Origin of the sequence: Erythrobacter sp. (assembly GCF_040217515.1) — a bacterium.
GTDB lineage: Bacteria > Pseudomonadota > Alphaproteobacteria > Sphingomonadales > Sphingomonadaceae > Erythrobacter.
In genome coordinates this window covers 1-57,671 of the sequence record NZ_JAVJPT010000010.1, presented here as the reverse complement: position 1 = coordinate 57,671, position 57,671 = coordinate 1, and the positions used below count along the sequence as shown (strand labels likewise).

The window sequence follows — 57,671 nt, the reverse complement described above, 5'->3', positions numbered from 1 at the left end:
GGCGGCACGCTGGTCCACGCTTTCGGCGATACCCGCGTGATCGAGGGACAGGGCAGCGCCGGATGCGAGATCGCGGCGCAACTGGGCCGCTCGCCCTCGCGCATCGTGACCTGCTGCGGCGGCGGGGGATTGGCGGCGGGGCTCGCGCTCGCCTGCCCCGAGGCAGCGATTGACATCGTCGAGCCGGAGGGCTGGGACATGGTCGGGCAGGCCATTGCGCGCGGCGAAATCGTCCATGCCGGGGCAGACCCACCCGCCACTATATGCGATGCGCTCCAGCCGACCGCGACCAGGCCGGTCAATTTGCAGGTTCTCATGAACCGCGCCGCGCCGGGCGTCACCGTCACCGACGACGAGGTGCGCGCCGCACAGCTCTGGGCTTTCGCGCATCTTCGCCTCGTGCTCGAACCCGGTGGCGCGGCGGCTCTCGCTGCGGCTTTGGCCGGCAAGGTGGCGCTCGACGAAGGCACGGTCATCATGCTCACCGGAGGCAATGCCGATCCAGATCGCTTCGCCCGGATGCTCGCAGGCTAGGACGAAACGTTGCCGCGCGTCTGGAAGAGGGCTGTGGATACAGTCACATTGCCGACACGCACTGAAATTATGACCGCGGTCTTACGCAAGACAAAGGACACTCAGCGACATGGCAGCTCAGGCAAAGCGCATCATCGAGGATGCGGTGGTGCGCAAGGATGCAAAGGCGGGAGACAAGCTTCTCGACAAGGCCTTTGCACTTGCATTTAAGGGGCTGGTCTACGCACAGATCTGGGAAGACCCCGTCGTCGACATGGAGGGGCTGGAGATCGACCCCGACACGCGCCTGATGTGCATTGCAAGCGGGAGCTGCAACGCGCTGTCCTATCTCACCGCCGGCCCTGCGCAGGTCACCGCCGTCGATCTCAACCGCGCCCATGTTGCGCTCGGCCAGCTCAAGATCACCGCGATCCGCCACCTGCCCAATTACGAACGGTTCCACCGTTTCTTCGCCCATGCCGACCACAAGGAAAACTCCGAGGTCTACCGCACGATGATCGCCCCGCATCTCGATGCTCAATCGCGCAAATACTGGGAAAAGCGTGACATTCGCGGCCGGCGCAGGATCAGCTATTTCACCCGCGGACTTTACCGGAAAGGGCTGCTCGGCAATTTCATCGGCCTCGCCCACCTCTTCGCCAAGCTCTACAAGATCGACCTGTCGAAAGTGCTCGAGGCGCAGACGCTCGAGCAACAGCGCGAGGTGTTCGAGCGCGAGCTCGCCCCGGTCTTCGACCGGAAATTCGTCCGCTGGCTCACCAACCAGCCCGCGTCGCTGTTCGGCCTCGGCATTCCGCCGGCGCAATTCGAACATCTCGCAGGCGACGAGCGCATGGCCGAGGTCCTGCGGCGGCGGCTGGAAAAGCTCGCCTGCGATTTCGAAATCAAGGACAATTACTTCGCCTGGCAGGCCTTCGCCCGCCAATATGACCGCTCCGAAAGCGCGCCGTTGCCGCCCTATCTGCAACGCGCCAACTGGGAGACCATGCGCGATCGGATCGAGCGGATAGATGTCGTCAATGCCAACATGGTCCACTGGATCGGCGATCGGGCGGAGGCGAGCCTTGACCGTTTCGTGCTGCTGGATGCGCAGGACTGGATGAACAATGCCCAACTCGACGACTTGTGGAACCGCATCACCCGCGCCAGCCGCCCCGGTGCGCGCGTCCTGTTCCGCACCGCCGCCGAGCCGAGCCTTCTTCCTGGAAGGCTTGACGAGGCGATCCTGTCGAAATGGCGCTATCGCGAGGAACAATCGGCCGATCTCACCCGGCGCGACCGCTCCTCGATCTATGGCGGCGTCCACGTCTACGAACTCGCCTGATGGCACAGGCGCAGGGCCCCGGTCACGCCGCGCTGATGGACAGCGTCTATCGCGGCCAGCGCCACATCTATGACCTGACGCGGAAATATTACCTGTTCGGGCGCGATACACTGATTGAGGGACTGGCGGCGCGACCGCGGATGCGCGTGCTAGAAGTGGCCTGCGGAACCGGGCGCAACCTTGCAAAGATCAAGGCGAAATGGCCGGGCGTGCGGCTGTACGGGCTCGATATCTCAACGGAAATGCTGAAAAATGCCCGGCGCGCGCTGGGCCCTGACGCGCGGCTTGCACCGGGCGATGCCTGCGCCTTTTCACCGGTCGAGCTGTTCGGCGAGAATATCCCGGGATTCGACCGGATCGTCTTGTCCTATTCGCTCTCGATGATCCCGGACTGGGAAAGCGCGCTGGACCGTGCCGCCTCGCATCTCGCACCGGGTGGCGAGCTTCATATCGTCGATTTCGGCGACCTGTCCGGTCTGCCGGGACCACTCGAGCGGGGTCTGCACGCCTGGCTGGCGAAATTTCACGTCGAAACCCGCAGCACGCTGCCGGAAACGGCGGCGCGGATCGCCGCGGAGCGCGGCCTTGACCACCGCCAGTCACGCGGCAAGCTTGGCTATTTCCAGCTCCACGTCCTTTCGGCCTGATCGGTTGCAATTGACAATCCGTCCGCGTCTTCGCAGGACAGTGGTTCGAACGGCTCGACAGGGGATCATGTGATGCAGGCCCAAATGCTCGCGCCCGCCGCCGTGCTGGTGGTGTGGACGCTCATCGTCATGTTCTGGATCATCCCGGCGCGCTTCGGGGCGATTGCGAAAGTCACGGACAAGTCGACCCTGCCGCAGAAGGCGGGCATGCGCGGGGCCGATCTTGAAGGGTTGATCCCGGACAAGGCGAACTGGCCGGCCCACAATCACACCCACCTGCACGAACAACCGACCCTGTTTTACGCCACCGCGCTGATCCTCGCCGTGGCGGGACCGGCAGCACTGGATGTGGCTCTGGCATGGATCTATGTCGGCCTTCGGGTGCTGCACTCGCTCTGGCAGATCCTGGTGAACACGATCCCGGTTCGTTTCGCCCTGTTCCTCGCCTCGAGCCTCGCCCTCATCGTGCTGGCCGTTCGCGCGGTGACGGCGACCGTATTCGCCGATCCCACCGCGATCTGAGGAGCGACGAATGCGCGACCAGATCATCCTTTCGGGCATGGCGATCCTGCAACCGGCCGTCGCGCTGATGGCGTGGACCATGATCATGTGGGCGTGGATGTATGTCACCCGCCTCCCCGCCATGCAGAAGGCGAACGTCGATCCCGACAGCCTCGCGCGCGATCCCGATAGCTCGCTCGACCGGCTGCTGCCGCGCGAAGTGCAGTGGAAGGCGCACAATTACAACCACCTGCACGAAGCGCCGACCCTGTTCTATGCAGTCGTGATCGTGCTCGCCTATGTCGGGCACGGCGAAGGGATCAACGTGACGCTGGCATGGGCTTACGTTACGTTGCGCGTGGTTCACAGCCTCGTGCAGTCGACGGTGAACAAGGTCGCGCTGCGCTTCGCCCTGTTCGCGCTGTCGAGCCTCGTTCTTGCCGCGCTGATTGTGCAGGCGGCCGTGGTGGTGTTCGGACTGGCGGACCAGGCGGGGTCGTAAAGGCGATGAGCCCCTGCGAAGGCCGGCACCTCAGGGCAACTGGCACTCCATGAACACGAGGGTCCTGCCTTCGCAGGGCCAACGCTTTCGCTATTACTCTGCCGCTTCCGCCTCTGCCTCTTCGTTGCGCGCCGCTTCGATCGTCGCAAGGAAACGCTCACCGTCGAGCGCCGCCATGCAGCCCATTCCAGCTGCGGTGACCGCCTGACGATAGACATGGTCGGTGACGTCACCCGCTGCGAAGACGCCGGGAATCGCTGTCTTGGGTGTCCCCGGTTCGACATCCAGATAGCCAGCTTCGTCCATCGGCAGCTTGCCCTTGAACAATTCGGTCGCCGGCGCGTGGCCGATCGCGACGAAAGCACCGTCCACCTGCAAGGTCGACGTCTCGCCGGTCTGCGTGTCCTCCAGCACGAGATGGTCGAGGGTTCCGTCCTCGCCAGCCTCGAAGCTCTTGACCACCTTGTTCCAGAGCGCGCTCGTCTTGAGGCTCTTGAAGAAACGATCTTGCAAGATCTTCTCCGCGCGCAATGTGTCGCGGCGGTGGATCAGGGTCACGTCGTCGGAATGGTTGGTAAGGTAGAGCGCTTCCTCGACAGCGGTGTTGCCCCCGCCGATCACCGCGACCTTCTTGCCGCGATAGAAGAATCCGTCGCAGGTCGCGCACGCCGACACGCCCTTGCCGCCCAGTTCCTGTTCGCCCGGAACGCCGAGCCATTTCGCCTGCGCGCCGGTGCAGATGACGAGCGTGTCGCCGATATATTCGTCCCCGCTATCGCCGATGGCGCGGAAGGGCGGGCCGTTTTCGAGATCGACCGAGACGATCGTGTCCCACATCATGCGCGTGCCAACATGTTCGGCCTGCGCCTGCATTTCCTCCATCAGCCAGGGGCCCTGCACGACTTCGCGGTAGCCGGGATAATTCTCGACATCGGTTGTGATGGTAAGCTGTCCGCCGGGCTGGAGGCCCTGGACCACGATGGGTTCCAGCATGGCGCGCGCGGCATAGATCGCGGCGCTGTATCCGGCCGGGCCGGAACCGATGATAAGCATCTTGGTGCGGTGGGTAGCCATGGTTAGTCTCTTCGGTTGCGTGTCGCAGGGATATGGGCGCGCGGCCCCCGTTTGTCACGCCAGCAGGCGTTCGCGCAGCAGCGCCTTCTTCTTGGGGTCCACCCCGAGAGTCAGGGAAAGATAGGTGTCGAGCGAGCCGGAGATGCGCTCCACCTCGCGGAAATAGGTCTCGATATAGTCCGGCAGGACGCCCATCAGGTTCGCCATCGCCTCTGGCGCGATGCTGGCATAATGCTTTTCCATTCGCGGAAGCGATTGTCGTTCGAGCACTTCGCGGGTTGGCGCCTCGTTCGTGCGCAGATATTCCGCGATCACGTCGTCGCGGTGTGCGCCCAGGATATGGAGCAGAAGGCTAGCCGCGATACCGGTGCGATCCTTGCCGGCGAAGCAATGCACGAGGCTCGCCCCGTCGCGGGTCGCGAGTGCATCGAAATAGCGGGTAAAGATGTCGATCATCGCCGGGTTCACCGGCATCCGGGTATAGACCGCCAGCATCCGCTCGCGCGCGGTTTCGGCGGTCATGTCGATCGCCCCGCCCCCACCTTCATGCGGCGGCGAATTGCTGGTTTCCCCGTCATAGGCGATCACATGAGCATCGAATTGCGCATGGCGACGGCAGGGAAAGCGGGTCCGCTCCGATGTGCCGCGCAGGTCGATCACCGTGCGGATACCGAGCCCCTGGATCGTCTCGAGATCGGTATCGGACGCCTCCATGTGCTGGCCCGAACGGAACAGCACGCCGCGTTTCACCCGCGCCCCGTCGGCTGCTCCATAGCCGCCATAATCGCGCAGGTTATGGACGCCTTCCATCGGCAGGAAAGGGTCGGAGGGCGGATTGTGGGGGTCGGTGCGAATCATTGCCAGCCCAAAGTGGCAGGCGAGCGGCGGGCGGACAAGGCGCTCCCGCCCCGAGGCGGCGTTGCATGCACAGGCGTTCCGAAGGGAGCCCTGGCAAAACACCATAGGTACTGACCCCGGGCTTCAGGCAAATTCACGCTTGGGCGATGACTCGATAGAGGGCTCGCACTGGCGCACCACTCCCCGGAAAAGGCACGAACTTGGCTCACATCCTCATTGCCGATGACGACGACCTGATCGCCGAATTGCTCGGCGATGCGCTCGCGGCTGCCGGTCATCCGAGCCATCAGGTGCCGAGCGCCGAAGCCGCGTGGGAGTGCGTCCATGCGCGCCGCCCGGACCTGCTCCTGCTGGACCAGGACATGCCGGGCATGTCCGGCCTCGCCCTGCTTGCCAAGCTGCGCGCCTCACCGCTGTTCTACGATCTGCCCGTGGTCATGCTGACCGCGATGCGCCCCGGAACGGAAGGGGGTATCGACAAACACGAGGCGATGCGCGCGGGCGCGCAGGATCTGGCCCGCAAGCCGTTCGAGCCTGCCGCTCTGGTGGCCCGCATCGAGGCGGCGCTGACATGCGGAGTAGTTCCCGGTTCGCAGGCGTTGGGCCAAGAGAAATCCTGCGGCGAGGACATGTCCGAAGGCGCCCTGCCGTGGCAGCGCCACCTGCCACGGGCGCGCTGAGGGTGAAATTACCGTAGCGCGGGTTCAACCGGCGGCGAGATCGGCGCAGAAACGCCCGGTCCAGGCCTTGACATTGTCATCGCGCACGGTTCCGATCATCCTTTCGTATCGGCTCTTGCGCTCTTCCAACGGCATGTCGAGCGCTTTGGCGATCGCGCTTGCGACAGCATCCGGGCTGTGCGGATTGACCAGTACCGCGCCCCGAGCCACGCCCTCCTCGTCCTCGCAGCCAAGCTGGAGTGCGGAACCGGCGAATTCGGACAGGACGAGCACGCCCGGATCCTCCGGGTCCTGCGCGGCGACATATTCCTTCGCGACGAGGTTCATCCCGTCGCGCAGGGGCGTGACGAGACCGATCTTGGCCGCGCGGAAAAAGCCGAAAAGTTCGGCATGGCTGTAGCCGCGATTGACGTAGCGGATCGGCACGATGTCGACCTCGCTTCTCGCCCCGTTGATCTGCCCCGTTTTCTGTTCGAGCGTTTCGCGGATCTGCTGGTAGCTCTTCACGTCCTCGCGGCTGGGCGGAGCGATCTGAATGAAGACGAGATCGCGCGTCCGGTCAGGGTGTTCGTCGAAGAAGCGACCGATCCCGTCGATCCGCTCGGGCAGGCCCTTGGAATAGTCGAGCCGGTCGACCCCGATCATGCCGGTGCGGTGGCGGGTCGAGGCGAGCAGGCGCTGTTCGGCCTGACGCGCTTCGCCGGTCGCTCCCTGTGCCTGGAAATGATCCCAGTCGATCCCGATCGGATAAGCCTTGGCGACGACCTCGCGCCCCTCGAAACGGATCGTGCCGGTGTCCTTGTCGACGCTCGCGCCAAGCTCGGTCTCGCAATAATGGACGAAGCTGGACAACCACTCGCGTGTCTGGAAGCCGATCAGGTCATAGGCCAGCATCGTGCGCACCAACCGCTCGTGATAGGGGAGCGAGGTCAAAAGGCGCGTCGGCGGCCAGGGGGTGTGGAGGAAGAAGCCGATCCGGTTCGTTGCCCCGCGCTGGCGCAGCCGCTCTCCCAGCGGGATGAGATGATAATCGTGCACCCAGACCAGATCGTCGGCATCGATCAGCGGCATGACACTCGTCGCGAAGCGCTCGTTCACCCGCTCATAGCCCTCTCCGGTGCGCTGTTCGAAGCGGGCAAGATCGATCCGGTAATGGAACAGCGGCCATAGCGTCTCATTGGCATAGCCGTTGTAATACTCGCCGAGTTCGCGGGTGGTGAGATCGATCGTCGCGGTCGTGACACCGTCGGCGCGGTGCAGGTGGACGGTATCGCCCGGATCGTCGTCGACCTCGCCGGACCAGCCGAACCACACCCCGCCGCGATCCTTGAGCGCTGAATTCAGCGCCCCCGCCAGGCCGCCCTGAGCCCCCGCGGCACCGCGCGCCTTGGGAACCGCGACGCGGTTCGATATGACGACGAGCCGTTGTCCTTGCGCGTTCACCTCACCTCGCTCCAGGGTTTCGACAGAAGCCCCGCACAATTGATTACCCCTACCAGCGAGTAGGTCTGCGGGAAGTTCCCCCACAGCTCGTGCGTTTCGTAGTCGATGTCCTCGCTCAACAGGCCTGATTGAGTCATGTGGCTGAGCATGGTGCAGAACAGGGTCCGCGCTTCCTGCCTGCGTCCGGCGACCTCGAGCGCCTCGATCAGCCAGAAAGTGCAGACATTGAAGGCGGTCTCGGGCGCGCCGAAATCGTCTTCGGCATCGTAACGCAGCATGTGGTCGCCGCGCCGCAGGTGTGTCTCGATCGCGGCGAAGGTCTGCTGGAAGCGGTCATTGTCCGGCGAGAGGAAGCGCAGTTCGAGCATTTGCAGGAGGCTCGCATCGAGATAGTCGCTTTCGAAGCTGGCACCGTAATGGTTCATGCCGAACTGGCTTTCCCCGTTATCCTTCCAGGCGTGCTCCTCGATCGCGTCGCGGATGCTGTCGGCGCGCTCGCGCCAGACCTCGGCGCGGTCCTCCTTGCCGAGATGCGCTGCGACATTGGCAAGCCTGTCGCAGGCCGCCCAGCACATGACCGCCGAATAGGTGTGGACTTCGGTGCGGGTGCGAAATTCCCACAGTCCAGCATCGGGCTGGTCGTGCATCGCCCACGCCATCTTGCCGACCTGTTCGAGATTTTCGAAATCCTGCTCGGTCGCCGGGCGCAGCAGGCGGTGGTCGAAAAAGCCCTGCGCGATCGGCAGGACGATCTGGCCATAGCAATCATGCTGGACCTGGGTGTAGGCGGCATTGCCGCGCCTGACAGGACCCATCCCGCGATATCCCGAAAGATGCTCCGCCGTCGCTTCCTCCAGCGCGCTTTCGCCCATGACGGAATAAAGCGGCTGGATCTGCCCCCCGCGCGAGGAATCCACGATATTGCGCAGATAGCGCAGATATTTCTCCATCACGTCGAGCGCGCCAAGGCGGTTCAACGCCTGCACGGTGTAGTAGGAATCGCGGATCCAGCAGTAGCGATAATCCCAGTTGCGCTCCGAATGCGGCGCTTCGGGGATCGACGTGGTGAGTGCCGCGACGATGGCGCCCGTCTCCTCGTGCTGGCAGAGCTTGAGCGTGATCGCGCAGCGGATCACCTCCTGCTGCCATTCGAGCGGAAGCGCAAGCATGCGTGTCCAGCGCTGCCAATACTTGCGGCTGCGTTGTTCCATCGCGCGCACGTCCTCGCGCAGGTTCCCGCCGAAGGGCTCGTCGGGACCGAGGAAGAAATGCGTGTCCTCCTCGATGCGGAAGGTGCGCCCTTCGAGGATGTAGCCGACCGGCGCATCGGTCGACAGTCGCAGCGCCTGGTCGCCCACCAGATAACGGATGTGGTTGGTGCCGTTGGTCGTATCGGCGGGTCGCGCGCCATAATCGCGCATGGGCCTGAGCACCACCCGCACTCGTGGATTGCCCCTGACCGGTCGGACGATGCGGACCCACGCGACCGGTCGATACATCCGCCCCGACCGTTCATAACGCGGACAGAAATCGAGGATTTCGATCGCATCGCCGTCCCGCGATTCAAGCGTGGTGAGAAGATGCGGGGTGTTGCGGATATATTCCTGCCGCGCGCTGCACTGTCCCTCCAGCTCGAAACGCCAGATGCCCTCATCCCGCTCCTTGCCGTCGAGCAGCGAGCAGAAGATCGGATCACCGTCGACCCGAGGCACGCAACCCCACACCAGCGCGCCGGTCTGATCTATCAGGCCGGAAACCTGGCAATTGCCGATCGGCCAGAGCTGGAGACTGGGTCCTTGCATCGTCATGCGCCCCCTCTCACAGGCCGAGCCAGGCGTGAACGTCGCCGACACTGCCGAGGCGATAGCGCGCCGCGGTCGGTTCCCGATCGCCGACGATGATGCCGGCTCCGCCGCGCGCCTCGCACACTTCGAAACCCGCCTCGTCGGTGAGATCGTCGCCGATGAAGAAAGGCCGAGCACCGGCGAAAGGCGCAGCGTCCATGAACAGATCGACCGCGCCGCCCTTGCTGGCGCCGCGCGCGACCAGTTCGACCACGCCCTTGCCACCCTGCACCTTCCAGCCGTGCGCTTCGGCGAGTTTGCTGGCGAAGGCATGCGCATCTTCGCCGCGTCCGGGCGCGGAACGGTAATGCAAGGCGCCGCCATGAGGCTTTGCTTCGTAGGCGAGACCCTCGCGCTCGGCGAAACCGCGCAGCGCGCTGGAGATGGCATCCGGCAGGCCCGCCGGGCCCTCGCCCAGCGGCTCGCCTGCAGCGGTGCGAATATCGGTTCCGTGCGACCCCGCAGCGGCGATCCCGAGCGCACCGATATGCCGCTCGATATCGTGGATCGCGCGCCCGCTGATCACCGCCAGCCTGCCCTCGAGCCTGTCGGCAAGCCTGCCGAGCGCATCGGCCAGCCCTGCGCGCGGTGCAATTGCATCGGGTCCCGGGGCGATTTCGACCAGAGTACCATCGAAATCGAGGAAGAGCGCGGTCGGGCCCTCGTCCAGCAGGTCGGCGAGCCGGGGCGGAGAGCGCTGTGCGAGACCGGAATCCATGCCTCGCGTCCATAAAGCCCTGACCCCCACGGTCAACAAGAGTGCTTGCGAGCCGGGCCCTCAGGCTTGCTCGCGCAGCTTCGTCTCCTTGCGTGCCCCCGCCTCGGCCGAAAGCAGGCCACGCGCGATCACCTGCGCCTGAATCTCGGCGGCGCCCTCGAAGATATTGAGAATCCTCGCATCGCACAGCACTCGGCTAATGGGGTATTCGAGCGCATAGCCATTGCCGCCATGGACCTGCACCGCATTGTCCGCGGCAACCCACGCCGTGCGCGCGGCGAGGAGTTTCGCCATCCCCGCCTCGATGTCGCACCGTGCGCCGCGATCCTTGGCGCGGGCGGCGAAATAGGTGAGCTCGCGGGTCATCACCGTCTCCGCCGCCATCATGGCGAGCTTGTCTGCTACGCGGGGAAAGGCGGTGAGCGGCTCGCCGAATTGCTTGCGGCCCATGGCATATTCAAGCGCGAGGTCGAAGGCGTTCCACGCCACCCCGACCGCGCGCGCGGCGGTCTGGATGCGCGCGCCCTCGAATGTCCGCATCAATTGCTTGAAGCCCTGCCCCTCGGCCCCGCCGAGCAGCCCGTCCTCGGCGATCTCGAAGCCGTCGAAGCCGAGGGCGTACTCCTTCATGCCGCGATAGCCGAGGACCTCGATCTCGCTCCCATCCAGCCCGTCGTCGGGGAACGGAGCGGCATCGTTTCCGCGCGTCTTTGCGGCGAGGAACATCGAAAGCCCCTTGTAGCCCGGGGCGTCCGGGTCCGTGCGGGCGATAAGGGTCATGAGGTCGGCGCGCGCGGCGTGGGTGATCCAGGTTTTCGCCCCGTCGACACGCCAGCTCCCGTCCGCCTGCCGTCGTGCGCGGGTGCGAACGCTGGCGAGGTCTGAACCGGTATCGGGTTCGGTGAAAACGGCCGTAGGCAGGACCGAGCCTTGGGCGATCCGCGGCAGCCAGTGCGCCTTCTGCTCGTCGGTGCCGTTTTCGCCGATCAGTTCGCCCGCGATTTCCGAGCGCGTGCCGAGCGAGCCGGCGCAAATCCAACCGCGCGACAATTCCTCCGAAACCACGGACATGGCAAGCTTGCCGAGGCCGAGACCGCCATACTCTTCTTCGATACACACGCCGAAGACGCCCAGTTCCGCCATCTCGGCAATCACCTCTGCCGGGATGAGTGCGTCGGCCAGATGCCAACGGTGCGCGTGCGGGGTTATCCTGTCAGCCGTGAAAGCGCGGAACTGGGCGCGTACGAGATCGAGCGTCTCGTCACCCAGCCCCTCGTCGGGACGCGCGCCCTCGGCCAGCAGCGCCGCGAATTCGGCGCGAATATCGCGCGTGTTGCCGTGCTCGATGAAACGCGCGAATGCCGGATCGCCCGTCAGCGCTGCCGCTTCGCGGACCGTGCCGAGCGCCCGGGGCCGCACCGTCTCGCCCGCGCTCATCGGTACGCCCGAGACGAGCTGGGCGCAATATTCGCCGAACCCGATACGCAGGGCGAGTTCCTCGACATAACCAAAATTGCCCGCAGCGCGCGCCCGCACCGCCCAGTCGGCTGTCGCCTCGAGCGCGGCGGTCGTCGCCGCGATCCACGCGAAGCCATGGACGACGTGCTGTTCACGCGTGACCAGCGTGCCATCGACGCGGCCCCGGGGCGCAACCATCCCGTGCACGGCTCCTTGCACCGCGTCCCGATATTCGCGCGCCGCCCCAGCGGCATCTCTCGCCCACTCGATCCATTCGCTCATGATCCGCGTGCTAGCAGAGCGCGAAGGGGCATGGCATTCCCTTTTTCGCGAAAGACACACGTTCAAACGCATGCGCCCCGGCGAGCCTCGCGGCTGCCGGGGCGCTCATATCGCATGAAAGGCCTAAGGCTCAGTCGTCCGTGACGCTGGTCGGCGTTTCCCACGGCAGGTGCCGGTTTTCGAGTATGACGAGGTTTTCCGGCCGGATAATCTCTGCGCTCGTGGTGTATCCGAGCAGCTTGTCGGGGGCCATGTCCTGATTATTGATCATCACCCGCGTCTCGTCCGATGTAAAATCCGACAGTCCGCGCGCGAGCTCATTGCCGTCGCCGTCATAGATATGGAGCACGTCGCCGCGCGTGAAATCGCCGTCCATCTCGACTACGTCTTCGCGCTTGATCGGCTCTTCCCGGTCGATCCGCGCCGCCGCTTCGTCCGTGATGACGAGGAGCCCGGCGCGCTGCAGCCGATCGGCCAGCCAGGTTTCCCAAAGCGAATCGGGTGCGGCATTGGCGATACAGACAGTGCAGCGCCGCTCCCCGTGCATCACGGATGTGATCGGGTAATCCGCTTCGCCATTGGCGATGTAGGTGGTGCAACCAGCGTTCTGGGCCATGTTGGCAGCCTGCAGCTTGGTCAGCATGCCGCCCGACCCGAGCGAGGAAATGCCCGAAGCCGCCTCGAGATAATCGTTCACGTCGGTCAGTTCCTCGACCAGTTGCGCGCCTTCCTCGGAAGGATCGCGGTCATAGAGCCCGTCGACGCTGGTGAGCATGATGAAATGATCCGCCTCGACCATCTGCGCGATCTTGGCGGCAAGCCTGTCATTGTCGCCCACGCGGATTTCCTCCGTCGTGATGGTGTCGTTCTCGTTCACGATCGGCATGATCCGCGACTTGAGCAGCCGGTTCACCGTGTTGCGGGTGTTGAGAAACCGGCGGTGATCCTCGAAATCGCCGAGCGTGAGCAGGATTTGTGCGATCTCGAGCCCGTATTCATGGCCGACCTGTTTGTAGGCGTTGAGCAGGAGCGGCATGCCGCAGGCGGCGGCAGCCTGCTTGTCGCTGACCCCAGCCTTCTCGCGGGTCACCCCGACAGTGTTCAGCCCAAGCGCGACCGCGCCCGAGGAGGTCAGGATCACATCGTAGCCTTCGTCGCGCAGGCGCGCGATGTCCTCGAGCAAGCGCTGCATGAAACCGAAACGCGGCGTGAGCCGGTCTTCGTTCGCAAGCAGGCTCGATCCAACCTTGACGACAACTCTTTTTCTTCCTGACACGGATGCCCTCATTTTTGCTTGAAAATATGCGATGCCCATCTAGTTACTAATTGTGCAGCGCACAACCGCCTGCTGAAAACAATTTTGCAACAGCAGGTTCGGGGCATGCATCCATGATGCTTAAAGTCTCTCCAACGCTGACTAGCTATTTTCATCATCTGGTATAAATTTTAAATACGAATAAGAGAGGAATAATAAAGGCTGTGAATATTTTACTTGTCGGATGCGGAAAAATGGGCGGAGCCCTGCTCGAAAACTGGAAGCAGGGGGACGAAGCCTTCGCGATCGTCGACCCCTTCCTCGAGAGCGCATCGCAGGGCGTTTCGCTGCACGAGACGCGCGAGACGGTTGCAGACCGGCGTTTCGATGTCATCGTCGCCGCGATCAAGCCGCAGATGATCGACGAGGTCATGCCCGATTATTCGCAGATGTTCACGGAGCACGGTTACCTCCTGTCGATCGCCGCAGGCTGTTCGATCGCGCGCCTCAGGAAAGTCTCCGGCGGCAAGCCCGTGATCCGCGTCATGCCCAACCTGCCCGCCGCTATTGGTGCGGGCGTCAGCGCGCTGTGCGCGAGCGAGGACGCCAACGACGCGCAACTCGCCCATGCACGCGCCTTGATGGAGCGCACAGGGACCGTCATCACTGTGAAGGACGAAGATGCGATCGACCGGTTCACCGCAGTCGCGGGTTCTGGTCCGGGCTATGTCTTCGAGCTCGCCCGGGCCTATACCGAGGCGGCGATGGCCCTGGGTTTCGAAGAGGATCAGGCCCGGGCCATGGTGCTCGGCACGCTGCAGGGCACTGTCGCGATGGCGGCGGGCAGCGATGAGAAGCTCGAAACCCTGCGCAATTCGGTGACGAGCAAGGGCGGCACGACTGCCGCCGGGCTCGATGCGCTCAACGGGAGCGGCAAACTGTCCGCCCTCCTTTCCGCAACGCTCGAAGCGGCCTATGCTCGCGCGGTGGAACTGCGCTGAACCCTAAGGCCGCCCCAACCCGTTTCAAAGACACAAGGATACAACATATGACCGGCCAGGATCTCGATCCCCGCATTCACATCACCCAACTTGGCAATGCCGCGCAGACGGCATCGCGGAAATTGCGCGCCGCCTCGACGCAGGCGAAGAACACCGCCCTGCGCGAAGCGGCCAAGGCGCTGCGCGAGGCGACGGTCGAGCTGATCGAGGCGAACGCAAAAGACGTGGAGAGCGTTCGCGGCACGAAGCCGGACAGCTTTATCGACCGCCTGATGCTCGACGAGGACCGCATTGAGGGCATGGCCAGGGCGCTCGAGGAAATCGCCGACCTGCCCGATCCGGTCGGCCGCGTGCTCGCCACGTTCGAGCGACCCAACGGGCTCCATATCGAGCGCATCGCCGTGCCGATCGGGGTCATCGGCATGATCTACGAATCGCGCCCCAATGTCGGCGCGGATGCGAGCGCGCTGTGCCTCAAGTCGGGCAATGCGGTGATCCTGCGGGGCGGGTCGGAAAGTCGTCATTCCACACGAAAGATCGTTGCCTGCATGCAGTCCGGACTCGAAGCGGCGGGGCTACCGGTCGATGCCGTGCAGACCGTCCAGACAACGGCGCGCGAAGCGGTCGCCGAACTTCTGCGGGCGGTCGGGCTTGTCGATCTGGTCATCCCGCGCGGCGGGCGCGGGCTCGTCGAACTGGTGCGCGATCAGGCCAAGGTGCCCACGCTGCTCCATCTTGACGGCAATTGCCACAGCTACATCCACGAAGCCGCCGATCTCGAAAAGGCAGTCGCTGTCACGAAAAATGCGAAGCTTCGCCGCACCGGCATTTGCGGGGCGACCGAAAGCGTCGTGGTCGACGAGGCGGTGGCGGCGAAAGCGATCCCCGCCCTGCTCGACGCCATGCCGGATTGCGAATTCCGCGGCGATGCAGCCTCGGTTGCGATCGACGGGCGGGTGAAGCCGGCGAGCGAGGAGGATTTCGACACCGAATTCCTCGATCAGATCGCCTCGATCAAGGTCGTCGCGGGCCTGGAAGAAGGCATCGAATGGGTGGCGGGCCACACGTCGGGCCACACCGACGCGATCCTGACCGAGGACGAGGGTGCCGCGCGCGCCTTCCTCACCGCAGTCGACAGCGCGGTCGTGATGCACAATGCCTCGACCCAGTTCTCCGATGGCGGGGAATTCGGCATGGGCGCGGAAATCGGCATCGCCACGGGCAAGATGCATGCGCGCGGCCCCGTCGGGCTCGAACAGCTGTGCAGCTTCAAATATGTCGTGCGCGGCAACGGCCAGACGCGGCCCTAGGCGTCCTTTACGAAAGCGGCAAAGATTGCGTCTAGGCCGGGCGTCTCGCCCTCGCAACGCAGGCTTTCGAGCGCTTCTGGGATGTTGATGTCGAATTCGGCGACCTCACCGCTGTTGCCGGTGCGATTGCCGCCCAGAAGATGCGTCAGGCGAATCGCCCCGGCATTTTCGGGCAGGATGCTGACCGCAAGCGTGTCCAGCCCCTCCCGCCTGCAATCGTGCAGCAGGGTCGCTGTAAGCAGGCGAGCAAGGCCAAGGCCGTGATATTCGTCGATCACCGCGACCGAGAATTCCGCCCGCTCCGCGCGGTCCTCGTCGCGAAAGGCGTGGACGACGCCCAGTGCCGGTGCGTCGGCAAGGTCGGTGCGGATCGCGCCCCATGCAATATGATCGTGCCCGTCGACATCCAGAAGCTTGTCGATCACGCCCTGCGGCGGCTCGCGCATGCCGGAAAAGAATCGCAGATAGCGCGAATGGGCCGAAAGCCGGGCTATCCCCGCGCGCAAACGCTCCTCGTCATCGCGCCGGACCGTGCGGATGCAGATCGGCGTGGCGTCATTGAGATGCGTTTCGATGATCATGCCGCCGATCCTCGCCCGAACAGGTGATGACAGCGAGGTAGAATGACGCGTCGCCGCATTCGCATCAAGCGCGGCCTTCGATCGGCACGGGCCCTGCTACGCCGCCGGAATCACCAGGCTCGTCGCCAGATCGGGCTCGGCCCGCGACACGGACAGGCCGCTTTGCGCCCGGCCCGCCGCTTCGAGCGAATAGGTCCCGAAACCAAGTCCCTCGAACAGCACATATCCGGCAAAGTCGGTCGGCGCGCGGGCAACCTCGCGCCCGTCTGCATCGCGCAGCACGACAAGCACCCCCGGGCGCGGCACGCGGTCGTCGCCCGCCTGCAGAAGCACCTGCGCCTCGAGGCTCCCCGTCGGCCTCAACGGGACTGCCAGCGCGCGCACTTCGCCCGGGCGCAGGACCAGCCGTTCACCGGCGCGCGCAGGCCGTAGGGTGAAATCGTCGAGCGAAGAAAGCTGCATTTCGACATCGACCTCGCGCCCTGCGGGCAGGCCGCTGACGAGGACCGCCCCGTCCGGCCCGGTTTCCTCGCGGCGCACGGCCGAACCGACGAGAAGGCGGCCGCCCTCGATCGCCTCCTCGCCCTCATCCCGGAACCCGTCGCCGTTCTCGTCGACGAACATCTCTGCCACGATGGAGCCGCTGCGCGAAACGCCCGAGCCGGCCGTGCGCCAGCTTCTGCCGTGCCGCCACAGGCCGACATTGACGGTGACCCCGGCGCTGAAACCCTCCGGACCGTGCGCAAACCTGCCCGACACACCGAACGCGCCGATTTGCTGCGCGATCGTCAGACCCGCGCCGAAACCGCCAGCGGCCTGCCAGCCAAGATCGAGATTCATCGCTCCGTCGCCAATCGAACGGGTTGCAGCAAGCCGGGCCGAACCGAGCCGCCAGCGTTCGCCCCGCACCGCATCGATCCCGGCGCGCAGCCGCCACTTGCCGGTTCGTCCGGCCAGGCCGAGCCCGGCATTTCCGCGCCACTCGCCGCCATTCTCGCTCACCAGCGCCAGCCCTGCATCGGCCTGCAATCCGCCAAAAGGCATCGCGATCCGGCCCGCGACCGAGCGCTGCGCGCCGCCGCTCCTGCGCTGGGCCGAGCGCAGGCGCAATTGCCACGGCAGGCTGAAGCGCCCAAGCCCGATCCGGCCCTGCCCTTCGAGCGAGACGATCTCGGAAAATTCGCGCACCTGGGCAGGGAGATGGGCGCCGGTGTCGCTGCCGTGCCTGGCGAGATCGAAGACCACGTCCTGCGACCCGAACTTGCGCGCGAGCCGGATCGCGGCGGCAAGCGATCCTTCCCCGTCGCGCGCCACGCTCGCCGCCCATAGTCCGCCCCATTGCGACCCGTTCAGGCCGAGAGCGACGGCGGGCTCGCCCTCGGTCCCGGTGCGCATGTCGAGCCGCGCGGTGATCTCGGGCGCAAGGCCATAGGCAAGGCTGGCGAAGGCTGCGGGCCCGGCAACCCGGCGGTTCGCGGTCTCGCCGATGAGAGGGGTTCCCGCATCGACCACGCCGAAAGCGTATTCGACCTCGTTTTCGCCCTGCATCGCGCTGCCGACAAGGCGCGTGAAGATGTCTTCGCGCATTTCGCCGTGGGGGCCGTGCAGACGGACCACCCAGCGATTTTCGCCGAGGCGCACGGGCAGGTCGGCGAACCGCCATTGGCCCAATGCATCAGCCTCGCGGGTGACCGCGACCAATCGGTCCTCGTGCCACAATTCGGCTTCCCAGCCGCTCGGCAGCGGGCCTGACAGCTCGATCGAGTCGACCAGATCGACCCTCCAGGGCGGACGCGAGGCGACCACGAGGCCTCGGCCCGTCAGCGTATCGGCGATCAGCGGCTGGGCGGGGCTGGCAATGTCGCCGAGCGCGAAGCGGCGTGCGCCGAGCGGGCCGAGCAGGACAGGATCGGCACTGACTTCGGAGAGTGTCAGACCAAAGCGGGTTGTTCCCTCACTGCCGCGGGTCACCGCGGCACGCGCGCCCATTCCCGCGATCTGTCCCGCCGCCTGGACCGAGGTACTGAAGCGCGTCCGGCCGGCCTCGTGGGCAAACCCCGCAGCAAGATCGGCACTCCACAAGTCGACGAAGCGATTTTCCCGTTCGAGCAGCGGAAAGTCGGGCCGCCTGCCGTGCACCGGACGCAGGCGATCATAGCGCTTTTCCCGCTCGAGCCTGATCAGGACCGGCAAAGGAGCGCTGGCTGACAGGTCAAGCCGCTGCGAGACCGGATCGTGCGCAAGCTCCAGCGGGAGATGGGCCGGAATGTCCACCAGTTTCAGGCAGGCCCCGTTCGGGCTTTCGATGAGTGTGTCGGCGGGGATCGCGACCCTGCGCTCGGGCCGGGGCAGCGTCACCGAGATATTGCCGTGCCGATCGGGTGCGTAGGCCATCTCGAGCGCTTGCAGCAGCGGTCTGATCGTCACGCATACGCCGCCGCCGGGCCCGAGATCGTGGAGCGGGAGCGTGTCGGCGATCCGCCTGCCGTCGGCAAACAGGCCCGGCAGGGCCAACCCGTCGCCCGCCTCGCCGCCCTGCTCGGCGGCGGGGTCGGATCCGAAAAGGCTTTCGAACACGTCGGGCTCGCCCGGCCCGGAAGGGGATACGGCAGGCGGCCGGGCACCGGCCGCCCCCGTCAGACAAAGAGCGACGACCAGCGCCAGCACCCGCGCAGCGAAGTGCGTGAAGGCCGGCATGGGAACACCATCGCGCTCAGAGGTCGACCGTCAGTTCGGCGATCAGGTCACCGAGAGTCGCCGGGTCCGACCGGTCGGTCGCGACATAGGCGATGCGCACGCGCTTGCCGGAGAGGCGCTGCGTCACCTCTTCGGGCATGGCGAGCACGACATCGCGCGACGTGTTCGGGGTGTAGATCGCGACCCCGCGCACCATCCAGGCGGGCTCATCCTCGCCTTCGACGAAGAAGCGCAGGTCCCCATAGGTTGACCGGTCGCCCTCGCGCGCCATGCGCAGGATGAACTGATTGGTCGCATCACCCGAAAGCGCCGCCGCATCGACGGTGACACTGGCATCAAGGCTGCCCTTGCGCAGGATGATCGGCACGGTGATCGAGCGGATCGCGACAAGCTGGATGCTGAGGCTGTTGTCCTCGGGATCCCGGCCTGCGTCCGCGTCCGGCCGGGCGGCGCTTATCGGCGCGCTCATCAGGCGCAGGTGGCTGCGATATTCGCCTTCGGGCAGGCTCGAGGGCGTGCTCGCAAGGATGCGAACGGTCTGACGCGCCCCCGGCTGCAGCACGAGCTGGCGCGGGGAAAAGCGGATCTTATCGTCGGCGAACAATTCGCCCGGCTGCGCCTCTTCGGCCGCTTCGAGGCTTCCGTCATCGCGCATGCGGCGGTTTTCGACCGACAGGCGGAAAGCGGCGGCTTCATCGCCCTTGTTGACGAGGACGAGCTCGCCGGAGCGCTGCTGCGGAGAAAGGACGAGACGGGTGGGCGCGACGAGCAGTTCGGCGCTCGCGGGCGCGGCGGCGGCGATCGCGGCGGCAAGCGCCGCGACAAGCGGAAATCTTTTCATGGTCAGACCTCGTGGCAGGAATGGTCCGGTATCGGGAGGGGCTGGCAAGGGGGTTGGACGACCGTCCGCGCGCTCACGCGGCCGGCCGCCCACCCCCTGCCACGGAGGCTTACTTGTACTCGACGGCGACGGTGAACGTGCCGTTGTAACGGCCCGCAGCCTGGCGCGCGGCGACCGCGAGCGTGCCACCGACGGTGAATTCGTCTTCACCCTTCAGCAGCTGGCCGGACGGCTTCGAGCCGACGACATTGCTGATCACCATGGTCTCGCCCTTGCCGTTGGTGATGCGGATCTCCTTGGGCAGCGAAATCGTGTAGGTCGCATCTTCCTCGCCGCGGACTTCGAAACCGGCCGCGGTGTGATCGGCCGAAAGGCAGGTCAGCGCCGGGCCACAGTCACGGCTGCCGTCGGGGGCGACCGAAACCTTGTCGGCCTGGTCGATGGACGGCGCGATGGTGCCGAAGTAGAGGTCCTGCGTGTTCTGCACCTCGAGCGGGGCGACGAGCAGCGCACCGGCCTTCGAATCGGCTTCCTGCGCGAGAGCCGGCGCACCGGCGGTAAGGGCGATGAGGGCGACGGCCCCGGTAAGAATGGTCTTCATAATGTGTCTCCTGTGACATTGGTATGTGCCTGGCGGCGGTAATGCCGTGGCTGGGGGTCCAAGTGACGGAGGAGAGCGCCCGAGTCTCGCGAGCGGAAGGATGCCGGGGCGTGCCGAAGCATGGCTGGCACAGCGCCTTGGAAGGATGGCGCACCCCGAGGGGATAGGCCAAAATCGCTATCCGGGTTATTAACTATCCGAAAGTATAGGTCGCATGGCCGAAAGGCGAGATTGCGGGGCGGGCCCGCACCTGCGAATTCACCACGACGAGCCAATCCCCACGCGAGAATGACCATCAAGCTGCTCTCTTCCCCGCCCGCGATTCCCGAAGAGGACGAACGCCTCGCGGCCCTGCGCATGCTGCGCATTCTCGACACGCCGCCCGATCCCGCGCTCGACGTGGTAACGCGCCTTGCCGCCGATCGCTTCGGCACCTCGATCGCGCTTATCAGCCTCGTCGACGCGGATCGCCAGTGGTTCAAGTCACGCTGCGGCCTCGATGCCCAGGAGACACCCCGGGAAGCGAGCTTTTGCGCCCACACGATCGCGGGAAAGGACGTGATGGTGGTCGCGGACACGGCAAGCGATCCCCGCTTCGCCGAAAACCCGCTCGTCACCGGCGACCCGAATATCGGCTTTTACGCAGGCGCACCCCTGCGCACATCCGACGGACACGCGATCGGGACGTTGTGCGTCATCGACGAGCGCCCGCGCGAGGATTTCTCCGCACGCGACCGCGAAACGCTCGAGATGATGGCAGCGCAGGCGATGACGGTCATCGAATCCTCCCGGATCCGGCAGGACCAGCGCATCTCCCAGCTGATCGCCCAGACGACGACCGACGCCTTCGTCTGCGCCGACCCGGACAGCCGCATCATCCTGTGGAACAAGGCAGCCGAGACCATGTTCGGATGGCGCGAGAACGAGGCGCTCGGGCGCAGGCTCGACCTCATAATCCCGGCACGCCACCGCAGCGGCCACAATGCGGGCATGGACCGCCTGATGTCAGGCGGGCGCTCGAAACTCGTCGGCAAGACGGTCGAAGTGCCTGCCATGTGCAAGGCGGGCCACGAAATCCCCGTCGAACTCTCGCTCGCCATGTGGCCTGCCGAGGGGACCGGCGAACCCGAGGGCTTCGCCGCGATCATCCGCGACATTTCCACGCGCAAGGCGGACGAGGAACGCCGCGCGGAAACCGAGGCGCTGCTGGCGCAGAAGGTGGCCGCCATCGAGGCCTCCGACGACGGTTTTGCCGTTGCCGATGCGCAGGGCATGTTCAACTTCATGAACCGCGCCCATGCCGCCCTGTTCGGCTATGAGGAGCCGGCAGACCTGATCGGCAAGCACTGGAGCGTCCTCTACGATGCGGTCGAAGGGCGCCGGATCGAGGAGAAGGTCATGCCCATCCTCGCAGAGGCCGGGGTCTGGCGGGGGGAGACGATCGGGCGGCGCGCCGACGGCACGCCGGTGGAACAGGAAATCGTGCTAACCCTCTCGCACGATGGCGGCATCGTCTGCGTGACTCGCGGTATCGGCGAAAGGCTGGCGATGGAGCGCGAGAAGGTGCGTCTGCGCGAACAGCTCATGCTTGCCCAGAGGCAGGAATCGGTGGGCCAACTTGCCAGCGGGATCGCGCATGATTTCAACAACCTGATCGCCGCGATCACCGGGACTGCGGGCCTGCTCGAAAGCAGCGGCGATGACGGTGTCGCGTTCCATGCAAAGCGCATCCAGTCCGCTGCCGGCACGGCGGCGGGGCTGGTCGAGAAGATGCTCTCGCTCGGTCGGCGCGAATCGGTGCTCAAACAGGTCGATCTGCGCGCCATCCTGTCCAGCGTGCGCGATCTCGTCGCTCCGAGCCTTTCCGAGCCCGGCCACCGCATCGAATTCGATCCCCCGCACGAGGCTGTGTTGGTCCATGCCGATGCGACGGAAGTCATGCAGGTCGCCCTCAATCTCGCACTTAATGCCCGCGATGCACTGACCATGGGTAAAGACAGCGTCATCACCCTGTCGGTGGGCCTAGCGGGCGACGCGCAGCCGGGCGGCCGGGTCGTCGTCGGCGACGTGCCGCCCTCGGCCGCATTCATCCGGGTGCGCGATACGGGCTGCGGCATCGCCTCCGACGATCTCGCGCAGGTCTTCGAACCCTTCTACACGCGCAAGGGCGAGGCCGGGACGGGGCTCGGACTTGCGGTGGTCGCGGGGATCGTCGGCAGTGCGGGCGGTGCGATCGCGGTGCGCAGCAAGCCGGGCGAAGGCACCCAATTCGAAGTCTGGTGGCCCACCGAGCCGCCCGTCGCGGAGCCCGAGGTGCCTGCCGTATTGAGCCCGCTCGACGCGCAGTTGATGGCGGGCAAGGCGGTGCTGGTGGTCGATGACAATCCGGCGGTCGTCGATACGCTCGTCGCCATGCTCGAACGCGCCGGGGCGGAACCCGGACCTTGTCTCGATCCGGCCGATGCCATCGCCGCGATCGAGGACGATCCGCAATCCTTCGACCTCGTCGTCACCGATTACGACATGCCGTCGATGAATGGGGCCGAGCTTGCCCGAGAGCTGCGCAAGCTGCGACCAGACATTCCCCTGCTGCTGCTCACGGCCATGCCCCTTGCCTATGGCCGGCGGGCCGGCGAAGCGGAACCCTTCGACGCGGTGCTCGGGAAACCGGCGACGATGGATTCGCTCATCGCCTCGGCACGGCTCGCGATCGCGACCGCAAGCAGGCGGAGGACATCATGACCCGCGTACTCATCGCCGACGACCACGAATTGCTGCGCGACGTGCTGCGCTCCTATCTCGAAGCCGAAGGCGGTTTCGAGGTGGCGACCGTCGCCGACCTGCCCGCCGCGCTCTCCCTTATCGACGAGGGGCAATCCTTCGATCTCGTCCTGCTCGACTATGCCATGCCGGGCATGAACGGCTATGAGGGGCTGGAGGCAGCGATCGCGAAAGCGAAAGGAATGGCAGTCGCATTGATGAGCGGCATGGCCCCAGCAGGGGTATCGGAAAGGGTGCTCGCCTGCGGCGCGGCGGGCTATCTTCCCAAGACGCTTCCGGCGCGCTCGGTGGTGAACGCGATCCGGTTCATGGCGGCGGGCGAGACCTACATGCCGCTTGACATGATGCGCCGGCAATCCAGCACGGAGCAATGCGACGTCGGCCTGTCGCAGCGCGAACGCCAGGTCCTCAGCGGGCTTTGCGCGGGGCTGGCGAACAAGGAGATCGCGCGCGATCTCGGCCTGCGCGAACCCACGATCAAGCTCCACGTGAAGGTGATCTGCCGCAAGCTCGGCGCACGCAACCGGACCCATGCCGCGATGCTCGCGCGGGAGCGGGCGCTGTGCTGAGCCGCGCTGCGGGCTAGACGCTCACACCCAGCAGGCTGCCGATCGCCCCGGTCACGGCCATCGCGATCACGCCCCACACCACGACCCGCCCGATGGCCGGAAGCACCGGCGCGCCCCCGGCCCGCGCGCCGAGCGCGCCGAGCAGCGCAAGAGCGAGCACCGAGACACCGAGCACCACGGGCAGGATCGCGTCCCCCGGCGCGAGCCAGGCCGCCGCGAGCGGCAGGGCGGCGGCGGCGCTGAAGGTCGTGCCCGAGGCGAAGGCGGCCTGCAACGGGCGCGCGGAGAGCGCATCGGTAAGCCCGAGTTCGTCCCTCAGATGCGCATCAAGCGCATCGCGTTCGCTCAGCTCGCTCGCAACGCGTTCGGCGGTTTCGCGCGAAAGCCCGCGCTCCTCGTAGATCGCGGCCAGTTCGGCCAGTTCCTCGTCCGGCATTCGCCTGAGTGCCATTCGTTCGCGCGCAATGTCGGCCTTTTCCAGATCGGCCTGCGAAGAGACCGAGATATACTCGCCCGCCGCCATCGACAGCGCGCCCGCCACCAGCCCGGCGACGCCCGCAACCAGCACCGGCTCACGCGCGGGACCGGCGGCCGCGACACCGACGATCAGAGAGGCAACCGATACGATCCCGTCATTCGCGCCGAGCACCGCCGCGCGCAGCCAGCCGCTGCGATTGACGAAATGCGGGTCGTCGGGATGGGCGCTGCCTTCGGTCATGGTCGTGTCTCCGGCACACCCGGTAGCACGCGGCGCGCCATCACAGCAGCCATTCGATCGGCAGCAGGCCGACGGCGCGCATCCCGATGCGCACGCACAGGCCACTGTCGGGGTCATGGCGGTGGATCTCGCCGGTCTCGAGATCTTCCCACCGCATCCGTCCGCTGGAATCGAGCGAGACGCGATAGGCGATGCGGGTATATTCCTCCGCCAGCACCCGCTCGATCTCGCGCGCGGTCCCTTCGCTTTCGATCACGAGCCCCATCTCGGTGTTGAGCCAGACCGAGCGCGGATCGAAATTGAACGAGCCGATGAAGACGCGCTCCCCGTCGGCGGCGAAGGTCTTGGCGTGCAGGCTCGACCCGCCCGAACCCAGCGCCCCCGCGTCCGCGCGCCGCGCGGGGGGCGATGCGCGTGCCTTCATTTCGAAGAGTTCGACCCCGCCTTCGAGCAGGCGGCGGCGATACTTGCGATAACCTGCATGGACGAGCGGGACATCGTAGGCTGGCAGCGAATTGGTCAGCACCCGCACCCGCACGCCGCGCGCGGCGAGGCGCACGAATTCGTTCGTCCCCCGCTTGCCCGGCACGAAATAGGGCGAAACGAGGTCGAGGCTTCTCTCCACCTCGCCCAGCATCTCGGCCAGTTCATCGACCATCAGGTGACCCATGAGCACGCTGCCGAGCGTCTTGTCGGGCGCATCGCTTATCAGCCCGGTGGGCGCGGGTTCGAGAGCGAGAGCCCCGTGTCCGATCCGGCGCAATTCGGGATCGCTTTCGAATGTGCCTGCATAGCTGCGATATTCCTCGGTATCGCAGGCCGCTTGCAGGGCCCGCCCCAGCGCGCCTTCATGCGAGCGGTCGCTGCCGATCACCCGCTCCAGCCGATAGGCCGAGCGCGATGCCCAGTAGCGCGCGAAATCGGCCGCCACCGCCCTCGCCGCTTCGCCGGCGGCGATGACATCGAGATCGACGAAGCTCGGCTCGTTGCCGGTGTCGAAATATTCGTCCCCCACATTGCGCCCGCCGGTGATGGTGAGCGTGCGGTCGGCCGTCATCGCCTTGTTGTGCATGCGGCGATTCAGGCGGAGAAAATCGAACAGGTAATTGGCAAGCCGCGGCCAGCGCAGGCCGAACGGATTGTAGAGCCGCACGGCGATATTGGGATGCGCGTTCAACTCGGCGAGAATGCCATCGAGCCCGGAGATCCCGTTGTCGTCGAGCAGCAGTCGCACCGAAACTCCGCGCTCCGCCGCCGCGCGCAACCGCTCGAGCGTAAGCACGCCGGTGAGATCGCGGTGCCAGATGTAGCACTGCACATCGATGGAGCGCTCGGCCTTATCGATCAGCATCAGCCGCGCGGCGAAGGCCTTTTTGCCTTCGCGCAGGGGCTGCACGGCAGAGCCGTGTTCGTCATCGAGAGCGCCGACGAGGGATGCGAGCGCGCCTCCTTCAGGCCCCTTTGCCGCCAGGCGAGGCTCCTCGGCAGGCCGCGCCGGGAGCCGGTAGCGCCACCGCAGCACCAGCAGAGCGGTGACGACTACGCTCGCCGCGATGACCAGCTTGCCCAGCACCCTGCCCTGTTCTCCCTTCTGCGCGGCACGAGGCCGCATGCAGTTCGCTCCTAACGGCTTCGGGTCGTTCCCTCCAGCACGCCGAGCCCACGTCGCGGGAGCACGGCAATGTGCGCGACTGCGAGCGATGTGCTAGCCCGGGCTGCACAAGGAGAGCGAATGGCTGGCAAGCGATCGGGCCAGGGCCGGGATCAGGTCCGGGTGGTGAGTTACAATATCCGCAAGGGGCTGGGCCTCGACCGTCGCCGCGATCCCCTGCGCATCCTGCGCGTGCTGGGCGAGGTCGATGCCGACGTGGTCGCGCTGCAGGAGGCCGACCGCCGCTTCGGCCTGCGCGAAAGCGTGCTGCCGCAAATCCTGATGGACAACCATTCCGATTACGAGGCGGTCCCGCTCGACGTGCAGACGGACTCGATGGGCTGGCACGGCAATGCAATCCTCGTGCGGCGCGGGATCGCGGTAGAGGCCCACGACATCATCCATATCCCGTGCCTTGAGCCGCGCGGCGTGGTGACGGCGCGGCTATCGGTGCGAGGGCAGAGCCTCGCGGTGTTCGGCATGCATCTCGACCTGTCGGGCCTGTGGCGCAGGAGGCAGGCGCGGGTCATCGCCGATCTCGCCGCCGCCGCGAGCGAGACGAACGCGACCGTGCTGATGGGCGATCTCAACGAATGGCGCGCGCGCGCGGGGACTTTCCGCGAATTCAAGCGCCATTTCTCGGTGCTAGATTGCGGGCCCAGCTTCCACGCCGCGCGGCCCCTCGGGCGACTCGACCGGATCATGCATTGCGACCGGCTCAAGGCGCTGGATTGCGGCGTGCACCGCAGCGCACTCGCCGCGCGGGCTTCCGACCACCTGCCGGTCTGGGCCGATTTCGCGCTGTAGAATTCGCAGCCTAGACTCCCGCAAGCCCTCGCTCGAGATCGGCGATGATGTCATCGACATGCTCGATCCCGACCGAGATCCGCACCACGTCCGGCCCCGCTCCGGCCGCGACCAGTTCCGCTTCGCCCAGCTGGCTGTGCGTGGTCGAGGCCGGGTGGATGATGAGCGAGCGCGTGTCGCCGATATTGGCGAGGTGGCTGAACATCTCGACATTCGAGACGAGCTTGACCCCCGCCTCGTAGCCGCCCTTCACCCCGAAGGTGAAGACCGCCCCGCCCTTCCCGCCAAGATAGCGGTCGGCAAGCGGCTTGTACGGATTGTCGTCGAGCCCGGCATAGGACACCCACTCGATCTTGTCGTGGCCCTGAAGCCACCTCGCCACCGCCAGAGCATTGTCGCAGTGCCGCTCCATGCGCAGCGCGAGCGTTTCCATGCCCGTGAGCGCGAGCCATGCGTTCTGCGGCGCCATGGCCGGACCGAGGTCGCGCAGGCCGAGCACGCGGCAGGCCGTGATGAAGGCGATCGGGCCGATCGGCTCCAATGCATCCACCAGCACCGCGCCGTGATAGGAGCCGTTGGGCTGGGTCAGGCTCGGAAACTTCACGCCTTGCGCTTTCCAGTCGAACTTTCCGGAATCTACGATAACGCCGCCCACCGCATTGCCGTGGCCGTTGAGGAACTTGGTGGTCGAATGGGTGACGATGTCGGCGCCATGCTCGAACGGTCGGCACAGGATCGGGGTTGCCATCGTATTGTCGACGATCAGCGGCACGCCGCCTTCATGCGCGATGTCCGCAATCGCCCGGATGTCGGTCACGACCCCGCCCGGGTTGGCGAGGCTTTCCACGAAAACGCAGCGGGTGTTCTCGTCCATCGCCGCGCGCACGTTTTCTGGATCGTCGGCATCGACGAAGCGGGTTTCCCAGCCGAACTTGCGGAAGGCCTCGCCCATCTGGTTGAGCGAGCCGCCATAGAGCTTTTTCGCCGCGACGATGTTACAGCCCGGCTCCATCAGCGTGTGAAAGGCGACCAGCTGGGCGGCGTGGCCGCTGGCAAGGCCGAGTGCCCCCACGCCGCCTTCCATCTCGGCGATCTTCTTTTCGAGCGCATCGTTGGTCGGGTTCATGATGCGCGAATAGATGTTGCCGAACTGCCTGAGCGCGAAGAGGTCCGCAGCGTGTTCGGCATCGTCGAAGACATAGCTCGCGGTCTGGTAGATCGGGGTGATCCGGGCATTGGTCGCAGGATCGGGCGCGCAGCCGCCGTGCACGGCGAGCGATTCGAGCTTCATGTCGGTCATGATAGGGTCCTCTGGTCGAGCGAATTGGCGGGCGCGTTCAACCACACCGGACTGGCGCGCGCAAATGCCAAAACGACAGAAGGGGACCGGTCGTCCGGCCCCCTCCCGCAAGGCGACGCAGTTTGCCGCCTAGAAGCTCGCACCTATCGCAAGGCCGTAGCGCCGCGGATCGAGCGTGAAGATGTTGGTGAACAGGCCCGAACTCGCATCGGTCACGTAAAGTCCTGTGGTCGAGTTGCTGTCGAAGATGTTCTGGATGAAACCGCGCACGAACCAGCCACCGTCCGAATTGAGCTGGACCTGCGCGTTCGCCTGCACGAAGGGCGCGATGCGGTTGACGCGGCCATTGAAGACGTTGCCGAACTGCTCGCCCGTCAGCGACACGTCGAAACGCGGCACCAGGCTGTAGCCGTCACCGAAATCGGCAGTGTACTGCACACCCGCCGAAGCCTTGATGGTGGGCGCCTGGGGCAGCGTGTTGCCCCGCAAATTCACCTCGACACCGGGGCTGAGCACCTCGACCCCGCCGAAAGCCGCCGCAGCCGGCGAGGCGGCATAGCCCTGCAGCACCTCGCAGATGCTGAACGCGCCCGAAGAGGCGATGCCCCCGTCGGCCGGAAACTCGGTCGTGCCCTGCAGCGGGGCGGTGACGGGCGCGGAAAGGCCCGCGACATTGCCCGCATTGAGCTCGGAATTGACGAAGTTCACGAAACCGTCCGGCCCGCCCGGAGCCTGACCCGTCACCGCGCAAAGCGCGCCGTTGGTGATGTCCTTGACGATAACCGCGTTCTCGTCCCCGCCGCCCGGATCGCGCGGATTGGAGAAGAACTGGTCGCCCGCGACCTCGGCTTTCAGATAGCTGAAATTCATGTTGATCAGCCAATCGGGTGAAGGACGGATGATGCTCTCGAGCTCGAGCCCGTAGATATCGGCATCGATCGTGTCGTTGACCGATGTGCGCGCGATGATGCGGCTGAGCTGGAGATCGCTGTACTTATAATAGAACGCCGTCGCGTTGATTTGCAGCGCACCATTGGCGAAGGTGTTCTTGGTCCCGATCTCGAAGGCGTCGATCGTTTCCGGTCCGAAACTTTCGGGCACGTTGAAAATCGGCTGCAGCGGGGGGTTGATCCCGCCCGACTTGTAGCCGCGCGAATAAGACGCATAGAGCAGGTTGTCGGGCGTTATCTGGAAATCGAGCACCGCGCGGCCCGTGATTTCGTTGAAACTCACCGAACGCTGCTGCGACAGCTGGTTGCCGGGAATGCCCGGATCGGCATCGAATGTGCCGACAAAGGGCGATTCGAACGGGTCGCCGTCATTCGCATAAGGGTTGAGGAAGCTCGCCAGCGTTGAACGCGCGGTGATCGATTTGGAATCGTCGTTGTAGCGCAGGCCGCCGGTGAATTTCAGCCGGTCGGTGATGTCGAAATAGACCTCGCCGAAAATGCCCCAGCTTTCCAGATTGTAGTCCTGCGTATTGTTGCGGAAGAACGAGGTCGCAAGATAGGACGGCGGCAGCCCGGGACCCAGCGCATTGAACGAGCCCAGCAGACCGGAAATGTAATCAATCGCAAAGGCGTTCACGAAATAGCTGTTCTCTCTCGTGTTGAGATCGGCATAGATGCCGCCGAGCAGGAAATTGAACGGTCCGTCGAAATCGGAGGAGACGATCGCCTCGACCGACCAGGCGCGGTCCTCCTGGTTCGAGCGGTCGAATTGCTGGCCGGCCGGCGAACAGATCGAAAATCCCTCGAACGCGCCGCGATTGTCGAGCCGGGTGTCCGAGGTGCACAGCTCGCCGCCCGGTCCGTTCGGAATGATCGCATCCACGATCGGCTGGAAATAGGCCGCCGTCCCCGGGCCGACCACGGCCGGATTGGCGAAGGCCGAAAGCTGGGCGAGGGCAGGCGCATAGAAGGCCGGATCGTTGATGCCGAGATTGTAGTCTTGGCGCGAATCGACCGAGCTTTCCTGATAGGTCCCGGTCACGCTCAGGGCGATATCGCCGAAATTGTGTTCCAGATGCGCCTGCAACTGCAGTTCGTCGGCGAAATATTCGGGCGTGAACTGGGTGCGGACCTGGCGCACGTCATTCGGCTCGTCGAAATTCGCATAACCGTCCGGGCCATAGAGGCTGTTGAGCCCGAAGCCCGGGGGCAGGCCGTTCAATTGCAGGAATTCCTCCGAACCCAGAGTGCCGGTGAAGGTCGCATTGGCATTGAGCTGGTCGAAATCGCGGCGATTGTTGAGACAGCCCAGCACGCCCGTGGGATCGCGCTGGCACAGCTGTTTCTGGATGCGCAGGCGATCGTCGTCTTCTTCGAAATAATAGCCCATCAGGTCCAGCGTGGTGTCCGGCCCGGGCTCCCAGCGCAGCGAGGCGCGCACCGCGAACTGTTCGCGCCCGTCGATGTCATCGCCGTTGAACAGGTTCTCGGTAAAGCCGTCGCGCCTGAGGAAGAAGCCCGCCACGCGGGCGCCAAGCGTGTCGCCGATCGGCAGGTTCAGCATCGCCTGAGCGCGGATCGAATCGAAATTGCCGTATTCGAACTGCGCGCTGCCCGAAAAGGCGTTGAGGTCGGGCTTGGCGGTGACGATGTTGACCACGCCCGAGGTCGCGTTGCGCCCGAACAGGGTCCCCTGCGGCCCGCGCAGGACCTCGATGCGTTCAAGGTCGAAATATTCGGTCTCGAACAGGCGGGTGTTGAACAGCGGCGCGGAATTGAGCGCGATACCGGTTGCGCTGTCGCAGCTCACGCCGACGCACAGGTCGCCGATGCCTCGAATGGTGAAGGTCGATCCGGTGAAATTGCCCTTGGTGAAGGACACGTTGGGCAGGGTCAGCTGGAGATCGCTGGCATTCTCGATCTGCTGCGCCTGCAGCGCTTCGGCATCGAAAGCGGTCACCGCGAGCGGAACTTCCTGCAGGCTCTGCGCCTGGCGCTGGGCGGTGACGATGATGACACCCGCCTCGCGCGGCGGTTCGGGCAGGTCGTCCGGCAGATCGAGGTCCGATTCCTGCGAAAATGCGGGCGTCGCCATGGACGCAAGACAGATTCCGGCTAGCAGACAGGTTCTCACCTTCATTTTTCTCTCCCCCAAAAATGGCCGCTTTTGCGGCTCTGGCGACAGGATATACCTGAAATTGCCCCCTAAGGGTAAGAAAAATGTCATGCAGGACTTGCGCGCGCCCCGCCGCTGCGGCGGGTGCTGGGCCGCTCGCGTCGCGCGACCTTCTCACAATCGCCATTGCCGCGCTGGCCCGCGCGGCGTAATCCTTGGGCCGGGAGAGGAACTGGAATTGAACGATTTTCCGACACATGCCGGGGCCGTGACGCTCGATTGGCTGACACAGCGCCTGGGCGAGAGCGGCCTTTGCGACGGCAGGCTGAGCGCGTTTCACTGGGAGCCTATCGGAACCGGGCAGGTCGGCGACTCTGTGCGGTTCCACCTGCGATACGAGCCCGGGGCCGCCGGCCCCCCGACGCTGGCGGCGAAGTTCAGCGCCGCAGATGCGACCAGCCGTGGCACTGCGGCAATGATGGGGCTCTATGCCAAGGAAGTGTGCTTCTACCGCGAGGCTGCCCCGCTGCTCGACGCGCGCGTGCCGCATGTCCTGGCCGCCCATGTCAGCGCAGACGGGAGCGGGCAGGTCATCCTGTTCGAGGATCTCGGCCCGGCGCGCGCCGGCGACCAGATCGCAGGGTGCTCGATCGACGACGCGCGCGCCGCGATCAGGCAGGCCGCCGCCATCCATGCCGGGAGCTGGCGGCGCGCCGATCTCATCGAGGCCGACTGGGTCCGTCCCGACCCCGAATTGTCCGCGCGCATCGCCGCGATGTATCCGCAGGCGCAGGCTGTATTCCGCGAACGCTATGCGGACGGGCTCGAGCCCGAATACATGGCATTGTGCGAGGAGCTAGCCGCCACCCCCGCCTTTTTCGAGCGTGACAACGCCCGCCCGCAATGCCTCGTCCACGGCGATTTCCGGCTCGACAACATGTTGTTCGACGTGCGCGGCGGCGCGGAGCCCATCGCGATCCTGGACTGGCAGACCGTAACCACCGGCAAGGCGATGACCGATATCGGCTATTTCCTCGGCTGCGGCATCGGCAACGACCTGCGCCGCGCGCATGAGGACGAACTGCTCGACCTGTGGCTTTCGGAAATGGCGGCGCGCGGCGTTTCACTCAGCCGCGCCGAGATCGACCACGATTACCGCATCGGCGCGCTGCACGGGGTTTCGACTGCGGTCTTCAGCGCCGCCTTTGTCGAGCGCACAAGGCGCGGCGATGCCAACTTCCTCTCAATGGCGCGCGGTGCCTGCGGCCTCGCGCTGGAACGGGAGAGCCTTGCAGCATTGAAGGAGAACGCCTGATGGTGCTCACGCGCGGCGACGACTATCCGCTTCACCAGACCCCCGAACCGATCGCCTATTCGGGGACGGACCGCAATTTCTACGACCGGTATTTCTTCAATGGCTATGCGCCGGACGGCAGCGGCTTCTTTGCCGCCGCCTTCGGGGTCTATCCCCATCTCGACGTGGCCGATGCGCATTTCAGCTTCATCCGTGGCGGGGTGCAGCATTGCCTCCACGCCTCGTGCGAACTCGGCATGGAACGCATGGCGCTGAGGGTCGGCCCGATCGCGATAGAGGTGATCGAACCGCTCAAGCGCCTCAAGGTGACGATCGAGCAGACCGAGGGGCTGGCGGGCGAGTTCACCTTCACCGCGCGCGCCGCCCCGATCGAGGAACCGCGCTTCATCCACCGCACGGGTCCGCGCGCCTTCATGGATTACACCCGCATGACCCAGAACGGCCATTACGAGGGCTGGATCGAAGCCGACGGGGTGCGCGAGGACATGGCGAAGGGCACGCTCGGCACGCGCGATCGGTCGTGGGGCGTTCGGCCGGTCGGCGCGCGCGATACGCAGCCGATCCCGGGAGCGCCGATGCCCGCATTCTTCTGGCAGTGGACCCCTCTCAATCTGGCCGGCGGATCGTTGTTCTTCCACGTCAACGCGGACCCGCAGGGCCGCGCCTGGAACACCCGCGCGGCATGGGCCGCAGATGGCTGCGCGCAGGATCAGGTGGCCGAGGGCGACGCGGCGCTCACCGCCACGCTCGAGCCCGGCACACGCTGGCCCGCCCGCGCCGCACTCGATATCGACGTGCAGGGCGCGCCGGAGCGGCTCGAACTCGAACCGCTCGCGCGTTTCCAGATGAAGGGGATCGGCTACACCCACCCCGAGTGGGGCCACGGCCTGCACCACGGACCCGTTCGCACCGCGCGCGAGGACCTGCCCCTTGCCGAACTGGACCCGGCGGCGATGGACAATCTCCACGTCCAGATGCTCTGCCGGGTGGGCGGCGACATGCAGGGCATGGGCGTTTTCGAACAGCTCGCCATCGGCCCTTACGGCCCGCTCGGCCTTAGCGGGCTCGTCGACACCGCCTGAGCGCCCCGCCAGCCCCGCTGAAGCCCCGCGCGCCGGAACGGCAGCGGGGCCCTCTCCGTTGCATTTCCTGAAACCGCGCTGCGACCCGGGCGGCGCGCACCGGAAGCCATCGCAACAAGGAGGACCGCCATGGTCGACCCGCAGAAACCCGAATCCAGCCGCTCCAAATGGCTCTGGCCGCTTGTCATCGTCGGGCTCGGCGTGCTGCTGCTGATCGTGTTCTTCAATCCTTCCGGAGACCGCGACGGCGATGTCGACACCCCGATCGAGCTCGAACAGCCGGTCGGCGAGGATAGCGTCGACGAAACAACCACCCCGGCGCCCGCTCCCGAACCCTTTGCGCCGGGCGGCGAATAACGGCTAGGACGGGGCCGAAACGGGTCCCCCCGCTTCCCACTCATGCCGAGGAGACAGCATTGGCGACCCGTTCCCCGATCCAGCAGAACCCGGATATCCGCTTTCTCGGCAAGCTGCTGGGCAATGTGATCCGGGAGCATGGCGGCGACCAGCTGTTCGAGCGGACCGAGGATATCCGCCGCGCCAGCATCGACCGCCACAGGGGCGAAGACGTCGCCGATCTCGGGCTGGAACAGCTGAACCTCGACGAGACGCTCGCCTTCGTGCGCGGTTTCGGGCTGTTTTCGATGCTCGCCAATCTCGCCGAGGACCGCGCTGCACCGGTCGCGGAAGGGGCAAGCGATCTCGCCGCCGCGCTCAGCGCGCTCGAGGAGGACGGGATCGCGCGCGACGATGTTGCGCGGCTGCTCGAAAGCGCGCTCATCGCTCCGGTCCTCACCGCCCATCCGACCGAGGTGCGGCGCAAGAGCGTGCTCGATCATCGCGCCGCCATCGCCCGGCTGATGCAGGCACGCGATGCGGCGATCGCGGCGGGGAATCCAGCCGAGCCGGTCGAGACGGCGATCGCGCGGCAGATCGCGCTGCTCTGGCACACCCGCACGCTGCGCCGCGACCGGCTCTATGTCACCGATGAGGTCGACAATGCGATCGACGTGATGCGCGAGGTTTTCCTGCCCGTCCTGCCGACCCTGTTCGAGCGCTGGGAGAACGCACTGGGCCGCGACCTGCCCGGGTTCCTGCGACTGGGCAGCTGGATCGGCGGCGACCGCGACGGCAATCCGCATGTCTCGGCCGACTCGCTCGACTACGCCCTTTCGCGGGCTGCCCGGCTCGTCATCGGGACCTATCTCGAAGCGGTCCACGACCTCGGCGCGGAGCTTTCTATCTCGAGCGAGCTTGCAAGCGTCGATCCCGCGCTCGAAGCGCTTGCCGAGGCGAGCGGCGACACCTCGCCGCACCGCCGCGACGAACCCTATCGCCGCGCGCTCGCCGGGATTTACGCCCGCCTTGCCGCAACCCACGAGGCGTTGACCGGGCTCGCTCCTGCGCGCGCACCGGTCGCCGAACGCCCAGCCTATCCTGCGCCCGGTGCCTTCCTCGCCGACCTGGAGACGATCGCCGCTTCGCTCCGGCGGCTCGGGGGCGCGGGGCTCGCCGGCGGCGACGCGCTCGCACGGCTGATCCGCACCGTCCGCCTGTTCGGCTTCCACCTCGCCGCGCTCGACCTGCGCCAGAACAGCGCGGTGCACGAGCGCGTTGTCGGCGAACTGCTGGCCGCAGCGGGAGTCCACGCGGATTATGCTGCGCTGGGCGAGGCGGAACGCATCGCTCTCCTGCGCGGCGAACTGGCAGGCGCACGGCCTTTGCGCATCGCCTGGCATGAATATTCGGACGAAACGACGGGCGAACTCGCGATCATCGACGCGGTCGCCCGCGCGCATTCCCGCTACGGCCCGGAGGCAGTCACGCAATATGTCGTCTCCATGGCGACGAGCGTCTCCGACTTGCTCGAAGTGCTCGTGCTGCTGCGCGAGGCTGGCCTGTACCGGAAGGGCGACCAGCCGGAATGCCCCGTCATGCCGGTCCCGCTGTTCGAGACGATCGGCGACCTCGAAGCCGCGAGCGAAATCATGCGAGAGGCACTACGCCTGCCCGAACTCGCCGCCCTGGCGCGCACGCGCGGCTTTCAGGAAGTGATGCTGGGCTATTCGGATTCGAACAAGGACGGGGGCTATCTTACCTCCTCCTGGCATCTCGCCCGGGCGAGCGAGGCGCTGGCCGGAGTGTTCGCCGAAGCGGGCGTCACGATGCAGCTTTTTCACGGACGCGGCGGGTCGGTCGGGCGCGGCGGAGGCTCTGCCTTCGATGCCATTCGCGGCCAGCCGCGCGGCACGGTCAATGCCCGTATCCGCATTACCGAACAGGGCGAGGTCATCGCGGCGAAATATGGCAGCCGTGACAATGCGGCGCGCAACCTGGAAGCGATGGCGAGCGCGACGATCCTTGCCACGCTGGAGCCGGAACGGATCGCACCCGACGACGCGCGGCGCTTCGCGGCGGCCATGGAGGAGATCTCGCGCACGGCTTTCGATGCCTATCGCGCGCTCGTCTACCAGACCGAGGGCTTTGCCGAGCTGTTCCGCCAGATGACCCCCATCGCCGAGATCGCCGGGCTCAAAATCGGCAGCCGCCCGGCGAGCCGCAAGGGGAGCGGGCGGATCGAAGACCTGCGCGCGATTCCCTGGGTGTTCTCGTGGAGCCAGGCGCGGGTCATGCTGCCCGGCTGGTACGGTGTCGGCCATGCGCTCGATGCCTTCGAGGACAAGCATCTGCTGCGGGCGATGGCGGGCCAATGGCCGTTCTTCCGCAATGCGCTCGCCAACATGGAGATGGTGCTGGCGAAGTCCGACATGGGCGTGGCGCGCGAATATGCCAAACTGGCCGAAGACCGGGCGCTGGCGGACGGCATCTTCCCCCGGATCGAGGCAGGCTGGAGCCTTGCTCACGACACCCTGCTCGATGCTACGGGGCAGGCCCGCCTGCTCGAACATTCGCCTCAGCTCGATGCCTCGATCCGGCTGCGCCTGCCCTATATCGAGCCGCTGAACCTGCTCCAGGTCGAATTGCTGCGCCGCCACCGCAGCGGAGACGACGACCCGCGCATCGCCGAGGGTATTCAGCTTTCGATCAACGCGATCGCGACCGCGCTCAGGAATTCGGGCTAGCGTTCACAGGCCGAGCGCGCCGGGATTGACGATGCCGTCGGGATCGAGCTCGCGCTTGAGAGCGCGCACGACGGCGAGATGCGCCGGGTCGTGGTCCTCGAGATAGGGATAGGACCGCCCGATCTGGTAATGCACCCCGCCATGTTCGTGCATGAGCGCGACGACCTCGCGCTTCATGTCTTTCACCAACGCCTCGGCGGCGGGCGCGGCGTCGTAGGTCGGCAGGCCCTTGAGATGATCCGGCTCCACCGTGCGTTCGTGGTAGATGTTGCGCGCATCGGGCCAGTAGAAGGTCGGCTCGTAGATGAAGACACTCGTTCCCACGGCCATGAACATGCCGCCGGTATAGATGCCATGCGCATCCATGTCGGCGCGGCGCGATTGCCAATAGGACTGGAGCGCCTCGTGAAACGGGCGCGCGGCGGAGTGGGGCAATTGCGCGTGCATCGGCAGCCAGCGCTCGCCTTTGGGCCCGACCACGTTGTTGAGCGGCGCGAACGGCATGGCGCGCACGACTTCGGGCACGCTGGGCGCGATTTCCCGGCCGAATTCACCCGCGATCCGCTTGATCTCCGCGATCCGGTGGGCGGCATCCGCATCGTCGAAACCCTCGGCGATGAAATGCCCCGCGAACTTGGCCTTGGCGATCTCCTTCGACCCGGCCAGCGCCATCTTCGCGACCGTTTTCGCGCCCTTGGCGAGCGAGGCGGAATTCTTCATCACCGCCCCGGCCATGTCGAGCTTGTCGCCCATATCCGCCTCGCCGATCTGGCCCTGCTGCAACGCTTCGTCGAGGCCGAAATTCTCCTCCGCAAGCCCGCTCGCCGCGACGCGGCGAAGCGCTTCGTGCAAGTCCTCGAAGCGGGCGAAATCGAACGAGGCCGCGCCGTGCGCAGCGCCCTTGCTCTCCAGCGCGAGCGTGATCCGAACCTTGATGCCGAGCGCACCGCAATCCCCGGTGAAAAGACCGGCGAGGTCGGGTCCGTAATGGCGCGAGAACGGCAGGGCCGGGCCGGACAGCGCGCTGCCGGTGGACAGGATCTCGCCCGTCCCGGTCACGACGGTCAGCGAGAGGACGCTGTCGGCGGCCGTTCCCTGCCCGTGGCTGATGGCGTTCATCGACACCCCGCCCGCAACGGTCGCCTCGAGGCCCGAATAGCTCCCCCAGAAGCGCGTCTTCAGCCCGTGCCGGCCAAGTGCCTCGCGCAGTTCGGCCCAGGTCACGCCGGGCTCCACACTGACGAGCGCGTTGTCCTGGTCGATCTCGATCGCTTTCATGCGCGCAAAATCGAGCGTGATGCCGCCTTCGCGTTCATGGGCATAGGCATCGGTGTAGCTCGCCCCGCCGCCGCGCGTGACGACGGGCATCGCGTGTGCGCGCGCATGGCGAACGAGAGCCGCTATTTCCTGCGCGCTGCCGGGTCGGACCACTGCGAGAGGGAGTTCGCGCCGCCGGAAAACGTCGGTCGCGTAGAATTCGAGCGTATCGGGATCGGTGAGGACATGGTCCGCCCCGACAATTTCGGCAAGGCTCGCCAGCGCGTCCTGCCCTTGCTTCACGACTGTCGCCATAAGGCAGGGATACAGGAAAGCGGCCCCGGCATGACGCGGGCTACGCCGTGCTGTTCGCCTCTCGGATAATCGCGCGCCTAGCTTTCGGTCAATGAAAGCAGTTCATAATGCCCGTCGAGATAGTCCCAGCGCATGAAGGCGAGCACGTCGAGCCGGTCGCACAGCCACATCTCGATCGGTGGATAGTCGCCATAGGTGACGGTGACGAAGCGGCAGTCGAATTCGCCGGCGGCGACCTTGCGGAGCTGCATACCGTGTTCCTCGACCACGGCGCGGGTCTGGTGAAGCCCGGGCACGCCTCCGCCATTCGCGGCAAGCGAATTGGCATGGACCGTGATCTCGGCGCGGCGTTCGCCGGCGAGCGCGCGCACGATCCAGCCGTCATTCACGAGCGAGTGCGTGCCGAAGAAGCGGCAGACCCCGTCCCTAACGATCCGCTCGGGCTCGCCGTGAGCGGGCTCGATGTCGGCGAGGATGCGCGCCGCGCCGAAACGATAGTGCCCGCTGCCGAGCGTCCGCCCGCTCTCGATCGTGCGCACGAAGGCTTCGCGCGGGGCATTGTCGGGGGCAAGGCAGAGCAAACAGTCGCGCACCAGCGCATCGTCGTCCATCACGCATTGCGCGCGCAGGATGCTCGTCCCGTCCGCCTCGCGCGAAATGCTGAACAGTTCACGCCCCGTGCGCGAACCGTTCCCGCCGAAATAGCCGATCGTGCCGTGATGGTTGATTCGCTCGCCGCTCATGACAAGGCCCTAGGCCGGAGCGATGGCGGGATCCCGTCGCGATGCAGGCCCTGCCCGACAAGCGGACAGGGCACGGAACCCGTCCCTTGGTCCAAGGGTTCTATTCGACGATGAAGCGCACCGTCAGAGTGAATGTCTCGCCACCGGCAAAGGCACCGCCGGGGCGGACACGGAAATCGGTGATGCTCGTGTCGCACCCCTCCCCGTCCGCGCTCGGCACATAGGCCCAGGATGCCCCGTCATCGCTTGAAAATTCCAGATCGTCGCCAGCCTGCGCGAGACCCGCGAAACTGTAGGACAGACCGGACCCCCCGCCGCTGTCCGCGAAAATCACGGGACCGCCCGCGCGCCCGATCCGGCACATCTTGGCATCGGCCGGGCCATTGTCGATCACCACCACGCTGTCGGCATCGGCCGGGTCGGTCCCCGTATTGCTCACCGTGATGAGGTATTCGACCAGCGCTCCCGGGATGGCCTTGGGATCGGTCGTTCCGTTGACCGGGTCCGAGATCACCGAACTCACCTTGGTCACCGAAAGCCGTGCGAAGGGATTGCACACGGTGATATCATGGATCGCTATCGCCTGCTGGCCGGGATTGGCAGGGGCCGTGCCGGCGTTCCCGTAACGGATGACGATCGTATCGACGGCCTGCGTGAAAGTGACAACCGCATTGCCCAGCGCCTCGTCCGTGTCCGAACCACCATCGCCGGTAATTACGTTGCCGCTTACGACATTGACGTTTCCGTTGGAGAGCGTCGGGAGGATCGTGCTTGCGCCGAGCCGGCCGCTCACCTCGACATTGTCGGCGAACTGGCCGCCGAAGAAGTCGATGTCGAAAATCTTGAACTGGATGCCGGTGAAGGCTTGCGGCAGGCTGATGACCAGTTCGACTTCGCCTGCGCGGCTGGGCTGGTCGACCAGCATGACGAGGCTCGCTTCGGGAACCGAAAGCCCTCCGGTAAAGGCATCGTCGACTGTCGGCGATTGACCGCCGAAAGTCGGGTTGTTGAGGTAGGCGCCGTCATTGGTAAGCGCGAAGCCGATCGTGCCGAAGCTGGCGAAGGCGTAGGAATTGTTCTCGCTGCCCGGTGTCCATCCGCTGATCGTGTCCCAGTCGAATATGGCCGATCCCGCGGGACAGGACAGGGCCGGAGGAATGCCCGGCGCGCGCCCGCTCTGCACGGTAAAGGTCGAGGCGGCGTAATCGTCTTCCGTGGTGATGGCGTTGCCGGGAGTGGAATCGATATCGGGTGCCGAGCTGGCCGTGATTTCGGCGATATTGGTGACGAGCGTCCCAGCGCCGGAGGCGATCGTGCCGGAAATGGTCAGGATAGCGCTTTGCCCGGGAGCGAGCGTGCCGATGGTCCAGTCCCCCGAAGCGGCATCGAAACTGCCATCGCCGCTTGCGCTGGCGAAGGAAAATCCACCGGGAAGCGTGTCCCGCACGACGATGCCGTCGGCCGAAACGGGGGAATCGGCCGCGTTGGTGACGGTCAGCCGCCATGTCGCCGTGCCGCCCGAGACCGGCGGCGCGCCGAGCAGAGATTTGGTCAGCGAGAGGTCGGCATAATCGGCGGGCAGCGAGGTCAGCCGCAATTCGGCGTAGCGGAATTGCCCGTCGTCGACCGAGGGGAAGATGTCGCACACTTCCATCCGCCACGTCCCGGCGCTCGCCACGCCGATAAAGGCGGAAAGAGGTGCATTGGGAGCGAAGGTGTTGGCGAAAGGCGGCGGATTGGCGGTCGACTGGTTGCCGGTCGGGTTGGTCGAGTTGACTTCGACCGCGGCATCGTCATCGAGCAGGGCGTTGAGGTTGTTTCCACTTGTCGAAGTTGCGTCGCCATCGACCAGCTGCACGCGCGTGCCGTCGGGGGCCTGGAGCGTGATGCGCATGTCCCCGCGCCAGCTATGGCGAGCGTAGAAACCGAAATCGACATCGGCGACCGTGAAGCTGTCGGTGACGGTGAAAGTCCGCACCAGGGGATCGCTGCAGGGGGTGTCGTCATCGATCGCGCCGTTATTGCCGACCGAATAGGTGAAGGTCGCCTGCGCCATTGCCGCCTGCGAGAAGGAAAGGCACAGCGCCGCGAGCATCAGGCGCGCCATGGCCAGGATCAGCGCCTCGATCCGCCGTTGCCATCTCTCCCGGGTCATGGCAGGGCGATAGGCGAGCATGGTAAACACTCGGTTTACCGAGATTTTCCGGCGCTCGACCCTCATCGCCGACCCCCAATGCCCAGCGCATTGCCGAGCGAGGCGAACAGGTCATTGTCGAATTTTATCCGAACCGCCGCGAACACGCCCTTGTTCGTGTTGCGCGCTGCGGCGAAATCGCCGTCGCGGAAACCCTCGACATTGTACCCGACCGTCACCAGCATCCCTTCGACCGGGGAAAAGCCGACGGTCGGGCCGTAGGCAAAATCGGTCAGTGCATCCTCTATATTGGTGCGCACCGTCCCGCTCGCGCCGAGTTCGAAATCCGCGCCGATCCCGATCCGCGCATCGAGCCCCGCGATGAGCGTCGTGCCGGAGAATTCTGTGCCTTCGAAGCGATCGAAATTGTAGCGCGCACCGACGAACAGCGTGTATTCGTCGCGCCGCACCTGCTGGCGCAGGCCGCTTTCATCGACTTTCCAACCGCGCGGCGACCAATTGGTCGACAGGCTGCCCACCAGCCGCCGCGTTACCGCGTCGCCGTCCACCGTCAACGCGGTGCGTCCTTCCCCGCCCGCCTGCCCGGCGATGGCATCCTCGATCGAATCGCTGCGGAATTCGAGCTTGCCCAGCATCGCGACGGCAGAGGCATCGGGGCGATGGGCGAATGCTATGCTCGCATCGAAAATCTCGCTCGATGCGCCATCGCGGGTTTCGGCGCTGGTCCAGGTCGCGCCCGATCCGACGATGCTGCCCTCGCCCAGCTGGCGGATCGCGCCGAAGGTGATGCCCCTGCGCTCCGCCTGCTCGCCGTCGCGATATTCGCCGCGCGCGACCACGCTCCAGCGGTCCTTGCGCCATGCCCCGCCGAGCGTCACTGCAGTGAATTCCTCGAATTGCCGGCCGCCCGTCAACTGCCCCCCGCTCGCCGCCGGCTGGAGCGGGTTGACGAGATCGCCGGTATCAGGCGCACCGTTCAGCGTGCGGTTGCCGTCGAGTGTCGCATCGATCGTGAGTTCGTCCGTCACCTGCAACGTCTGCGACAGGCCGAAAGCGGCGAAAGAACGCACGCCCAATTCGCCGATGGTCTGCTGTCCGATCGAGGTGACGACCTGCCCGCCGCGCCACGGCGTCGTCTCGATCCCGCCGAAAAGCTGGCGCGAGTCCACGTTCGCCCCGTCCGCGATCTCGTAGCTCCCCACCAGCCGCACATCCTCGGTGATCGCGTATCGCACCCCGACCCGATGCCGGGCGGGCAGGTCGATGCTTTCCGCTTCGTCGAGAGCGATCGCGGTCGCGCCCGAGAGTTCGAGCCGGTTGTCCATCAGGCGCTGCGTCGCGCCCGCTTCCAGCACGGTGGAGGTGTTGGTCGTCCCGTCGGCGAGCCGGTCGTCGAAATGGGTGATGCCGACGCGCAGATCGGTCGAACGCCGGGTGAGGTTGATCTGCGCCTGCGCCGCGCGGCGGCGGCTGGTGTCGACGAGGCTGTCGTCCTGCCACAGGCTGCCCAGCAGGCTGAGATCTTCGGCGAGCCGCACGCGCCCGTCCAGGCCGATCTTGCGGCGGCCAATCTCGGCCCCGTTTTGCTGGCCGATACCATAATCCGCCTCGACCTGGCGGGCATAGGCGAGCAGATCGAGGCTGGCGGTCTGGTGCTGTGCCTCGACCAGCCAGCCCGTCGCGGTCTCGCCCTCGCGACGGCTAATCCCCAATTCCGCGCGCAGCTCGGTCCCGGTCCCGATCCGCGCGAGCATGTCGAGCGCGCCGATATCGGTCCGCGCATCGCCCGTTGCACCCGAACCCGCATCGCTGATCGCGCTCGCCCCGATCCGAATGGCGCCGTCCGCGCTCGTCCAGTCGGCGCGAAGGCCCGCATTGAGCCGCGCTTCGCCTGCGCCGGCTGTCTCGTATTCGATGACGATGAATTGCGGGTTGAGGTTCTCATCCCTGCTCAGCACCGGCTCGCGAAAGGTAATCGTGCCCGACAAGGGATCGATGTCGTAATCGATGAAGCGGGCCAGCTGCGTCTCCGAAACGATCACTTCGGAACGGAACCTGTCGCGCACCTGCAGCACGACTCGCTCGGAATTGGGCAGGATCCGGCGACTGCCGATCTCATAAGGGCCGGTGATACCCTGCCCCTGGATCTCCTCGCGGCGCAGGCGGCTCGCGATTTCGGCGGCAAAACCCTGCGCCTTGATCTGGCCGAAGCGCGCCTCGCCTTTCACGCCTGTCGCGGTGCGATTGTAGCGGGCGAGCCGGGTCTGGTTGAACGCGGTCTGGAAATCGCCGTAAAGTGCATAGAAAGTCGCGGTTTCGATCCGCACATAAAGTTTTTCCCGGCTCGCCGCATCGAAACGGCGGGCGGAGGCATCGGCGAAGACGGTGTAATAGGCCTGCGGGTCAAGCGTGCCGAGCAGGCGCTGGTCCTCGCTCTGCTTGGCGCTGTCATAGGCGAGCGTCAGCAGGTATTTGCCGAGCACGCGCCCCTTGGCATAGAGCGCGACGCGGGCGTTGTCGCCCAGATCACTGTCGAAGCGCCCGCTGCGCTCCATCTTGTCCGCGACCGAGCGTGCGCCCACGGTTCCTTCGGCAAGGCCGACGATCGTCCATTCGATGTCGCCCGGCTCGATCCAGGCCTCGAGCTCCTGGCGCCGCGCGATCTCGCCGTCGTCGAAGGTGAAATCGAGCCGCAGCGACCCGCTCACCATGGTCGGCGCAAGTTCGATACGGGCGATCCCGTCCTCGCCTTCGACCACCCAGCGCGCCTGGCTCGGCGCGATGCCGGTAAGCTGGTTCAATTGCTGGCGGTCGAGCTGGTCGGCGCTTTCATAAGGCGCATTGAGCGTGAAATTGCCCGCCACGCCTTCGCGCAAGGGGCGGTTGTTGCGATCGAGCACCCGGACGGCGACCACGGGCCGGGTCCGCCCGTCGGCGACGAGATTGCTCATTTCCGGCACGAGCTCGACGCGCGCGGGCCGCGTGGTGAAGAACACCTCGCGGGTAAAACTTTTCGAGGGCATCCCGAAGGAATTGATGATCTGCGCTTCGAGCACGGTGCGCTCGTTCACCAGCGGAACGCCGCGCCACAGGCTGACGGCATATTTGCCGCGCTCTGGCGTCTGGGTCCCGTCGAAGGCGAGCGGGTCGACCTCCTTGCCATCGACCGTGAGCACGACCTTCTGCCCGCGCCGGTGGCGCACCGCGACGCGGATCGCGGGAGCGCGGGGATTGGCATCGAGCGCGGGGGCGAGGAAGCCGTCCTCGCCGTCGCCGAGCGCGAGCCATTTGTTGCCGGGATCGGCGGGAACGGGCGTTTCGGCGGTTTCCGGCCCCGCCGTTTCATCGCGCTCCGGGCGGACCTCGGCGACCAGTTCGACCGGGGGCGCAGCCGCTTGCAGCGCGCCTTGCGGCAGGACGGCGTGGAAATCGGCGACGACAAGGCTTCCGCCCTGCCCGATAGCAAAGCGCGAGGAGGCGCTGCCCGCATTGCGGGTCGAACGGATGCAATCCACCAGTTCGGCGCCTTTGGGCAACGTCATGCGCGAAACCGCAACCACGTGCGTGCCGGGCACGACGCCTTCGAAATGGTAGCGTCCGTCGGCATCGGTGACGGCGAAGCTGCCGTCCTCCATCATAATGCGGACGCCGGGTATGCCGCGCCTTTCGGAACCGGGCACAGTGCAATCGCCCGCCATGACGCGGCCGATGATGGTCATGCGATCGGCGATCGTCTCGCGCTCGATGTCGATGGCGGCGCTGGCCCGCGCTCGGCGACCGAGCGCGTCCTCCACCCGCGCTGCATTGACCGCGCGGCCCGGAGGCGCATCAGGGCGCACGCTCACCGCATAGGTGATCCGCGCCGAGGCACCCCCGGCAAGATCGCCGAGATCGATGGTCACCGCGCTGCCGTCGGGCGCAAAGCTTACCGCGTCGCCGCGCGCCTCGCCATTGATCCGCACGCTGTCGGGGCGCAGGCGCAGCCAGCGCGAGGGCATATCGGTGACGACGACATCGCGCTTGACGCGCGCCGGATCGGCATTGCGCACGGTGAGGGTGTAGAACACCACGTCGCCCGGCATGGCCTGCCGGCGCGAGGCGGTCTTTTCCAGCGCGAGTTCGAGGCTCGGCGCATCGAGCGGGATATCCACCTGCACCGGGGTCGGGTCGTCGAGCGCGAAGGGCGCACCATAGGAGGCATCGCTGATGACGAAGGCCTGCCCGTCGGGCCGCGCGATGCGGGCCAGAAAATCGGCCGGTACGTCGGACGGTGCGGTATAGGGATCGGGCGGCTCGACCGCGAGACGATAGTGCCCGAGGAAGGTGAGCGGGAACCAGAATTCGCCCGGCCCCATCTGCGTCACCCGGCCTGCCCCGTCGATCACGGGCGCGCCCGACACCACACTGGAAGGCCAGGGCGTCACGCCGTCCGGGCCGAAAACGCTCGCGGGCTGTCCGGTCGCATCGTCGACCAACGTGACGCGCGCCCCGTCGACCGGAGCCCCCGTCTCGCTGTCGAAGACGACACCGAAAGGATCGGCGAGAGCGGCGATTTCGGTGCTGACCATGACCGTCTGCGACCCCGACACCATCGCCGCGATCTCGATCTGCGCCCCGTCCGCGATCGACAGCACGCAATCCCCCGCCGCCATGACGGGCGGCATCCGGCGCGTTTCGATGCGGCCGACGAAGATGCCGGTGTCGGGCCCGGTCTCGAACACCGTCTCGCGCTCGACATCGCCGATCGAGGAGGTGATGCGGATATCCATCCGGTCGATCGCCCCGGGATCGGTATTGGCCGCCATCGCCCGCACCTCGAAGAACAGGTCCTGGCCCGCGCGCAGAAGCTGCGTGCGCTCGACATTCGCGCTCAGGGGTTCGGCGGCCGCTGCCGACGCGTTATCCTGCGGATCGGCTGCGGTGTTCGCCTGTGCGTTCTGCCCCGAAGGACTGCAGACCGGCTGCGTGAAGGTCAACCGATCGCTGCCGCCGGGCGCGGCACGGAAAGCCCGGATTTCGGGGGTCGGCAGGGCGACCTCGAAGGTCACCCGGTTGCTGCGCGTTTGGCCTGCCGTGCCGCGCACGCGCCAGTTGGCTTCGGCGATATTGGAAATGGTGCGGACCGTTTCGGCGGACACGCCGCCGTCGCCGCCGCCGCGATCCTGCGCGCGTGTCCCCTCTCCGGTCACGACGAGTGGCAGCAGCACCAACGCGAGTGCTGCTGCCATTCGCCTCAGAGAGGGGACACCACGCAAAGCCTAGTTCCGGATCAGGATCAGTCGATCTCGACCCGGAAATAGAGCGAGCGCGTCTGACCCGCCGCGATGTCGCTGAGCGAGCCGATCACCTGGTCTTCGCCACTCGGACCCGTACCGGCGCTGAAGGTGCCGCCCGACGTGCCGTTCTCGCAGTTCGCATCGCCGTCGATAAAGCTCGAACCGGTGACATAGGACACGTCCGCCGGCAGGTCGTCGATCACGTCGACATCGGTCGCGGTCGCAGCGCCCGACGCATTGGCGACGGTGATGCAGTATTCGATCGTCGCGCCGGGGATCGCCTTGGGATCGGTGGTCCCGTTGACCGGATCGGACACGACCGAGCTCGACTTCGCGACCGTGACCAGCGCGCCGGCGACCTCGTATGTACCGAGTGCGGAGAAGGCCCCGTCATTGGCCGCGTCGGTTTCGCCCGCGCCGTCGAACAGCACGGTGTCGATGCCCGACGTGTTCGCGCCGCTCGTCGCCACCAGCGGGTTGCCCGAATCGTCGGTCGCATCGGCGGTCAGCACGACATCGAACAGGTCGCCATTGATCGCGTCGAGACCGACATCGGCGACGACGAGAACCGCGACCGTGTCATCTTCGGCCACGTCGTCGAGCGAGGTGATCGCGCCGGCGGACACTTCGCCGGAATCGAGCACGCCGTTGTCGTTGCTGTCGAGATAGATTTCGAAACTGCCGATATTGGCCGCCGTCCCGCCGGTCAGGGCGGTCGAGAGATCGAGATCGACTTCATCGTTGGAAAGGTTGGTGACATCGAATGCCAGCACGGCATTCTCTTCGCCGGGCGTAACCGACGTATTGCCGGCGCCGGTGAAGGCGACGGTGACATTGACCCGGCGGTCGACCGTGAAAGTGTCGGTTGCCGTTTCGTCGTTCTGCTGGACGCCGCCGACCTCGTACTGGACGGTGACGGTGTTGGTGATATCGACGCCGGCGGATGTGCCGGCGGCGATGGCCGGAGCGCTGGACATGGCGACGAGCGCGAACGCGCTCACCGCACCCAGCAATTGGGTGGTGGGTTTCATTGGTCTGGTCCTCTGCGTGTGCCCCGCGTCGATTACGCCGCCCGCAAGGCTTGGCGGCTACCATCCGCCCTTGCGGACGGACGATCTCGTGCCTCCATCGTCAGCGGATGATCGCCGGATATTCGAGCCGCCCGGTCTCGCCCGGCGCGATCCGCTCGAGCGTCCAGCGCACATGGGTGACATCGCCGTGGGTGGCGGGCCGGGTGGCCCCGTCATCGCCCGTCGCGGTGAGTTCGCCGAGTGTGCCCCAGGTCTTTCCTGCATCGACCGAGACGACCAGCGCGGGATCGGCATCGGGCGCAAGGCGGACGGCATCGGGAAGGGGATTGGTGACAACGAAATCGGTGACCGCCTCGGCGCCATTATTGGCGTAGTTTGTCCCGAATATCAGCCGGTCGCCCGGCACGATCACCCCCGGCTCGACAAGCTCGGTCGTTTCCGTGCCATCGGCATCGACCATGGTCCGGACAGCTTTCACCTCGCCCGACAACGTCACCGGACTGGCCGGTGCCGCTTTCGGTTCCTCACGCGGGGCGGCGGCCTCCTGCGCGGCGACGGGAGTCGAGGCAGCCGCGAACACGGCCAGCGATACCATTGCTTTTACGATGATTTTCATGGGATTAAGCCTCTATCTTGCAAATTGCTTCAATTAACGATGACATCGAAGGTGATGGCGTGGCTGGTCCCTGCGGCGACATCGCCCAGATCGACCCTGACGCCGTCCGCATCGGAAGCGCTCCCTGCGTCGGCATCGCTCGGATCCGACAGCTTCGCGCCGTCGAGGGCGAGCGTACCGGCTGCGTAGGTCGTGCCGTCGGGAATCGCGTCGCTGACAACGAGGTCCTCGACCGATCCGCTGCCCGAAACGTCCGCAGTGATGGTGAAGCTCGCGATCGAACCGGGAACCGCGCTCGACCCGCCGAACGGATCGGCAAGAGAGACCGCCTTTGTCAGGTCGACGCTCGCAATGCCCGCCTGCAGCTGCCCGAGCGCGAGCGCGGAGGCGCCGGTGGTCCCGACGATCGCATCGCCGCCGCCATCGCCCTCGCCCGCGAAGACCGTGCCCGCAGCTCCGGTGCCCGTCGCGGCATTGGCGGTCAGTTCGACGTCGGTTTCGCTCCCGTCTGCAATGCCATCCGGCACAGTAGAGAGCACGAAGATCGTCAGCGCTTCGCCTGCCGCCAATTCGCGGGTCGTTTCAGGAGCGGCAAGGATTTCGTCGACGCCCGGATCGTATGTCCCGTTGCCGTTCGAATCGACCGCCAGCGCATCGATCGTGACATCGAAATCATTTCCCGCGACCGCGGGATTGGCGACCAGTTCGAAGCTTTCCGGCCCGTTGCCCTTGTTGGTGAGCTCGAAAGTGAGCACCGCATCGCCCGGGCCCACTTCGAGGGCGCTGGTGTCGAGCGGGCTGAGCGTCACGTCGAGCAGTTCGTCGACGCGCACCGTTACGGTGTTCGAGCTTATCGTGCGCGAACCCGAGGCATCCTCGTAAGTGGCTTGGGCGGTGTTCTCGATCAGGGTGCCCGCATCGACCCCTTCGGCCAATGCGGGCGAGGAGAGAAAGACAGCGAGCGCGATCGGTGCCGACAGCGAGCCGGCGCGGATCGGGTGCAAGGCAAGCTTGGTATCCATACTTAAGGGCGGATACCGGGAAGTGGTTAGCATCCCGTTAGCCAACACGCCGAAATGGCGGGAAACAGAGCGTCAGCGACAGGAAAAATGCGTTTACGAACGCAGTTAAGCTCTTATGCGAAAGGGCCCTTCAGACATCGCGCAGGAACCTTTTTCCCGCAATGCATCATGGGGCCCTGGCGAGCTTTCGACTACGTCCGCTGACGAAGGTGACGCATAGCGGGGCTTCTGCGCTGCACTGTTGATCGAACTGGGAGGAGCGAGAAAACGCAGGCCGCCACAGACCCTGTCCATGCATCGAGACTGTTTTTATTCGGCAGGCGAGGCCCGGGCGAGAAGCCGCGCCTGCCAGCCATTATCCATGGGAAAGTGGCAGTGGAGGAGGGGCTTGAACCCCCGACACGCGGATTATGGCTCCAGCGGGAATCAATGCGTAGACGCGTCTACATTGCGGTATTCTTGGCCTTCCGATGTCTTGTTCCGGACGACAGGTCTCAAGTCTCTTATGACAGCCCCTGGGTAGAAATCGGCCCTGCAAGCCAGCATAATGGCGTAGCTCGCAAACCAGCTACGGATGCCGAAGAATGACCGCCCCTTCCCCTGCAAATGCTCCCGCCGCTTGCCCGATAAGTGCGAGCCGGATGCTTGTTCCCGTCGACCTGGGGCAGCTCGCAAATTCGGAACATGCGATCGAGACCGCGGTGTGGCTCGCCCGCCAGGCGGGAGCCTCGCTCACGATCCTTACCGTTGCCAACCCGCTCGGCATTGCATTCAGTGACATGCCCGAGGACAAAAAGCCCGATTTCGAAGCGTTCGTGGCGAAAATGTCCGACCGGCACGACTTCGACATCTCACCTCTGTTCCGCAGCCACGAATCCGTAAAATACGCAATCCGGCAGGCGATCGAGGACGAGAACATCGATTTGGTCGTCATGGCGACCCACGATCCGCGTCTCACGGATCATCTGTTCGGCTCGCGGTCATCGGAAACCGCGCTGCACAACGATTGCTCGATCCTCATCCTGCGCGACAATTGAAGATATACGCTGCGAGGGGCCCGGCGTTCAGTCGGGATCGCGCTGGCTGACCACCACATCGCCCGCAATCGTCTCGCGCTCGGCCTCGAAGGCGGCTTCCTGCTCCAGTTCTTCCTCGCGGGTGCGGCTTGCCATCCCGATCCGGTCGATGACGATACAGGCGACGAGATCGCCGGTCACATTCATGACGCAGCGGATGCGCTCGAGAATCTGGTCCAGCCCAATGATGAGTGTCAGACCTGCGGCCGGGATCCCCGCCGCCGCGAGAACACCCGCAAGCACCATGATCCCGACACCCGGCGCGGCCGGCGCGCCGATCGAGGCGCCGAGCGAGGTTATCATCACCGCAAGCACAGCGCTTGGCGGAAGATCGATCCCGAACAGTTGCGCCATAAAGATCGTCGCGATGCCGTGATAGCAGGCGGTCCCGCCCATGTTCATCGTCGCACCGATCGGAATCACGATCTGCGCGGTCGAGGGGCGGACCTTCAGCTTTTCCTCGGCCGTCTTGACCGAAATCGGCATGGTCGCGGCCGAAGACCCTGTCGAGAAGGCGAGCAGCTGCGCATCGCGCACATGGCCGAGGAAGGTGATCGGGCTTCGTCGCCCGACGGCGGTAACGATCGCGAGATAGAGCGCAAGCAGCAGCACCAGCGCCGCGATCACGCTTGCGGCGTAGACCCCGACGCCGACAAGCACATCCGGCCCGGTCTGCATCATCGCCCGCGCGAGGAGCCCGAAAACGGCGATTGGGGCGAAGGTCATCGCGATCGAGACGACCCGCATCGAGACCTGCTGCACCGAGCCCATCAGGTCGAGCAAGGGACGCGCGCTTTCGGGAGTCATGGAGACGAGCGCGACACCGAGCACCACGCCGAGGATCACGATCTGCAGCAATTCGCCCTCGACGATGGCGATGAACGGATTTTGCGGAAGCAGGCCGATGATCGTCTCGGGCAATTCGCCCACATCGGGCACGCCCGCCTCGCTTTCGGCGACGACCTGCACCTGTCCACCTGAAAGCGCCTGACCCACCGCCGGATCGATATAGTTGCCCGGCTGGACCAGAAAGCCGAGCAGCAAACCAATCCCGATCGCGAGGAGAGTCGTTCCGACAAAATACACCGCAAGCCAGATGCCGGTGCTGCGCAACTGGGCAACATCGCCGCTCGCCGCAATGCCGCGTATCACCGAGGCGATCACGAGCGGGACGATGACCATCTTGATCGTAACGAGAAAAAGCTCGCCTGGGAGCGATACCCAGCTTGCCAGCAACTCGGCATTCCCGCGCGAGATGCGTCCCGCTGAAGGCGAAAAGAAAAGGCCAAAAACGATGCCCAAGGCCATCCCGGTGAGTATCTGTGCCCACAGTCGCGAGCGGATCAGGTAACCCAGTTCACCGGCAAGAGCCTTGATGCTGCGCGGATGGATCGTCTCAAGCGTGCCGACCATGGCGCCTCTCCTTGCGACTAGCGAGCGGAAGACCCGATAGCATCATTTCGTCGTATTTGCCTCCAAACCCAAAGGGATCGAGAGTAACAAGCGCTTCGGACGATAGTGTGACCAATGACCGAGTTGGGGGTCGCTTTCAGGAGGTCCCGTTTCAAGTCACTTTGCCCGATACCAGCCGGACAGCTTTCGGGAGCCGTCCGGCCAGCAGCGAATGTCGGAGAATGGATGCAAAACAGATCTTCACGTCACTGGTACAGCCGATTTTACCTTGCCATCAACGCACTTCCGGTCGGCACCCTTTCAGCGCGATCAATCCGCCAGCCACAGCTCGTGGGCATCGATCCTCGGCCTGGTGATCGCGCGCATCGCATCGGCGCGGGCCTGAGCCTCGATCCTGACGGCATCATGGACCATCCTCTCTCCCAGCAGCAGGTCGGCGAGGTCGATTTCGCCAAGCTCCTGCCCGCGGCGCAACTTTGCGAGCGCTTCCATCGGCCGACGGACGGGTCGCCCTTGTCGATCATGGCCGAGAGGTCAGCAAAACGGGCCCAGATGTTCGCCGCGACGGACGAGAACGTGTCACCCTTGTCCATTCGCTCGCCCACATCCTTGCGCGCGACCCGCATGGCGTAATCGTCGTAACGAGCGTCCTTGACGGGCCGCAGGCCGCGATCCTCGGCGTAGAGGATGAACAGCAGGCGATAGAGCAGGATAAGCGTCGCGTTCCTGATTTCGTCGAGCTCGGCATCGGCTGGTGCCTGCTCGGCAATGGCTTTGCCGAGCTTGGGATACAGCTTCTCGAACACCAGGTCGGAGAGGTTCTTCGCGACGCGCTCTTCGTAGAAGGCCGCTTCGCGGCGCGCTCGGTCGTGGAAGCTAAATGCGTCGGCTGCCTCACGCTCGAACGCCGAGCAGGAGAACATCACGGCGAAGACACGCAGCCAGTGTTCGCGCTCGTCAGGCTCACCAACACTCACAAGGAGATGCTTACATGCGCTTCAAGCTATATCGCTGCACCATCAATCGGACCGATCGAAAGGCGGTCGCCCTCGTCGTCGCACCAGATGAACAGCGAGCAAGGGAGGTCATCGTCGAAAGCGAGATCGCGTTCTGCCGCGAAAACGAGGGCTTCCAGCTCGAACGTATCGACCAGAACCTACCCCCCAGTCAAAAGATCGGCCTCGATGCGCTGCTGGAGAATGCTCCAGTCGGCCTAGCGAGCTACTCCGAAGCGATCGGGTGGGTGCCGCATGCTATGCCTCAGCCCAAGTTGCACCTCTGGCGTATCGAAATCGTCGACAGTGACGAGGAGCATCACGTCGTCGCCCCGACAGCGGATCTCGCCAGCGCGATTGTCTGCGCCGAGCTCGGACTGGCACAACAAGGGCCTCGCACGATCCGCATCCACGACGGCCTGAGCGGGCTGACGAACGAGAAGCTCAAGGGCCTGCCGGCGCTGCTCGAATATGGGGAGATCTGTAGGGTCGAATGGCATGATCAGCGCGGCTGGCGAACGATAGCTACCTGACCGGCTGGAGCTTGCCTCGAACTGGTAAGCTGGTTCGGGGCAAGCTCCCATAGGACAAGTTGCGCTAAGATCTACACGCCATCATTGCTCAGCTCTCAGCAAAGCCTGTTGGCCTCCGGTGCGTGCAGCAAAAAGCGGTCGATACGAACACCTCTATAGAATGGCTGATCCTCGGCATCCTCGGTGCTGCCGCCGAGTTAGAGACTGACCTTCTTAGGGACCGCAATTGTGAAAGTATCGAACGGGCTAAGGCGGCTAGTGTCCACATGGGGTGCAAGCGTATTATAGATGCCGCCGAGGTTCGGTCTCTGCCCGATTAGAGGTTCGGCGGGGGCCGAGAGATTGCGAAGAAGCTTGGGATCGCACGAGCGGGCATCTACAGGGTGCTCAGCGGGTAACATGATGGAGTTTGATAGGCGCAGAAGCCAGAATTCCTCGGATGGCTCGATATCGCTGACCTGGATGTCGCCAATCGGCTGGTCTTCGCAGCATGTGAGCCGTCCACCCAGCAAAGAGGCGTCCGCTATCACGTCGATCAGCTATGAGGCCCCCCGACAATAGGTATGAGCGCAAACTTCGATCGCCTCAGCTCCATCGCGCGACGAATTTGCTGCTCTGCGTCTCGATACGCGCTCCAATCGCTCAGTCACGCTCGCTTGCGGCAGCCCGCCTGCTTCGCCTTGGCTCGTGTGGGATATCGTCTTCGAAGATAACGCGGGACAGGGCGGTAAGATAATCCAGCGACAACTGGGTCATGGGCTCCAGTTCCTGCGCTCCAGCCTCGGCCACTTTCCAGTATCCATCCACACCCCTCTCGATCCAGCCGCGGGACTGAAGGCGGCCCGTTTTGCGGCGAACGGTTTCGCGGGCGATGCCGGTGATCTGGGCGATCGAATGCGTGTTGAGCGGCACATCGAACCCTTTCGGCCGCGCCATGTGGACGAAATCCTCGTAGCTCAGATCGTGCGGAACACGGCCTCGGGGCAGCGCAGCAGACCCGATCACCGCCATGATTAGCGCTTCATCGAGATCGCCGTCGAACGATGCGCGCAAACGGCTCATGAGCACAATCAGAGCATCGACGTGAACGGGCCAGATACGTCCGAAGTTCTTCTTAATATTGCTCATTCGATCCGCCTCCTGAACTAATCCTAGGGCCAGCGCCCAAATTGGGCAATCTGCGGATTGCACATTCCGAGGCCCCGTGGTGGCTAGTCCTTCGGTGTATGTGCGTCGGAGGGAATGTTGGCATCCAATCGGTCTGGTCGCGCGGCGTTCTGTCGCGCTTCGCTCGCCGGGTTGGCATTTGCCATGCCCGGCATCTCTCATGCTCAAGACCGAGATCCGATGGTGTTGGTCGATGACGAGACGGTCACCGTTCGCGGCCATCTACAGGGCGGCATCAATGCCGTGGCCGAGACCAATCTGTTCTGGAATCTTTCGGATACTTTCGCCCCCCAGGAGGGGTTCGATCCCGACACCCAATGGCTCGAACTCTATGTGAAGCCCGGCGTCAGCTTCGAGGCACGCACCGCCGAAGCTTCTGCGGTTTATGGCAAGGTATCGGGCGTCGGTTCCCATACTCAGGGAACCGACGCCTTCGATTTCACCGATGAGGGGGCGGTCACCCTCGAAGAGGCCTATCTGGGCTATCGCACCCTGCTTTCGAATGGGGTGGGTATCGACGTTTCCGCCGGGGCGCGTGAATTGAAGCTGGGAACGGGGATGCTCATCGCCAATGGAGGAGCCAGCGGGTTCGAACTCGGCGCGCTCAAATTCGGCCCGCGCAAGGCATGGGATCTTGCCGGTATCGCCCGGATCACCAAAGGCAGAACGACTTTCACCGGCTTCTATCTGAGCCCCAACGAACGGCCCGTGATCGAAAACGACAACCGCCTCGCAGGTGCCGATTTGCGCCACGATTTCGAGAACAGGGCGTTTCTCGGCACCACCTTCGTGAAGGTCACACGCTCGCAGACGCCGTGGGTGCAGGCCGCGCCCGGCGGGATCGGGCCGCCGACAGTCATTCCCGGGGGGCGCGACGACACCAACACGATCGGCCTGTATGGCCGCACGGGCAATATGGATGGTGCGCTTCGCAACTGGCTGTTTGCCCTTGATCTCGCCTATCAATGGAACGACCGTCTCGACCAGTCCGCCTGGGCGGGCCGCGTGCAGGTCGGCTACACGTTCTCCGACGCCAAATGGCGTCCCTCGATCACATACAGCTATCAGACATTTTCAGGCGACGACCCCGATACGCCCGAATTGGAGCGATATGACCCGCTGTTCTACGAGGGTTCGCCGAGCGCCTGGGCGACCGGCTCAAAATCTTCGATGGTGTTCATCAATTCGAACGTTCGCTCCCATGGTGTCGCCGGGCGCATCCAGCCCTCCCCGAAGGACACTATCACGCTGCGCTACAATCACATTCGCGCCAACGAACTGCGCAGCCCCCTGCAATTCGGACAGGCCAGCCGTGTCGACCTGACGCCAGGCGGTGACCCGGCGAACATCGTCGCGGGCGTGACCGATGCGCATGTCTCCGACGACCTGTTCATCGAATACAGCCGCATAATATCGCGAAACCTGTTCCTGACAGCGGGGCTGAGCGTCTCCGATCCGGGCGAAGGCATCGAGAACGTGGTGCCAGGCGGCGTGCCCGAATGGACGGGAGGCTTCGTGAATCTCGTGTTCAATTTCTGATTGCCGCGCGCCGGTGTCGGGGCGCATCGAATGGGAGGAGTTGCACCGATGGCAAAAATGGTTGTGAAGTTGCTGGGAGCAGGTGTTTTGGCTCTCACCGCATCGGGCCTTTCGCCCGCCGCGGCGCAGGAACAGGCTGACGATCCTCTTAGCCAGGAGGAGCGGGTCGATAACGGGCTGAAGAATTTCGGTTATATCGCGGGGCTGTCGCGCGGCTGCGTCGCTGACGAGCAGCAGATGGCCTTCGAACGCGACGTGCTCGAAATTCATGCCTCGATCACCCGTCTGCTGGGCGTCGACCGGGCATTCCTGTTCTCCTCTGCCTTTGGCTATGGCACGAGCGTCGAAGTCGAGCGCGACAATTGCGCCGAGGTTCTCTCTCAATACGAGCGCCGCTCCGCGAAATATCGCAGCGCGGCACAGGGAGGCTGAATGATGCGGCGCTTCATCCTCTTGGCACTGGTCGTCGTCGTCTCGACCGTGACCATTCCTGTCGCCGCCCAAGCACAGAGCTGGGAGGTGCGACGCGAAATCCGCGAAGCCAACCGAGAAGTGGCGCGCGAACGCGCCGAGGGCGCGCGCGAAATCATGCGCTGCAAGACCCGCAAATGCGCCGAACGCGAATATCGCGAAGCCAACCGCGAAGTCGCTCGGGAACGGCGCGAAGCCCGGCGCGAGGTGAGCCGCGAGATCCGCGAAGATTATTACGACCGCTTCTATCGCGGCAATGGCCGCTGGTTCCGTGACGGCCGTTACTGGTCGCGCAAGGATTACCTGCGTCGCTACTATGCGCGGCGCGACAATGACGGTGTCGATGTTCTCAAGGGGGCCGTGATCGGAGCAGCGGTGGTCGGCGTGATCGCTGCCATCGCAGACGATGATTGAACGGCTTTCGAAATCACATTCTCAAAGGGAAAGATCCATGCGTGCCATATCCGTCCTTTCGAAATCTGTCCTGACGGCGCTGGTCGCCGTCGGCCTGTCGCACACTGCAAGTGGGCAGCAAGGCGAGCCGCCGCTTTCGGCGGAGGAATCCGACCCGCGCGTCATGGGTTGGATGGAGGGCTTTCCGCCGCCGCCGGACAAGATCATCACCCAACCGGATTCGGTCTATTTCAGCTTTCCGCGTCTGCGCTGGTCGGTGTGCCATCTGCGTGAATTCCTGCCGACCGAACAGATCAGCCGCGGGCTCGGCGCGCCATCCGACCTTGCCTACCTTTCGCCGGCCGAATTCGCCGAGGAGCGCGCCCGGATCGACGCACTCACCTTTACACCGATGAATGCGGACGCACCGATGACCTGGGAGCGATCGCTCTACGCCAATTACACCGACGGCATGCTGATCCTGCACAAGGGCAAGGTCGTCTACGAACGCTATTTCGGGTGCCTCGAAGAAGACGGCAAACACGCCGCGATGTCGATGACCAAATCGGTCACCGGCCTGCTGGCTCAGATACTGGTCGCCGAGGGCAAGCTCGACGAAACGAAGCGCGTGCGCGATATCATCCCCGAAATCGGTTCGAGCGCATTTGCCGATGCGACTGTGCGCCAGGTCATGGACATGACCACGGGGGTCAAATATTCGGAGGACTATTCCGATCCCAATGCCGACATCTGGCTCTATTCACGCGCGGCGAGCCCCCTGCCCAAGCCCTCCGGTTACGATGGGCCCGACGGCTACTGGGAATATCTCCAGCAGGTCGAGCCCGAGGGGCGACACGGCGATGCCTTCCATTACAAGACAATCAATTCCGACATGCTCGGCTGGATCGTCTCGCGCGTGAGCGGGAAATCGGTGACCGAACTTGCTTCGGAGCGGCTGTGGCGCCCGATGGGAGCCGAACAGGACGCCTACCAGACGGTCGACGGCAAGGGCGTTCCGTTCGCAGGCGGCGGCATTACCGCCGGACTGCGCGATCTCGGGCGGCTCGGACAGCTCATGCTCGACAAGGGCGTAGCGGGCGGCGAGCGTCTGTTCCCGGCCGCGGTCGCAGAGCGCATCGCGAAAGG

47 protein-coding genes (1 of these 47 running past the window's edge) are annotated in these 57,671 nt (G+C 65.3%); 22 read left to right on the top strand and 25 right to left on the bottom strand.

Going from position 1 to position 57,671, the window contains the following annotated elements; all coding sequences use genetic code 11:
• The 5 genes from RIB52_RS12330 to RIB52_RS12310 all read left to right on the top strand — a co-directional run.
• A protein-coding gene (locus RIB52_RS12330) for a threonine ammonia-lyase (RefSeq protein ID WP_350175956.1) crosses the window boundary here: on the top strand, positions 1–534 show its 3' portion. Its footprint begins 408 nt before the window's first position; only the last 534 of its 942 coding nucleotides appear in the window; the start codon falls outside the window, past its left edge; the stop codon is at positions 532–534.
• Positions 535–643: 109 nt separating this feature from the next.
• Positions 644–1,858, top strand: coding sequence for a BtaA family protein (locus tag RIB52_RS12325; protein WP_350175954.1), 1,215 nt, complete (start codon positions 644–646; stop codon positions 1,856–1,858).
• Positions 1,858–2,505, top strand: a complete 648-nt coding sequence (locus RIB52_RS12320; protein ID WP_350175952.1) for a class I SAM-dependent methyltransferase — start codon at positions 1,858–1,860, stop codon at positions 2,503–2,505. Before RIB52_RS12325 ends, RIB52_RS12320 begins: the two co-directional genes overlap by 1 nt.
• A 72-nt stretch (positions 2,506–2,577) precedes the next feature.
• Positions 2,578–3,027, top strand: a complete 450-nt coding sequence (locus RIB52_RS12315) for an MAPEG family protein (RefSeq protein WP_350175950.1) — start codon at positions 2,578–2,580, stop codon at positions 3,025–3,027.
• Between the two features lie 10 nt (positions 3,028–3,037).
• Positions 3,038–3,508 carry an MAPEG family protein gene (locus RIB52_RS12310; RefSeq protein ID WP_350175948.1) on the top strand — a complete coding sequence of 157 codons (471 nt, stop codon included), beginning with the start codon at positions 3,038–3,040 and terminating at the stop codon, positions 3,506–3,508.
• A 93-nt stretch (positions 3,509–3,601) separates the two neighbouring features.
• Here RIB52_RS12310 and trxB read toward each other — a convergent pair whose 3' ends face one another.
• Together trxB and RIB52_RS12300 are read right to left on the bottom strand one after the other, a co-directional pair.
• The gene (trxB, locus tag RIB52_RS12305) at positions 3,602–4,582 is read right to left on the bottom strand and encodes a thioredoxin-disulfide reductase (protein ID WP_350175946.1); all 981 of its coding nucleotides are present in this window, start codon (positions 4,580–4,582) and stop codon (positions 3,602–3,604) included.
• Between the two features lie 54 nt (positions 4,583–4,636).
• Positions 4,637–5,440 (bottom strand): tyrosine-protein phosphatase, encoded by an 804-nt coding sequence (locus tag RIB52_RS12300; protein ID WP_350175944.1) that lies wholly within the window; start codon positions 5,438–5,440, stop codon positions 4,637–4,639.
• A 200-nt stretch (positions 5,441–5,640) separates the two neighbouring features.
• Between RIB52_RS12300 and RIB52_RS12295 the strand changes: the two genes are divergently transcribed.
• Positions 5,641–6,120 carry a response regulator transcription factor gene (locus tag RIB52_RS12295; RefSeq protein WP_350175942.1) on the top strand — a complete coding sequence of 160 codons (480 nt, stop codon included), beginning with the start codon at positions 5,641–5,643 and terminating at the stop codon, positions 6,118–6,120.
• 24 nt (positions 6,121–6,144) lie between these two features.
• Here RIB52_RS12295 and RIB52_RS12290 read toward each other — a convergent pair whose 3' ends face one another.
• The 5 genes from RIB52_RS12290 to proB form a co-directional block, all read right to left on the bottom strand.
• A complete protein-coding gene (locus RIB52_RS12290) occupies positions 6,145–7,563 on the bottom strand; it encodes an alpha,alpha-trehalose-phosphate synthase (UDP-forming) (protein ID WP_350175940.1) in 1,419 nt (472 codons plus the stop codon).
• Positions 7,560–9,365, bottom strand: a complete 1,806-nt coding sequence (locus RIB52_RS12285; RefSeq protein WP_350175992.1) for a glycoside hydrolase family 15 protein — start codon at positions 9,363–9,365, stop codon at positions 7,560–7,562. Before RIB52_RS12285 ends, RIB52_RS12290 begins: the two co-directional genes overlap by 4 nt.
• 16 nt (positions 9,366–9,381) lie before the next feature.
• A complete protein-coding gene (gene otsB / locus RIB52_RS12280) occupies positions 9,382–10,125 on the bottom strand; it encodes a trehalose-phosphatase (RefSeq protein WP_350175938.1) in 744 nt (247 codons plus the stop codon).
• Between the two features lie 60 nt (positions 10,126–10,185).
• Positions 10,186–11,865, bottom strand: a complete 1,680-nt coding sequence (locus RIB52_RS12275; RefSeq protein ID WP_350175936.1) for an acyl-CoA dehydrogenase family protein — start codon at positions 11,863–11,865, stop codon at positions 10,186–10,188.
• A 130-nt stretch (positions 11,866–11,995) separates the two neighbouring features.
• Entirely contained in the window at positions 11,996–13,153 is a 1,158-nt protein-coding gene (gene proB, locus RIB52_RS12270; RefSeq protein ID WP_350175934.1) for a glutamate 5-kinase, read from the bottom strand.
• A gap of 191 nt (positions 13,154–13,344) precedes the next feature.
• Here proB and proC point away from each other — a divergent pair, with 191 nt between their 5' ends.
• Together proC and RIB52_RS12260 are read left to right on the top strand one after the other, a co-directional pair.
• The gene (gene proC / locus RIB52_RS12265; protein ID WP_350175932.1) at positions 13,345–14,121 is read left to right on the top strand and encodes a pyrroline-5-carboxylate reductase; all 777 of its coding nucleotides are present in this window, start codon (positions 13,345–13,347) and stop codon (positions 14,119–14,121) included.
• A gap of 47 nt (positions 14,122–14,168) precedes the next feature.
• Complete coding sequence (locus tag RIB52_RS12260) at positions 14,169–15,431, top strand: glutamate-5-semialdehyde dehydrogenase (RefSeq protein ID WP_350175930.1); 1,263 nt, start codon at positions 14,169–14,171, stop codon at positions 15,429–15,431.
• On the opposite strand, the gene RIB52_RS12255 is transcribed toward RIB52_RS12260, so the two are convergent.
• The 4 genes from RIB52_RS12255 to RIB52_RS12240 all read right to left on the bottom strand — a co-directional run bounded on the left by RIB52_RS12255 (position 15,428) and on the right by RIB52_RS12240 (position 20,151).
• Positions 15,428–16,012 carry a GNAT family N-acetyltransferase gene (locus RIB52_RS12255; RefSeq protein WP_350175928.1) on the bottom strand — a complete coding sequence of 195 codons (585 nt, stop codon included), beginning with the start codon at positions 16,010–16,012 and terminating at the stop codon, positions 15,428–15,430. The genes RIB52_RS12260 and RIB52_RS12255 overlap by 4 nt on opposite strands.
• Before the next feature lie 96 nt (positions 16,013–16,108).
• Positions 16,109–18,709, bottom strand: coding sequence for an MSCRAMM family protein (locus RIB52_RS12250; RefSeq protein ID WP_350175926.1), 2,601 nt, complete (start codon positions 18,707–18,709; stop codon positions 16,109–16,111).
• A 16-nt stretch (positions 18,710–18,725) separates the two neighbouring features.
• The gene (locus tag RIB52_RS12245) at positions 18,726–19,550 is read right to left on the bottom strand and encodes a fimbrial biogenesis chaperone (RefSeq protein WP_350175924.1); all 825 of its coding nucleotides are present in this window, start codon (positions 19,548–19,550) and stop codon (positions 18,726–18,728) included.
• Positions 19,551–19,659: 109 nt separating this feature from the next.
• The gene (locus RIB52_RS12240) at positions 19,660–20,151 is read right to left on the bottom strand and encodes a DUF4402 domain-containing protein (RefSeq protein WP_350175922.1); all 492 of its coding nucleotides are present in this window, start codon (positions 20,149–20,151) and stop codon (positions 19,660–19,662) included.
• A 288-nt stretch (positions 20,152–20,439) separates the two neighbouring features.
• On the opposite strand from RIB52_RS12240, the gene RIB52_RS12235 reads away from it, so the two are divergent.
• Together RIB52_RS12235 and RIB52_RS12230 are read left to right on the top strand one after the other, a co-directional pair.
• Positions 20,440–22,893: a hybrid sensor histidine kinase/response regulator gene (locus RIB52_RS12235; protein ID WP_350175920.1), complete on the top strand. Its 2,454-nt coding sequence runs from the start codon at positions 20,440–20,442 to the stop codon at positions 22,891–22,893.
• Positions 22,890–23,501 (top strand): response regulator transcription factor, encoded by a 612-nt coding sequence (locus tag RIB52_RS12230; RefSeq protein WP_350175918.1) that lies wholly within the window; start codon positions 22,890–22,892, stop codon positions 23,499–23,501. The genes RIB52_RS12235 and RIB52_RS12230 overlap by 4 nt, the downstream gene beginning before the upstream one ends.
• Positions 23,502–23,514: 13 nt before the next feature.
• On the opposite strand, the gene RIB52_RS12225 is transcribed toward RIB52_RS12230, so the two are convergent.
• Entirely contained in the window at positions 23,515–24,219 is a 705-nt protein-coding gene (locus RIB52_RS12225) for a VIT1/CCC1 transporter family protein (RefSeq protein WP_350175916.1), read from the bottom strand.
• 40 nt (positions 24,220–24,259) lie between these two features.
• Positions 24,260–25,831, bottom strand: a complete 1,572-nt coding sequence (locus RIB52_RS12220; RefSeq protein ID WP_350175914.1) for a phospholipase D family protein — start codon at positions 25,829–25,831, stop codon at positions 24,260–24,262.
• Positions 25,832–25,951: 120 nt separating this feature from the next.
• On the opposite strand from RIB52_RS12220, the gene RIB52_RS12215 reads away from it, so the two are divergent.
• Entirely contained in the window at positions 25,952–26,677 is a 726-nt protein-coding gene (locus RIB52_RS12215) for an endonuclease/exonuclease/phosphatase family protein (RefSeq protein ID WP_350175912.1), read from the top strand.
• A gap of 10 nt (positions 26,678–26,687) precedes the next feature.
• On the opposite strand, the gene RIB52_RS12210 is transcribed toward RIB52_RS12215, so the two are convergent.
• Together RIB52_RS12210 and RIB52_RS12205 are read right to left on the bottom strand one after the other, a co-directional pair.
• Positions 26,688–27,977: an O-acetylhomoserine aminocarboxypropyltransferase gene (locus RIB52_RS12210; protein WP_350175910.1), complete on the bottom strand. Its 1,290-nt coding sequence runs from the start codon at positions 27,975–27,977 to the stop codon at positions 26,688–26,690.
• Positions 27,978–28,106: 129 nt separating this feature from the next.
• Positions 28,107–31,022: a TonB-dependent receptor gene (locus RIB52_RS12205; RefSeq protein ID WP_350175908.1), complete on the bottom strand. Its 2,916-nt coding sequence runs from the start codon at positions 31,020–31,022 to the stop codon at positions 28,107–28,109.
• 259 nt (positions 31,023–31,281) lie between these two features.
• On the opposite strand from RIB52_RS12205, the gene RIB52_RS12200 reads away from it, so the two are divergent.
• The 4 genes from RIB52_RS12200 (at position 31,282) to ppc (ending at position 36,523) form a co-directional block, all read left to right on the top strand.
• Positions 31,282–32,358 (top strand): phosphotransferase, encoded by a 1,077-nt coding sequence (locus RIB52_RS12200; RefSeq protein ID WP_350175906.1) that lies wholly within the window; start codon positions 31,282–31,284, stop codon positions 32,356–32,358.
• Entirely contained in the window at positions 32,358–33,440 is a 1,083-nt protein-coding gene (locus RIB52_RS12195) for an Rv3169 family protein (protein ID WP_350175904.1), read from the top strand. The genes RIB52_RS12200 and RIB52_RS12195 overlap by 1 nt, the downstream gene beginning before the upstream one ends.
• A 129-nt stretch (positions 33,441–33,569) precedes the next feature.
• On the top strand, positions 33,570–33,797 hold the full coding sequence (locus RIB52_RS12190) for a hypothetical protein (RefSeq protein WP_350175902.1): 228 nt from the start codon (positions 33,570–33,572) through the stop codon (positions 33,795–33,797).
• A gap of 59 nt (positions 33,798–33,856) precedes the next feature.
• On the top strand, positions 33,857–36,523 hold the full coding sequence (gene ppc, locus RIB52_RS12185) for a phosphoenolpyruvate carboxylase (protein WP_350175900.1): 2,667 nt from the start codon (positions 33,857–33,859) through the stop codon (positions 36,521–36,523).
• Positions 36,524–36,526: 3 nt separating this feature from the next.
• Here the strand turns inward: ppc and RIB52_RS12180 are convergent, their stop codons facing one another.
• The 7 genes from RIB52_RS12180 to RIB52_RS12150 all read right to left on the bottom strand — a co-directional run bounded on the left by RIB52_RS12180 (position 36,527) and on the right by RIB52_RS12150 (position 48,938).
• Positions 36,527–38,095 carry an FAD-binding oxidoreductase gene (locus tag RIB52_RS12180; protein WP_350175898.1) on the bottom strand — a complete coding sequence of 523 codons (1,569 nt, stop codon included), beginning with the start codon at positions 38,093–38,095 and terminating at the stop codon, positions 36,527–36,529.
• 77 nt (positions 38,096–38,172) lie between these two features.
• Complete coding sequence (locus tag RIB52_RS12175) at positions 38,173–38,838, bottom strand: hypothetical protein (RefSeq protein WP_350175896.1); 666 nt, start codon at positions 38,836–38,838, stop codon at positions 38,173–38,175.
• Between the two features lie 100 nt (positions 38,839–38,938).
• On the bottom strand, positions 38,939–40,993 hold the full coding sequence (locus RIB52_RS12170) for a proprotein convertase P-domain-containing protein (RefSeq protein ID WP_350175894.1): 2,055 nt from the start codon (positions 40,991–40,993) through the stop codon (positions 38,939–38,941).
• A gap of 62 nt (positions 40,994–41,055) precedes the next feature.
• Complete coding sequence (locus RIB52_RS12165) at positions 41,056–46,221, bottom strand: hypothetical protein (protein ID WP_350175892.1); 5,166 nt, start codon at positions 46,219–46,221, stop codon at positions 41,056–41,058.
• Between the two features lie 47 nt (positions 46,222–46,268).
• Complete coding sequence (locus RIB52_RS12160; protein ID WP_350175890.1) at positions 46,269–47,300, bottom strand: hypothetical protein; 1,032 nt, start codon at positions 47,298–47,300, stop codon at positions 46,269–46,271.
• A 100-nt stretch (positions 47,301–47,400) separates the two neighbouring features.
• Positions 47,401–47,916, bottom strand: coding sequence for a hypothetical protein (locus tag RIB52_RS12155; RefSeq protein WP_350175888.1), 516 nt, complete (start codon positions 47,914–47,916; stop codon positions 47,401–47,403).
• A 29-nt stretch (positions 47,917–47,945) separates the two neighbouring features.
• On the bottom strand, positions 47,946–48,938 hold the full coding sequence (locus RIB52_RS12150; RefSeq protein WP_350175886.1) for a COG1361 family protein: 993 nt from the start codon (positions 48,936–48,938) through the stop codon (positions 47,946–47,948).
• A 641-nt stretch (positions 48,939–49,579) separates the two neighbouring features.
• Between RIB52_RS12150 and RIB52_RS12145 the strand changes: the two genes are divergently transcribed.
• Complete coding sequence (locus RIB52_RS12145) at positions 49,580–49,975, top strand: universal stress protein (RefSeq protein ID WP_350175884.1); 396 nt, start codon at positions 49,580–49,582, stop codon at positions 49,973–49,975.
• A gap of 27 nt (positions 49,976–50,002) precedes the next feature.
• Here RIB52_RS12145 and RIB52_RS12140 read toward each other — a convergent pair whose 3' ends face one another.
• Entirely contained in the window at positions 50,003–51,427 is a 1,425-nt protein-coding gene (locus RIB52_RS12140; protein WP_350175882.1) for a dicarboxylate/amino acid:cation symporter, read from the bottom strand.
• Between the two features lie 263 nt (positions 51,428–51,690).
• Complete coding sequence (locus RIB52_RS12135) at positions 51,691–52,404, bottom strand: hypothetical protein (RefSeq protein WP_350175880.1); 714 nt, start codon at positions 52,402–52,404, stop codon at positions 51,691–51,693.
• A 14-nt stretch (positions 52,405–52,418) separates the two neighbouring features.
• Between RIB52_RS12135 and RIB52_RS12130 the strand changes: the two genes are divergently transcribed.
• A complete protein-coding gene (locus RIB52_RS12130) occupies positions 52,419–52,955 on the top strand; it encodes a hypothetical protein (protein ID WP_350175878.1) in 537 nt (178 codons plus the stop codon).
• A gap of 80 nt (positions 52,956–53,035) precedes the next feature.
• Positions 53,036–53,275, top strand: coding sequence for a recombinase family protein (locus RIB52_RS12125; RefSeq protein WP_350175990.1), 240 nt, complete (start codon positions 53,036–53,038; stop codon positions 53,273–53,275).
• A gap of 322 nt (positions 53,276–53,597) precedes the next feature.
• Here RIB52_RS12125 and RIB52_RS12120 read toward each other — a convergent pair whose 3' ends face one another.
• The gene (locus RIB52_RS12120) at positions 53,598–54,083 is read right to left on the bottom strand and encodes a helix-turn-helix domain-containing protein (protein WP_350175876.1); all 486 of its coding nucleotides are present in this window, start codon (positions 54,081–54,083) and stop codon (positions 53,598–53,600) included.
• Between the two features lie 219 nt (positions 54,084–54,302).
• Here RIB52_RS12120 and RIB52_RS12115 point away from each other — a divergent pair, with 219 nt between their 5' ends.
• The 4 genes from RIB52_RS12115 to RIB52_RS12100 all read left to right on the top strand — a co-directional run.
• The gene (locus RIB52_RS12115; protein ID WP_350175874.1) at positions 54,303–55,661 is read left to right on the top strand and encodes an alginate export family protein; all 1,359 of its coding nucleotides are present in this window, start codon (positions 54,303–54,305) and stop codon (positions 55,659–55,661) included.
• Positions 55,662–55,709: 48 nt separating this feature from the next.
• Complete coding sequence (locus tag RIB52_RS12110; RefSeq protein ID WP_350175872.1) at positions 55,710–56,093, top strand: hypothetical protein; 384 nt, start codon at positions 55,710–55,712, stop codon at positions 56,091–56,093.
• Positions 56,094–56,546: a hypothetical protein gene (locus RIB52_RS12105; protein WP_350175870.1), complete on the top strand. Its 453-nt coding sequence runs from the start codon at positions 56,094–56,096 to the stop codon at positions 56,544–56,546.
• A gap of 37 nt (positions 56,547–56,583) precedes the next feature.
• On the top strand, positions 56,584–57,671 hold a 1,088-nt coding region (locus RIB52_RS12100; RefSeq protein ID WP_350175868.1), incomplete at its 3' end, for a serine hydrolase domain-containing protein.

Coding starts and splice junctions, on each gene's coding strand:
- RIB52_RS12240 (WP_350175922.1), bottom strand. CDS start 20,151: ATGAAGACCATTCTTACCGGGGCCGTCGCCCTCATCGCCCTTACCGCC.
- RIB52_RS12205 (WP_350175908.1), bottom strand. CDS start 31,022: ATGGCGACGCCCGCATTTTCGCAGGAATCGGACCTCGATCTGCCGGAC.
- RIB52_RS12320 (WP_350175952.1), top strand. CDS start 1,858: ATGGCACAGGCGCAGGGCCCCGGTCACGCCGCGCTGATGGACAGCGTC.
- RIB52_RS12310 (WP_350175948.1), top strand. CDS start 3,038: ATGCGCGACCAGATCATCCTTTCGGGCATGGCGATCCTGCAACCGGCC.
- RIB52_RS12170 (WP_350175894.1), bottom strand. CDS start 40,993: ATGACCCGGGAGAGATGGCAACGGCGGATCGAGGCGCTGATCCTGGCC.
- RIB52_RS12260 (WP_350175930.1), top strand. CDS start 14,169: ATGACCGGCCAGGATCTCGATCCCCGCATTCACATCACCCAACTTGGC.
- RIB52_RS12155 (WP_350175888.1), bottom strand. CDS start 47,916: ATGAAAATCATCGTAAAAGCAATGGTATCGCTGGCCGTGTTCGCGGCT.
- RIB52_RS12300 (WP_350175944.1), bottom strand. CDS start 5,440: ATGATTCGCACCGACCCCCACAATCCGCCCTCCGACCCTTTCCTGCCG.
- trxB (WP_350175946.1), bottom strand. CDS start 4,582: ATGGCTACCCACCGCACCAAGATGCTTATCATCGGTTCCGGCCCGGCC.
- RIB52_RS12220 (WP_350175914.1), bottom strand. CDS start 25,831: ATGCGGCCTCGTGCCGCGCAGAAGGGAGAACAGGGCAGGGTGCTGGGC.
- RIB52_RS12115 (WP_350175874.1), top strand. CDS start 54,303: ATGGTGTTGGTCGATGACGAGACGGTCACCGTTCGCGGCCATCTACAG.
- RIB52_RS12230 (WP_350175918.1), top strand. CDS start 22,890: ATGACCCGCGTACTCATCGCCGACGACCACGAATTGCTGCGCGACGTG.
- RIB52_RS12145 (WP_350175884.1), top strand. CDS start 49,580: ATGCTTGTTCCCGTCGACCTGGGGCAGCTCGCAAATTCGGAACATGCG.
- RIB52_RS12165 (WP_350175892.1), bottom strand. CDS start 46,221: ATGGCAGCAGCACTCGCGTTGGTGCTGCTGCCACTCGTCGTGACCGGA.
- RIB52_RS12180 (WP_350175898.1), bottom strand. CDS start 38,095: ATGGCGACAGTCGTGAAGCAAGGGCAGGACGCGCTGGCGAGCCTTGCC.
- RIB52_RS12110 (WP_350175872.1), top strand. CDS start 55,710: ATGGCAAAAATGGTTGTGAAGTTGCTGGGAGCAGGTGTTTTGGCTCTC.
- RIB52_RS12225 (WP_350175916.1), bottom strand. CDS start 24,219: ATGACCGAAGGCAGCGCCCATCCCGACGACCCGCATTTCGTCAATCGC.
- RIB52_RS12315 (WP_350175950.1), top strand. CDS start 2,578: ATGCAGGCCCAAATGCTCGCGCCCGCCGCCGTGCTGGTGGTGTGGACG.
- RIB52_RS12215 (WP_350175912.1), top strand. CDS start 25,952: ATGGCTGGCAAGCGATCGGGCCAGGGCCGGGATCAGGTCCGGGTGGTG.
- RIB52_RS12175 (WP_350175896.1), bottom strand. CDS start 38,838: ATGAGCGGCGAGCGAATCAACCATCACGGCACGATCGGCTATTTCGGC.
- RIB52_RS12325 (WP_350175954.1), top strand. CDS start 644: ATGGCAGCTCAGGCAAAGCGCATCATCGAGGATGCGGTGGTGCGCAAG.
- RIB52_RS12245 (WP_350175924.1), bottom strand. CDS start 19,550: ATGAAAAGATTTCCGCTTGTCGCGGCGCTTGCCGCCGCGATCGCCGCC.
- RIB52_RS12195 (WP_350175904.1), top strand. CDS start 32,358: ATGGTGCTCACGCGCGGCGACGACTATCCGCTTCACCAGACCCCCGAA.
- RIB52_RS12105 (WP_350175870.1), top strand. CDS start 56,094: ATGATGCGGCGCTTCATCCTCTTGGCACTGGTCGTCGTCGTCTCGACC.
- proB (WP_350175934.1), bottom strand. CDS start 13,153: ATGAGGGCATCCGTGTCAGGAAGAAAAAGAGTTGTCGTCAAGGTTGGA.
- RIB52_RS12140 (WP_350175882.1), bottom strand. CDS start 51,427: ATGGTCGGCACGCTTGAGACGATCCATCCGCGCAGCATCAAGGCTCTT.
- RIB52_RS12285 (WP_350175992.1), bottom strand. CDS start 9,365: ATGCAAGGACCCAGTCTCCAGCTCTGGCCGATCGGCAATTGCCAGGTT.
- RIB52_RS12250 (WP_350175926.1), bottom strand. CDS start 18,709: ATGCCGGCCTTCACGCACTTCGCTGCGCGGGTGCTGGCGCTGGTCGTC.
- RIB52_RS12210 (WP_350175910.1), bottom strand. CDS start 27,977: ATGACCGACATGAAGCTCGAATCGCTCGCCGTGCACGGCGGCTGCGCG.
- RIB52_RS12255 (WP_350175928.1), bottom strand. CDS start 16,012: ATGATCATCGAAACGCATCTCAATGACGCCACGCCGATCTGCATCCGC.
- RIB52_RS12160 (WP_350175890.1), bottom strand. CDS start 47,300: ATGAAACCCACCACCCAATTGCTGGGTGCGGTGAGCGCGTTCGCGCTC.
- RIB52_RS12130 (WP_350175878.1), top strand. CDS start 52,419: ATGCGCTTCAAGCTATATCGCTGCACCATCAATCGGACCGATCGAAAG.
- RIB52_RS12120 (WP_350175876.1), bottom strand. CDS start 54,083: ATGAGCAATATTAAGAAGAACTTCGGACGTATCTGGCCCGTTCACGTC.
- RIB52_RS12150 (WP_350175886.1), bottom strand. CDS start 48,938: ATGGATACCAAGCTTGCCTTGCACCCGATCCGCGCCGGCTCGCTGTCG.
- RIB52_RS12275 (WP_350175936.1), bottom strand. CDS start 11,865: ATGAGCGAATGGATCGAGTGGGCGAGAGATGCCGCTGGGGCGGCGCGC.
- RIB52_RS12235 (WP_350175920.1), top strand. CDS start 20,440: ATGACCATCAAGCTGCTCTCTTCCCCGCCCGCGATTCCCGAAGAGGAC.
- RIB52_RS12190 (WP_350175902.1), top strand. CDS start 33,570: ATGGTCGACCCGCAGAAACCCGAATCCAGCCGCTCCAAATGGCTCTGG.
- otsB (WP_350175938.1), bottom strand. CDS start 10,125: ATGGATTCCGGTCTCGCACAGCGCTCTCCGCCCCGGCTCGCCGACCTG.